The sequence below is a fragment of the Mesorhizobium sp. M1D.F.Ca.ET.231.01.1.1 genome (assembly GCF_003999155.2).
GTDB lineage: Bacteria > Pseudomonadota > Alphaproteobacteria > Rhizobiales > Rhizobiaceae > Mesorhizobium.
Genome location: NZ_RZOZ02000005.1, coordinates 306792 through 364167 on the forward strand (window position 1 = coordinate 306792; position 57376 = coordinate 364167).

The 57376-nt window shown below is 64.0% G+C and carries 51 protein-coding genes and 2 pseudogenes (2 of these 53 only partly in view); 31 read left to right on the plus strand and 22 right to left on the minus strand.

Annotated elements, in window-relative coordinates:
- From murB to EN874_RS16485, 12 genes are all read left to right on the plus strand, one after another.
- Positions 1-239: the final stretch of a UDP-N-acetylmuramate dehydrogenase gene (gene murB, locus EN874_RS16430; RefSeq protein WP_127425676.1), read on the plus strand. Its footprint begins 727 nt before the window's first position; only the last 239 of its 966 coding nucleotides appear in the window; its start codon lies off the left edge, out of view; it ends in the stop codon at positions 237-239.
- A 310-nt stretch (positions 240-549) separates the two neighbouring features.
- A complete protein-coding gene (locus EN874_RS16435) occupies positions 550-1476 on the plus strand; it encodes a D-alanine--D-alanine ligase (protein ID WP_126088479.1) in 927 nt (308 codons plus the stop codon).
- Positions 1464-2405: a cell division protein FtsQ/DivIB gene (locus EN874_RS16440; RefSeq protein ID WP_127425677.1), complete on the plus strand. Its 942-nt coding sequence runs from the start codon at positions 1464-1466 to the stop codon at positions 2403-2405. The genes EN874_RS16435 and EN874_RS16440 overlap by 13 nt, the downstream gene beginning before the upstream one ends.
- Positions 2402-3709, plus strand: a complete 1308-nt coding sequence (gene ftsA / locus EN874_RS16445) for a cell division protein FtsA (RefSeq protein WP_059189183.1) — start codon at positions 2402-2404, stop codon at positions 3707-3709. The genes EN874_RS16440 and ftsA overlap by 4 nt, the downstream gene beginning before the upstream one ends.
- A gap of 67 nt (positions 3710-3776) precedes the next feature.
- On the plus strand, positions 3777-5432 hold the full coding sequence (ftsZ, locus tag EN874_RS16450; RefSeq protein ID WP_127425678.1) for a cell division protein FtsZ: 1656 nt from the start codon (positions 3777-3779) through the stop codon (positions 5430-5432).
- Positions 5433-5860: 428 nt separating this feature from the next.
- Positions 5861-6808 (plus strand): UDP-3-O-acyl-N-acetylglucosamine deacetylase, encoded by a 948-nt coding sequence (lpxC, locus tag EN874_RS16455; protein ID WP_127425679.1) that lies wholly within the window; start codon positions 5861-5863, stop codon positions 6806-6808.
- A 202-nt stretch (positions 6809-7010) separates the two neighbouring features.
- On the plus strand, positions 7011-7880 hold the full coding sequence (locus tag EN874_RS16460) for an outer membrane protein assembly factor BamD (RefSeq protein WP_126088484.1): 870 nt from the start codon (positions 7011-7013) through the stop codon (positions 7878-7880).
- An 8-nt stretch (positions 7881-7888) separates the two neighbouring features.
- Positions 7889-9562, plus strand: a complete 1674-nt coding sequence (gene recN, locus EN874_RS16465) for a DNA repair protein RecN (protein ID WP_127425680.1) — start codon at positions 7889-7891, stop codon at positions 9560-9562.
- 137 nt (positions 9563-9699) lie between these two features.
- Complete coding sequence (gene ligA, locus EN874_RS16470; RefSeq protein ID WP_127425681.1) at positions 9700-11907, plus strand: NAD-dependent DNA ligase LigA; 2208 nt, start codon at positions 9700-9702, stop codon at positions 11905-11907.
- Positions 11907-12593, plus strand: coding sequence for a TIGR02453 family protein (locus EN874_RS16475; protein WP_127425682.1), 687 nt, complete (start codon positions 11907-11909; stop codon positions 12591-12593). Before ligA ends, EN874_RS16475 begins: the two co-directional genes overlap by 1 nt.
- Before the next feature lie 209 nt (positions 12594-12802).
- A complete protein-coding gene (locus EN874_RS16480; protein WP_127425683.1) occupies positions 12803-13531 on the plus strand; it encodes an AzlC family ABC transporter permease in 729 nt (242 codons plus the stop codon).
- A complete protein-coding gene (locus EN874_RS16485; protein WP_127425684.1) occupies positions 13528-13824 on the plus strand; it encodes an AzlD family protein in 297 nt (98 codons plus the stop codon). The genes EN874_RS16480 and EN874_RS16485 overlap by 4 nt, the downstream gene beginning before the upstream one ends.
- A gap of 3 nt (positions 13825-13827) precedes the next feature.
- Here the strand turns inward: EN874_RS16485 and EN874_RS16490 are convergent, their stop codons facing one another.
- From EN874_RS16490 to EN874_RS16500, 3 genes are all read right to left on the minus strand, one after another.
- Positions 13828-15672 carry an aminopeptidase P family protein gene (locus tag EN874_RS16490; protein ID WP_127425685.1) on the minus strand — a complete coding sequence of 615 codons (1845 nt, stop codon included), beginning with the start codon at positions 15670-15672 and terminating at the stop codon, positions 13828-13830.
- Positions 15673-15870: 198 nt separating this feature from the next.
- Positions 15871-16743: a 50S ribosomal protein L11 methyltransferase gene (locus EN874_RS16495; protein WP_127425686.1), complete on the minus strand. Its 873-nt coding sequence runs from the start codon at positions 16741-16743 to the stop codon at positions 15871-15873.
- Between the two features lie 65 nt (positions 16744-16808).
- Entirely contained in the window at positions 16809-17384 is a 576-nt protein-coding gene (locus tag EN874_RS16500; RefSeq protein WP_126088492.1) for an SCO family protein, read from the minus strand.
- A 247-nt stretch (positions 17385-17631) separates the two neighbouring features.
- Here EN874_RS16500 and EN874_RS16505 point away from each other — a divergent pair, with 247 nt between their 5' ends.
- The 3 genes from EN874_RS16505 (at position 17632) to EN874_RS16515 (ending at position 19618) form a co-directional block, all read left to right on the plus strand.
- A complete protein-coding gene (locus EN874_RS16505; protein WP_127425821.1) occupies positions 17632-18096 on the plus strand; it encodes a CreA family protein in 465 nt (154 codons plus the stop codon).
- Positions 18097-18270: 174 nt separating this feature from the next.
- Positions 18271-18912 (plus strand): DapH/DapD/GlmU-related protein, encoded by a 642-nt coding sequence (locus tag EN874_RS16510; RefSeq protein WP_127425687.1) that lies wholly within the window; start codon positions 18271-18273, stop codon positions 18910-18912.
- A 277-nt stretch (positions 18913-19189) separates the two neighbouring features.
- Positions 19190-19618: a low affinity iron permease family protein gene (locus tag EN874_RS16515; protein ID WP_168247513.1), complete on the plus strand. Its 429-nt coding sequence runs from the start codon at positions 19190-19192 to the stop codon at positions 19616-19618.
- Positions 19619-19626: 8 nt separating this feature from the next.
- Here EN874_RS16515 and EN874_RS16520 read toward each other — a convergent pair whose 3' ends face one another.
- A complete protein-coding gene (locus EN874_RS16520; RefSeq protein WP_127425688.1) occupies positions 19627-20493 on the minus strand; it encodes an SDR family NAD(P)-dependent oxidoreductase in 867 nt (288 codons plus the stop codon).
- A 195-nt stretch (positions 20494-20688) separates the two neighbouring features.
- Here EN874_RS16520 and EN874_RS16525 point away from each other — a divergent pair, with 195 nt between their 5' ends.
- Positions 20689-20970: a hypothetical protein gene (locus EN874_RS16525; protein WP_127425689.1), complete on the plus strand. Its 282-nt coding sequence runs from the start codon at positions 20689-20691 to the stop codon at positions 20968-20970.
- 4 nt (positions 20971-20974) lie between these two features.
- Here the strand turns inward: EN874_RS16525 and EN874_RS16530 are convergent, their stop codons facing one another.
- Positions 20975-21550, minus strand: coding sequence for a TMEM175 family protein (locus EN874_RS16530; RefSeq protein WP_127425690.1), 576 nt, complete (start codon positions 21548-21550; stop codon positions 20975-20977).
- A gap of 143 nt (positions 21551-21693) precedes the next feature.
- Between EN874_RS16530 and EN874_RS16535 the strand changes: the two genes are divergently transcribed.
- Complete coding sequence (locus EN874_RS16535; RefSeq protein ID WP_127425691.1) at positions 21694-22902, plus strand: MFS transporter; 1209 nt, start codon at positions 21694-21696, stop codon at positions 22900-22902.
- A 21-nt stretch (positions 22903-22923) separates the two neighbouring features.
- Here the strand turns inward: EN874_RS16535 and EN874_RS34405 are convergent, their stop codons facing one another.
- The 4 genes and pseudogenes from EN874_RS34405 to EN874_RS16550 all read right to left on the minus strand — a co-directional run bounded on the left by EN874_RS34405 (position 22924) and on the right by EN874_RS16550 (position 25355).
- Positions 22924-23568: an MATE family efflux transporter gene (locus EN874_RS34405; protein ID WP_348631733.1), complete on the minus strand. Its 645-nt coding sequence runs from the start codon at positions 23566-23568 to the stop codon at positions 22924-22926.
- A 203-nt stretch (positions 23569-23771) separates the two neighbouring features.
- Positions 23772-24404: pseudogene (locus EN874_RS34410) on the minus strand (MATE family efflux transporter); the annotation flags it as partial.
- A 166-nt stretch (positions 24405-24570) separates the two neighbouring features.
- Positions 24571-24804, minus strand: a pseudogene (locus EN874_RS16545) (Atu4866 domain-containing protein); the annotation flags it as partial.
- 2 nt (positions 24805-24806) lie between these two features.
- The gene (locus tag EN874_RS16550) at positions 24807-25355 is read right to left on the minus strand and encodes a hypothetical protein (protein WP_127425693.1); all 549 of its coding nucleotides are present in this window, start codon (positions 25353-25355) and stop codon (positions 24807-24809) included.
- Between the two features lie 102 nt (positions 25356-25457).
- On the opposite strand from EN874_RS16550, the gene EN874_RS16555 reads away from it, so the two are divergent.
- On the plus strand, positions 25458-26372 hold the full coding sequence (locus EN874_RS16555) for a LysR substrate-binding domain-containing protein (RefSeq protein WP_127425694.1): 915 nt from the start codon (positions 25458-25460) through the stop codon (positions 26370-26372).
- Positions 26373-26531: 159 nt separating this feature from the next.
- Here the strand turns inward: EN874_RS16555 and EN874_RS16560 are convergent, their stop codons facing one another.
- Positions 26532-28013: an esterase-like activity of phytase family protein gene (locus EN874_RS16560; protein ID WP_127425695.1), complete on the minus strand. Its 1482-nt coding sequence runs from the start codon at positions 28011-28013 to the stop codon at positions 26532-26534.
- A 292-nt stretch (positions 28014-28305) separates the two neighbouring features.
- Here EN874_RS16560 and EN874_RS16565 point away from each other — a divergent pair, with 292 nt between their 5' ends.
- Positions 28306-30048 carry an ATP-binding protein gene (locus EN874_RS16565; RefSeq protein ID WP_127425696.1) on the plus strand — a complete coding sequence of 581 codons (1743 nt, stop codon included), beginning with the start codon at positions 28306-28308 and terminating at the stop codon, positions 30046-30048.
- A 43-nt stretch (positions 30049-30091) separates the two neighbouring features.
- Here EN874_RS16565 and EN874_RS16570 read toward each other — a convergent pair whose 3' ends face one another.
- Positions 30092-31117 (minus strand): LacI family DNA-binding transcriptional regulator, encoded by a 1026-nt coding sequence (locus EN874_RS16570; protein WP_127425697.1) that lies wholly within the window; start codon positions 31115-31117, stop codon positions 30092-30094.
- A gap of 195 nt (positions 31118-31312) precedes the next feature.
- Between EN874_RS16570 and EN874_RS16575 the strand changes: the two genes are divergently transcribed.
- The 5 genes from EN874_RS16575 to EN874_RS16595 all read left to right on the plus strand — a co-directional run bounded on the left by EN874_RS16575 (position 31313) and on the right by EN874_RS16595 (position 36295).
- Positions 31313-32344: a Gfo/Idh/MocA family oxidoreductase gene (locus EN874_RS16575; protein WP_127425698.1), complete on the plus strand. Its 1032-nt coding sequence runs from the start codon at positions 31313-31315 to the stop codon at positions 32342-32344.
- A complete protein-coding gene (locus EN874_RS16580) occupies positions 32344-33249 on the plus strand; it encodes a sugar phosphate isomerase/epimerase (RefSeq protein ID WP_189394122.1) in 906 nt (301 codons plus the stop codon). Before EN874_RS16575 ends, EN874_RS16580 begins: the two co-directional genes overlap by 1 nt.
- A 108-nt stretch (positions 33250-33357) precedes the next feature.
- Positions 33358-34371 (plus strand): substrate-binding domain-containing protein, encoded by a 1014-nt coding sequence (locus tag EN874_RS16585; protein ID WP_126088506.1) that lies wholly within the window; start codon positions 33358-33360, stop codon positions 34369-34371.
- Between the two features lie 83 nt (positions 34372-34454).
- Entirely contained in the window at positions 34455-35249 is a 795-nt protein-coding gene (locus EN874_RS16590; RefSeq protein WP_127425700.1) for an ATP-binding cassette domain-containing protein, read from the plus strand.
- Entirely contained in the window at positions 35249-36295 is a 1047-nt protein-coding gene (locus EN874_RS16595) for an ABC transporter permease (RefSeq protein ID WP_127425701.1), read from the plus strand. Before EN874_RS16590 ends, EN874_RS16595 begins: the two co-directional genes overlap by 1 nt.
- 9 nt (positions 36296-36304) lie before the next feature.
- Here the strand turns inward: EN874_RS16595 and EN874_RS16600 are convergent, their stop codons facing one another.
- Positions 36305-38941, minus strand: a complete 2637-nt coding sequence (locus EN874_RS16600) for a UvrD-helicase domain-containing protein (protein ID WP_127425702.1) — start codon at positions 38939-38941, stop codon at positions 36305-36307.
- 182 nt (positions 38942-39123) lie between these two features.
- Between EN874_RS16600 and EN874_RS16605 the strand changes: the two genes are divergently transcribed.
- Entirely contained in the window at positions 39124-41442 is a 2319-nt protein-coding gene (locus EN874_RS16605; RefSeq protein WP_127425703.1) for a glucose/quinate/shikimate family membrane-bound PQQ-dependent dehydrogenase, read from the plus strand.
- 30 nt (positions 41443-41472) lie between these two features.
- On the opposite strand, the gene EN874_RS33710 is transcribed toward EN874_RS16605, so the two are convergent.
- Positions 41473-41625: a hypothetical protein gene (locus tag EN874_RS33710; RefSeq protein WP_168247506.1), complete on the minus strand. Its 153-nt coding sequence runs from the start codon at positions 41623-41625 to the stop codon at positions 41473-41475.
- Here EN874_RS33710 and EN874_RS16610 point away from each other — a divergent pair.
- Positions 41624-42511: a dienelactone hydrolase family protein gene (locus tag EN874_RS16610; protein ID WP_127425704.1), complete on the plus strand. Its 888-nt coding sequence runs from the start codon at positions 41624-41626 to the stop codon at positions 42509-42511. The genes EN874_RS33710 and EN874_RS16610 overlap by 2 nt on opposite strands.
- A gap of 9 nt (positions 42512-42520) precedes the next feature.
- On the opposite strand, the gene EN874_RS16615 is transcribed toward EN874_RS16610, so the two are convergent.
- Positions 42521-43438: a DMT family transporter gene (locus EN874_RS16615; RefSeq protein ID WP_127425705.1), complete on the minus strand. Its 918-nt coding sequence runs from the start codon at positions 43436-43438 to the stop codon at positions 42521-42523.
- Positions 43439-43526: 88 nt separating this feature from the next.
- Between EN874_RS16615 and EN874_RS16620 the strand changes: the two genes are divergently transcribed.
- Entirely contained in the window at positions 43527-44003 is a 477-nt protein-coding gene (locus tag EN874_RS16620; RefSeq protein WP_127425706.1) for an Lrp/AsnC family transcriptional regulator, read from the plus strand.
- Here EN874_RS16620 and EN874_RS16625 read toward each other — a convergent pair.
- Together EN874_RS16625 and EN874_RS16630 are read right to left on the minus strand one after the other, a co-directional pair.
- The gene (locus tag EN874_RS16625) at positions 43989-44204 is read right to left on the minus strand and encodes a hypothetical protein (protein WP_127425822.1); all 216 of its coding nucleotides are present in this window, start codon (positions 44202-44204) and stop codon (positions 43989-43991) included. The two genes, EN874_RS16620 and EN874_RS16625, sit on opposite strands and share 15 nt — an antisense overlap.
- A 145-nt stretch (positions 44205-44349) precedes the next feature.
- On the minus strand, positions 44350-44835 hold the full coding sequence (locus EN874_RS16630; protein WP_127425707.1) for a thioesterase family protein: 486 nt from the start codon (positions 44833-44835) through the stop codon (positions 44350-44352).
- Positions 44836-44999: 164 nt separating this feature from the next.
- Here EN874_RS16630 and EN874_RS16635 point away from each other — a divergent pair, with 164 nt between their 5' ends.
- Positions 45000-46418 (plus strand): FAD-linked oxidase C-terminal domain-containing protein, encoded by a 1419-nt coding sequence (locus tag EN874_RS16635; RefSeq protein ID WP_127425708.1) that lies wholly within the window; start codon positions 45000-45002, stop codon positions 46416-46418.
- Positions 46419-46955: 537 nt separating this feature from the next.
- Here EN874_RS16635 and EN874_RS16640 read toward each other — a convergent pair.
- Positions 46956-47927, minus strand: coding sequence for a Dyp-type peroxidase (locus tag EN874_RS16640; RefSeq protein WP_127425709.1), 972 nt, complete (start codon positions 47925-47927; stop codon positions 46956-46958).
- 208 nt (positions 47928-48135) lie between these two features.
- On the opposite strand from EN874_RS16640, the gene EN874_RS16645 reads away from it, so the two are divergent.
- A complete protein-coding gene (locus EN874_RS16645; protein ID WP_127425710.1) occupies positions 48136-52128 on the plus strand; it encodes an AsmA-like C-terminal region-containing protein in 3993 nt (1330 codons plus the stop codon).
- A gap of 52 nt (positions 52129-52180) precedes the next feature.
- On the opposite strand, the gene EN874_RS16650 is transcribed toward EN874_RS16645, so the two are convergent.
- Entirely contained in the window at positions 52181-52612 is a 432-nt protein-coding gene (locus EN874_RS16650) for a MarR family winged helix-turn-helix transcriptional regulator (protein WP_127425711.1), read from the minus strand.
- Positions 52613-52801: 189 nt separating this feature from the next.
- Between EN874_RS16650 and EN874_RS16655 the strand changes: the two genes are divergently transcribed.
- Positions 52802-54604, plus strand: coding sequence for a chloride channel protein (locus EN874_RS16655; protein ID WP_127425712.1), 1803 nt, complete (start codon positions 52802-52804; stop codon positions 54602-54604).
- A gap of 6 nt (positions 54605-54610) precedes the next feature.
- Here EN874_RS16655 and EN874_RS16660 read toward each other — a convergent pair whose 3' ends face one another.
- The 4 genes from EN874_RS16660 to EN874_RS16675 all read right to left on the minus strand — a co-directional run bounded on the left by EN874_RS16660 (position 54611) and on the right by EN874_RS16675 (position 56388).
- On the minus strand, positions 54611-54838 hold the full coding sequence (locus tag EN874_RS16660) for a ribbon-helix-helix domain-containing protein (protein WP_126088523.1): 228 nt from the start codon (positions 54836-54838) through the stop codon (positions 54611-54613).
- 8 nt (positions 54839-54846) lie between these two features.
- Positions 54847-55044 (minus strand): DUF4169 family protein, encoded by a 198-nt coding sequence (locus EN874_RS16665; RefSeq protein ID WP_126088524.1) that lies wholly within the window; start codon positions 55042-55044, stop codon positions 54847-54849.
- A gap of 9 nt (positions 55045-55053) precedes the next feature.
- Positions 55054-55590, minus strand: coding sequence for an SspB family protein (locus EN874_RS16670; RefSeq protein WP_126088525.1), 537 nt, complete (start codon positions 55588-55590; stop codon positions 55054-55056).
- Between the two features lie 117 nt (positions 55591-55707).
- Positions 55708-56388 carry a TetR/AcrR family transcriptional regulator gene (locus EN874_RS16675; RefSeq protein ID WP_127425713.1) on the minus strand — a complete coding sequence of 227 codons (681 nt, stop codon included), beginning with the start codon at positions 56386-56388 and terminating at the stop codon, positions 55708-55710.
- Between the two features lie 185 nt (positions 56389-56573).
- On the opposite strand from EN874_RS16675, the gene EN874_RS16680 reads away from it, so the two are divergent.
- On the plus strand, positions 56574-57376 hold the 5' portion of the coding sequence (locus tag EN874_RS16680) for a multidrug effflux MFS transporter (RefSeq protein ID WP_127425714.1). It continues 403 nt past the right edge of the window; only the first 803 of its 1206 coding nucleotides appear in the window; the start codon lies at positions 56574-56576; its stop codon lies off the right edge, out of view.

The window sequence follows — 57376 nt, forward strand, 5'->3', positions numbered from 1 at the left end:
AGATCGACAAGGCCGGCTGCCGCGGGCTGATGATCGGCGGCGCGCAGATGTCGCCCATGCACTGCAACTTCATGATCAACACCGGCACGGCGACCGGCTACGATCTCGAATATCTCGGCGAGACGGTGCGCGCGCGGGTGCTGGAAAATTCGGGCATCCGCCTGCACTGGGAGATCAAGCGGCTGGGCAACTTCCGGCCGGGTCACGCGGTCCAGGAGTTCCTGGGACAGCTTCTTTAGCTCGCTGCGATCTTCAAGTAGTGCTTGAACTTCCGTGGTCGGCGACGCCGTCAAGCGTTGCCGCAAAGACTCAACAACACTCTTTTCGGTCCTGTTTTCGCGGAAAGTGAATCTCTCGGAATCATAGGCACTTGCCAGGGAATCAACTCTCTGATTCTCTGCCCTAAAGCGTTTCCTGATTTGAGTCGTTTGACGCGTTACCCGCGTTTTCCGTCTGGGGGGCAACCTGCCGGAAGACTCGGACTCACTATGCGGGAATGTTGCGTGCGGAAATATCGGTTGCAGGCCCGGCGTGAGAGGGAATGACGGGATGAAGAAGAAGCATGTGGCTGTTCTCCTGGGTGGATTCTCCTCGGAGCGGCCCGTGTCTCTGTCCTCGGGGAAGGCGTGTGCGGATGCGCTCGAGAATGAAGGCTATCAGGTCACCCGTGTCGATGTTTCGCGCGATGTTGGGTCTGTGCTTGCCGAGCTCAAGCCTGATGTCGCCTTCAATGCGCTGCATGGCCCGTTCGGCGAGGACGGCACCATCCAGGGAATTCTCGAATATCTCGGAATTCCCTACACCCATTCGGGTGTGCTCGCTTCGGCGCTGGCCATGAACAAGGAGCAGGCCAAGAAGGTCGCCAAGGCGTCCGGCATTCCGGTCGCGGAATCGAAGGTGGTCAACCGCTTCGCCGTCCAGAACAAGCATCCGATGAAGCCGCCTTATGTGGTCAAGCCTGTCAACGAAGGGTCGAGCTTCGGCGTCGTCATCGTGCATGAGGGGCAGTCGCATCCGCCGCAGGTGATCGGCTCCTCGGAGTGGAAGTATGGCGAGATCGTCATGGTCGAGCGTTACATCCATGGGCGCGAATTGACTTGCGCTGTGATGGGCGACGTGGCGCTCGGGGTCTGCGAGATCATCCCGACCGGCCATTCCTTCTACGACTACGATTCAAAGTACGTGCCCGGGGGATCAAAACACGAAACCCCTGCAAAAATTTCACCGAATATTTACCAAAAAATACAGACACTGGCCCTCAAGGCTCATCTTGCCATCGGTTGCCGGGGCGTCTCCCGGTCGGACTTCCGTTACGACGACCGTCACTCCGAAAACGGCGAGGTTGTCTGGCTCGAGATCAACACCCAGCCGGGCATGACGCCGACGTCTCTGGTGCCCGAAATCGCCGCGCAAGCGGGGCATTCGTTCGGCGATCTGTTGAGTTGGATGGTGGAGGACGCTTCGTGTCTGCGTTGAGGTGGGGACAGGGCAAGGGCGGCGGGGTAGGGCCTGCGCTGTTCGGCATGGCGCTGTCGTTCGACCATTTCGTGCTGCCGCGCCAGCTTCGGCGGCCGGTGCGCTTGCTCGCCCGGCTCTGCGGTGGCGAGTATGAGCCGCCGCGCTTTTCAGCCGCGATCCTCTCTGCTGCCTTGTTGGCTTCGTCCGGAGCCTATGGCGCCTATCTCGGCGGCTATGCCGACAGCATCGTGCAGGGCGTGACGGCTCGAACCGGTTTTGCCGTCGACCAGATCAAGGTCGTCGGCAACCGTCAGACTTCAGAGATCGACATACTGGACCGGCTCGGCCTCGACGGCTGGACGTCGCTGATCGGCTTTGACGCCGAGGCCGCGCGCGAGCGCATCGCGACGCTGCCCTGGGTCGAGGTGGCGGCGGTGCGCAAGATCTATCCGCATACGCTGGAAGTGCGCGTCGAGGAGCGCCAACCTTTCGCGCTCTGGCAGCAGGGCAGCTCGCTTTCGGTGATCGAGCGCTCGGGCGAGGTGATCGCGCCGTTCTCGGGCGGCAAGGAGGCCTTGCTGCCGCTGATCATCGGCACGGGCGCGCCGGCCAAGGCGCCGGCCTTCCTGGAGAAGATCAAGCGCTATCCCGAGCTGGCAGCGCGGGTCAAAGGCTATATCCGTGTCGGCGAGCGGCGCTGGGATCTCAAGCTCGAGAACGGCATCACGGTGAAGCTGCCGGAGGATGACGAGGATCGGGCGATCGCCGGGCTCGTCAAGCTCGATCGTGACAACGGACTTTTGACGCGCGACATCGCCGCCGTCGACATGCGGCTCACCGATCGGCTGGTGGTGGAGCTCTCGCCGGAGGCGGCGACGCAGCGCGAAGCTGCGCTCAGCGCAAAGCCGAAGAGCCTGTCGAAGCGCAAGCCGGAGACGAAGATATGAGCTGGCTTGGCGGCAGCGGTGATGCTTCCTCGCGGCGGTCGGGCACGCTGACGGTGCTCGACGTCGGCTCGAGCAAGGTTTGCTGCGTGGTGGCGAAGCTGAAGCCGCGCGAGGACGGCAAGCTGCTGCGCGGGCGCTCGCATCGCATCCAGGTGATCGGCATCGGCCATCAGAAGTCGCAGGGCGTGAAGTCGGGCGTCGTCGTGGATCTCGACCGCGCAGAGCATGCCATCCGTCTCGCCGTCGATGCGGCCGAGCGCATGGCCGGCCTCACCGTCGACTCCCTCATCGTCAACATGACGGCCGGCCGGCTGAAGAGCGAGGCCTTCTCGGCAACCATCAATCTCGGCGGCCACCAGGTCGAGGAAGCCGACATCAAGCGCGTGCTCGCCGCCGGCGCCAAGCAGGCATTGCGGGCTGAGCGGGAGGTGGTCCATTCGCTTCCCGTCGGCTTCTCGCTCGATGCCGAACGCGGCGTACGCGACCCGCGCGGCATGGTCGGCGACGCGCTCGGCGTCGACATGCATGTGCTGACCGGCGACGCCGCGCCGATGCGCAATCTGGAGCTCTGCATCAACCGCTCGCATCTTTCGGTCGAGCGCATGGTGGCGACGCCCTATGCCAGCGGCCTCGCGGCCCTGGTCGACGACGAGCTCGAAATGGGCGCCGCCTGCATCGACATGGGCGGCGGCACCACGACGATCTCGGTGTTCTCGGAAGGCAAGTTCGTGCATGGCGACGCCATCGCCATCGGCGGCAACCATGTGACGCTCGACATGGCCAAGGGCCTGTCGACCTCGCTCGACGCCGCCGAGCGGCTGAAGGTGATGCACGGCTCGGCGCTGCCGGGCAGCGCCGACGACCGCGACCTGGTCTCCATCCAGCCGATCGGCGAGGAGGGCGAGCTGCCGCTGCAGATCCCGCGCTCGGTGATGACGCGCATCATCCGCGCGCGCATCGACGAGACGCTCGAGCTTCTGCGCGACCGGTTGAACAAGTCGGGCTACGGCAACGCCGTCGGCAAGCGCGTCGTTCTCACCGGCGGCGCCAGCCAACTGGCCGGCCTGCCCGAAGCGGCCCGCCGCATCCTCGGACGCAATGTGCGCATCGGCCGGCCGCTCGGCGTGGCAGGCCTGCCGGAAGCGGCCAAGGGGCCGGCGTTCTCGACCCCGGTCGGGCTTCTGATCTATCCGCAGATGGCGAGCTTCGAGAGCCATTCGGCGAAAGGACTTTCCGGTTTCAGAATGACCGGAACTGGCGGAAAACTGCATCGCATGAGTCAGTGGTTGAGAGACAGTTTTTAATTTGACGGGGACAGCCCCATAGGCGGCCGCAGCGGCGAAGCGGCGGGAAAGGCAAAGGACGGAGACAATGACCATCAATCTGCAAAAGCCGGACATCACCGAGCTGAAGCCACGCATCACCGTGTTCGGTGTCGGCGGCGGCGGCGGCAATGCGGTCAACAACATGATCACCGCCGGCTTGCGCGGCGTCGAATTCGTGGTGGCCAACACCGACGCGCAGGCCCTGACGATGTCGAAGTCGGAACGGCTGATCCAGCTCGGCGCGCATGTCACCGAGGGGCTCGGGGCCGGCTCTCAGCCGGAAGTCGGCCGCGCCGCGGCTGAAGAATGCATCGACGAGATCATCGATCATCTGTCCAACACGCATATGTGCTTCGTCACCGCCGGCATGGGCGGCGGCACTGGCACGGGCGCCGCGCCGGTCGTTGCCCGCGCCGCCCGCGAGAAGGGCATCCTCACCGTCGGCGTCGTCACCAAGCCGTTCCATTTCGAAGGCCAGCGACGCATGAAGACGGCCGACATGGGCATCGAGGAATTGCAGAAATGCGTCGATACGCTCATCGTCATCCCCAACCAGAACCTGTTCCGGCTGGCCAATGACAAGACCACCTTCGCCGATGCCTTCGCCATGGCCGACCAGGTGCTCTACTCGGGCGTTGCCTGCATCACCGACCTGATGGTCAAGGAAGGCCTGATCAACCTCGACTTCGCCGACGTCCGTTCGGTGATGCGCGAGATGGGCAAGGCGATGATGGGCACCGGCGAGGCTTCGGGCGAGGGCCGCGCGATGGCCGCCGCGGAAGCCGCGATCGCCAACCCGCTGCTCGACGAAACCTCGATGAAGGGCGCCAAGGGCCTGCTGATCTCGATCACCGGCGGCCGCGACCTCACCCTGTTCGAGGTCGACGAGGCCGCGACCCGCATCCGCGAGGAGGTCGACCAGGACGCCAACATCATCCTGGGCGCGACCTTCGACGAGGAGCTGGAAGGCGTGATCCGCGTCTCCGTGGTCGCCACCGGCATCGACAAGTCGGCAGCCGAAATCGCCGCGGCGCCGATCTCGATCCGCGCGCCGCAGAAGCCGGTCACCCGCCCCGCGGCGCCTGCTCAGGAAAGCCGCCCGGCGCCGGTTCAGCAGCAGGCTTACGAGCCGCGCGCCGTCGATCCGGTCGCCGAGGCGATCCAGCTTGCCGAGGCGAACGCCGCAGCGATGGCACAGCCGCGGCCGGCGCCGGTCGACGACTTCCAGCCGCAGAGCAAGATCTTCCAGGCTCCCCCGGCCCAGCCGCGTCCGCAGCCGGTGATGCCGCAGCAGGCCATGCAGCCCGCGCCGCAACGCGAGATGCCGCAGCCGGTTGCCGCGGCGCCGCAGCGCATGCCGCGCGTGGAGGATTTTCCGCCGGTGGTGAGGGCGGAAGTGGAAGCGAAGACCCGTCCCGCCGACCATGAGAACAGCGGGCCGATGGGGCTGATCAAGCGGCTGACGAACGGCCTGACCCGCCGCGAGGAAGAGCCGGCCCGACTGCAGCCGGCGCAGCCGCGCGAGCCGAAACTGCGCCAGGCGGCACCGGAAATGCGCCGCCTCGCCAGCCAGGATCCGCAGCTCTACGCGCCGCGCCGCGGCCAGCTCGACGACCAGGGGCGCCTCGCGCCGCAGAGCCGCACGGTGCAGGAAGACGACCAGCTGGAGATTCCGGCATTCCTGCGCCGCCAGGCCAATTGATCGTTGAAGCGCGCCGCGACAGGCGGCGCGATTCAAACCTTGTTTGATGCGATGTCGTTTCTCTCAAAACCGCTGCGCGTTTTTGGGCGACATGCACCAACGATATATAACAGCCGTTAACAGGCAGGCGAGGAATCGTCTGCCTGTTGATGTTAAAAGTTTATCTAAAACAAGGCGTTACGGACGCTTTCTCAATCGATGTCGCGGTTACATGGGGTAAGAAACCGTGATTTGGAGTCTCCCAGACGGACCATTATCTTCGCGTCGGACTTAAGTCGGTTTGCCGGGATTCGGGGAGTTGGCCCTGCCTGCCGATCACATCAGAGCCGCATGCCCTGTTCATTTGCCGCATTGCGCGGACGCCGGATGATCGATCTGGTTGAAAATGCTCAAAGGGGCGACAAAGCGGACGCTGGCAGCTAGGGCTTATGGGGTTTGTCTTGCACGACTATCAGACGACAGTTAAAGCGCGCGCGACGTTGACCGGCACGGGCGTCCACAGCGGCAAGCCCGTCACCGTTCATTTCCTGCCCGCCGACGCCGATACCGGCATCGTGTTCCACCTTTCCAATGGCGGCGAGGGGCGCGAGTTTCGCGCACTGGTCTCCGAGGTTGGCGCCACCGACCTTTGCACCATGCTCGGCGACCCGTCCGGCGAGCACATCGGAACCGTCGAGCACCTCATGGCGACGGTGTTCGGACTCGGCATCGACAACCTCATCATCGAGATCGACGGTCCGGAAGTTCCCATCCTCGACGGCAGCGCCGTGGCCTTTGTCGAAGCCTTCGACCAGGCGGGCATCGAGACGCTGGCGGTCAAGCGCCGCTATATTCGCGTAGTCAAGCCGGTTCGTATCGAAGCCGGCGCGTCCTGGGCGGAGTTCCGCCCTTATGACGGCACGCGATTCGAGGTGGAGATCGATTTCGAGAGCCCGGCCATCGGCCGCCAGCTCTTTGCCTCCGACATCAACCCCGATATCTTCCGCCGCGACATCGCGCGGGCGCGCACCTTCGGCTTCATGAAGGATGTCGAGCGGCTGTGGGCCGCCGGCTACGCGCTCGGCTCGTCGCTTGAGAACTCGCTGGTCATCGGCGACGACAACCGCGTCATCAATGTCGGCGGACTGCGCTATCCCAACGAATTCGCCCGGCACAAGACGCTCGACGCCATGGGCGACCTGGCGCTTGCCGGCGCGCGCTTCATCGGCTGCTTCCGCTCCTATCGCGGCGGCCATCGCATGAACGCGGCGGCGCTGCGCCGCCTGCTGTCCGACCGCACGGCTTTCGAGATTGTCGAGACACGGCGCCGCGAGCGCGGCCGCGTCGCCGAGATGATCGCCGTCAGCGGACCGGTCTACGCGCCCTGGGTGATCTGATTTTTAACCGTTTTCTGGCTTTGTATCTCGAGCTTGTGTTGCACAATTGCATCATAGGTCGGTGAAATTGCGCGGCCGGGGGCGCAACGCGAGACCGCCACAAAAATGCGCGATTGGCCGGACATAGCGTTGCCGGGCAAGGGGATAATGGTTTATGGCTGCGGCCCGGACCGAAACGACGCCGAAAGGGCGGAATCCAAACATGTTTTTCTCGCGAGTTGATCAATCGAGTACGCCATATCGGGCCGTGTTCCTGGCGTTTTCGTTGGTCGTCCCGTCGCTGCTGCTGTCGGCCTGCATGTCGTCCGAGAAGGACGTCAATCTGGCGACCTATGTCGACCAGACCGAACCCGCGGACGTCCTCTACAACCAGGGTCTCGCCAACCTGAATGCCGGCCGCCTCGATGAGGCCAGCAAGAAGTTCGACGCCGTCGACCGCCAGCATCCCTATTCGGAATTCGCCCGCAAATCGATGGTGATGGGCGCCTTCGCCGACTATCGCGCCGGCAACTACGACGAGGCGATCGGTTCCGCCAAGCGCTACCTGACGCTTTATCCGTCGACCGACGACGCGCCTTACGCGCAGTACATCATCGGCTTGAGCTACTACCGTCAGATCAAGGATGTCACCCAGGACCAGAAGGAAGCGCGCCAGACTGTGCAGACCATGCAGGACCTGGTGACGCGCTGGCCGACCTCCGAATATGTCGACGACGCCAAGGACAAGATCCGCTTCGCCACCGACCAGCTCGCCGGCAAGGAGATGCAGATCGGCCGCTACTATCTCGAACGCCGCGAGTATATCGCCGCCGTCAAGCGCTTTCGCACCGTGGTCGAGACCTACTCCAACACGCGCCATGTCGAGGAAGCGCTCGCGCGCCTGACCGAAGCCTACTATGCGATGGGCCTGACCTCGGAGGCGCAGACCGCCGCGGCGGTGCTCGGCAACAACTATCCGGACAGCCAGTGGTACAAGGATTCCTACAAGCTCCTGCAAAGCAACGGGCTTCAGCCGCGTGAAAATGCCGGATCGTGGATATCCAAGGCCGGGAAGCTGATCACCGGCGCCTGACACTCCTCATGCTGTCCAGACTGTCGATCCGCGATATCGTCCTGATCGAGAAGCTGGACATCGACTTCTTGCCCGGACTCTCAGTGCTGACCGGCGAGACCGGCGCCGGCAAGTCCATCCTGCTCGATGCGTTGTCGCTGGCGCTTGGTGCGCGCGGCGACGCTTCGCTCGTCCGCCATGGCGCGGCGCAGGGCCAGGTCATCGCGGTGTTCGATGTGCCGCGCAACCATCCGGCGCGCACGCTGCTTTCCGACAACGACATAGAGGACGACGGCGACATCATCCTGCGTCGCGTGCAGACGGCCGATGGCCGCACGCGCGTCTTCGTCAACGACCAGCCATCCAGCGTCACCCTGATGCGCGACGTCGGCCGCGCGCTGGTCGAGATCCACGGCCAGCACGACGAGCGCGCGCTCGTCGATCCCGGCGCCCATCGCGAATTGCTGGACAGTTTCGGCGGCCATCTCGGCGCCGTGCGCGGCGCGGGCGAGGCTTGGCGCTACTGGCGGAACTGCGAGCAGGAGCTTTCCCGCCACCGCGCCAAGGTCGAGGCGGCGGCGCGCGAAGCCGACTATCTCAGGGCCTCCGTCGCCGAGCTGGCGAAGCTCGACCCGCAGCCCGGCGAGGAGACCGAGCTGGCCGAACTGCGCGCCCGGATGATGCGGGCCGAGAAGATCGCGTCCGAGATCCACGATGCGCAGGACGTGCTGTCGGGGCCGTCCTCGCCGCTGCCGCAGCTTGCCAGCCTGCTGCGTCGGCTGCAGCGCAAGGCGGGCGAAGTGCCGGGGCTGCTCGACGAGATGGTGAAATCGCTGGACGAGGCGATGATTTCGCTCGACGCGGCGCAGTCCGGCGTGGAATTGGCGCTACGCGCCACCGAATACGATCCGCAGCGCCTGGAAAAGGCCGAGGAGCGGCTGTTTGCGCTGCGCGCGGCCTCGCGCAAGCACAATGTCGCGGTCGACGATCTGGCGCAGCTGCGCGACACGATGGCGGCCGACCTTGCCGATCTCGATGCCGGCGAGGAGCGGCTGCACGGGCTGGAGAAGCAAGCCGCCGCCGCAAGCGAGGCTTACGACATATCCGCGGCGCAGCTCTCATCGCTCCGTCACGCCGCCGCAGCCGGCCTGACCAAGGCGGTGATGGCCGAATTGCCGGCCCTCAAGCTCGAACGGGCCGAGTTCATCGTCGAGATGGTGAGCGATGCCGAAAACCGGATGGAAGAGGGTATCGACCAGGTCGAATTCTGGGTGCGCACCAATCCGGGCACCAGGCCTGGGCCGATGATGAAGGTCGCCTCGGGCGGCGAGCTGTCGCGCTTCCTCCTGGCGCTGAAGGTGGCGCTGGCCGACCGAGGCTCGGCGCCGACCCTGGTCTTCGACGAGATCGACACCGGCGTCGGCGGCGCGGTGGCCGACGCCATCGGCCAGCGGCTGGCGCGACTCTCGAAGCGGGTGCAGGTGCTTTCGGTCACCCATGCGCCGCAGGTGGCGGCACGCGCCGCCACGCATTTCCTGATTTCCAAGTCCGGCGGCAAGGACCGCGTCGCTACCGGCATCGCCGAGATGGACCGCGCGGCGCGCCAGGAAGAGATCGCGCGCATGCTGGCCGGCGCCACCATCACCGACGAGGCGCGCGCGGCGGCCGAGCGGCTGCTGCGCGAGAATACTGCAGCAGCTTAGAGGCTGATCTCTCCGCTTGAAGGATGAGTCAGCAGATGGCTGCATCCCGCTGTTCAGGAATGATTTTTGCGCGAGCCGACTCCCCCATGCCGAATCCTGATTTATAGTGGCGCGCCATTAATCGAGGACCGCGCTTCATGTCGGAAAAACCAGTCGAATCGCTGAGCGAAAGCGAGGCCGCGGATGAGCTGAAGCGGCTGGCGACGGAGATCGCCGAACACGACCGGCGCTATCATACGGAAGACGCGCCGACGATCTCGGACGCCGAGTATGACGCGCTGGCGCGGCGCAACCTCGCCATAGAAGAACGCTTTCCCGATCTCGTGCGCGAGGATTCGCCGTCGCGCCGGGTCGGCGCGCCGCCGGCGGAAGGCTTTGCCAAGGTGCGGCACGCGGTGCCGATGCTCAGCCTCGCCAAGGCCTATACCGACCAGGACGTCGCCGATTTCATCGAGCGCGGCCGGCGCTTTTTCGATCGCGACAAGGATCTCGACATCGCCTTCACCGCCGAACCGAAGATCGATGGGCTGTCGGCATCGCTGCGCTATGAAAACGGCGTGTTCGTGCAAGGCGCGACGCGCGGCGACGGCGCCGTCGGCGAGGACATCACCGCCAATCTGAAGACGATCGCCGACATTCCGAAGGTGCTGAAGGGCTCGGGCTGGCCGGAGGTCATCGAAGTCCGGGGCGAGGTCTACATGACCTATGCCGAATTCGAGGCGCTGAAGCAGCGCTCGGCGGCGGTCGGCGGCCAGGACTACGTCAATCCGCGCAACACGGCGGCCGGATCGCTGCGCCAGAAGGACCCATCGGTCACCGCCAGCCGCAACCTCAAATTCTTCGCCTATGCCTGGGGCTACACGACCGCTGATCCGGCACCGACACAGTATGATTCGGTGCAGAAATTCAGCGAGTGGGGCTTCAAGGTCAGCCCGCTGATGGTGCGGGCGAAGTCGATCGAGGAGCTCATCGCGCAGTATCATCAAATCGAGGAGATGCGCTCGTCGCTCGGCTACGACATCGACGGCGTCGTCTACAAGGTCGATCAGCTTGAGCTGCAGCGCCGCTGGGGTTTCGTAACCGGCGAGCCGCGCTGGGCGGTCGCCCACAAATTCCCGGCTGAGCAGGCGATGACGACGGTCGAGAGGATCGACATCCAGGTCGGCCGCACTGGCACGCTGGCGCCGGTGGCGCGGCTGGCGCCGGTTACGGTCGGTGGTGTGGTAGTCGAGAACGTCACGCTGCACAACGAAGACTACATCAAGGGTCTCGACAGCAATGGCCAGCCGATCCGCGACGGCATCGACGTCCGCATCGGCGATACGGTGGTGATCCAGCGGGCAGGGGACGTCATTCCGCAGATCGTCAGCGTCGTCATCGACAAGCGTCCTGCCAATGCCGTGCCTTACGAATTCCCGCACACCTGCCCGGTCTGCGGCTCGCCGGCGACGCGTGAGATCAACGAGAAGACCGGCAAGGAGGATTCGCGGCGGCGCTGCACCGGCGAACTGATCTGCGCCGCGCAAGCCGTGGAGGGGCTGCGCCACTTCGTGTCGCGCGGCGCGCTCGATATCGAGGGCCTGGGCGCCGAAAACATCGACCTCTTCTTCAATTCGGGGCTGGTCAAGACGGCCGCCGACATCTTCACGCTGAAGGACCGCAGGCCGGCCGTCACCAAGGCGCTGGCCGAGCGGCGCGAGGAGCAGGCGAGGCTGCGCGAAGAGGCATCGGGCAAGACGCGCAAGAATGTGCGCAGCGTCGAGGATCGCAACTACGAGGGTCTCGACAAGCTGTTCGCGGCCATCGACGCGCGCCGCGAGCCGGAGCTCGACCGTTTCATCTTCGCGCTCGGCATCCGCCATATCGGCGAGACGACGGCGGCCGTCCTTGCCCGCCAGTTCTCGACCATCGAGGAGCTGATCCGTATCGGCAAGGAGACGGCAAAGGCCGAGGATCCGCACGCCGTCTTCCCATCGATCAACGGCATCGGCGACACCGTGATCAACGCGCTGCGCGACTTCTTCGGCAACGAGCGCAACGACGACGTGCTCGACGCGCTGTTGGCGCAGGTCCATCCAAAGCCGTATGTCGTCGAGATTTCGGCCGGCAGCGAGGTCTCCGGCAAGACGGTGGTGTTCACCGGCACGCTGGAGAAGATGACGCGCTCCGAGGCCAAGGCGATGGCGGAGCGCCTGGGCGCCAAGGTTGCCGGTTCGGTTTCGGCCAAGACCGATCTCGTCGTGGCCGGCCCGGGCGCCGGCTCCAAGCTCAAGGACGCCACCGCGCTCGGCATCGAGGTGATCGACGAGGACACCTGGCTGCAGCGGATCGGCAGGGGCGCCTGATGGCCGGCGCGTTCAAGGGGTTTGGCCAAAAGGCCATTCCGTTCCTCAAGGCGCTCGACTTCCACCAGAACCGCGAGTGGTTCCAGGAGAACCGCGACCTGTACGAGAGCGAGCTGCACGAGCCGTTCTGCGATCTCGTCCAGACGCTGACCGAGCGTTTCGCCGCGGCCGGACTTGGCCTGCGCGGCGACCGCAAGAAGTCGCTGTTCCGCATCAACCGCGACGTGCGTTTCTCCAAGGACAAGCGGCCCTACAACCGGCATCTGTCGGCGATCCTGTCGCCCGACGGCACCAAGATGGAGCAGGGCGTGTTCTACGTGCATATCGGGCTCGAGCGCTGTTTCTCCGGCGTCGCCTGGTGGCAGCCCGGCCCTGAACTGCTGCTCGCCATGCGCAATGCCATCGCGGCAAGGCCGGAGAAGTATCGCGCGCTGGTGGCGGCATTGAAGAAGAACCGTCTCGAATTCGAGACCGAGGATCGCATGAAGCGCACGCCGCGCGGCTTCGAGCATGTCACTGACAGCGAGTTGGCCGAAGCCATCCGCAACCGGCACTTTTACGTCCAGCAGGCAATTGACCCGGCCGGCATCCACTCGCCGGCGCTGGTCGACGAGCTCGTCGATTTCACCTTGCGGGCCAAGCCGCTGCTCGACTGGGGCAGGGCGATACAGGGCAAGACCGGATAACCGGAAATCCGTTTCGCGATCAGTTCCGCTGATCGTCGGCTCAAGCGAATTGGTGTGACAAGGAAGGCGACGTTCCCTACATCAAGCCGCCTGACGCGCGTCGCCTGAAACGGGTTCAGGCGACGCGCTTCAAGTCCTTGTTTTGATGCATGTCGTTATCCCAGAACCGCGGCGCACTTCTGGGCGACATGCAAAAGGGGAGCAGTTGGATGTCAGCGGAAGCAATCTCCGAAGACCGCGCCAAGAGCGAGTTCTGGGACGGTGTACGGTTGTCGATGCCGGTGGTCGTCGCTTCGGCGCCGTTCGCCGTGCTGTTTGGCGCTCTAGCTGTCGACAACGGCTTTTCCGTCCTTGAAGCTTTCCTGATGAGCGCGCTGATTTTCGGCGGCGCCAGCCAGATGGTCGGCATCGAACTGTTCGGCCAGCATGTCGCGCCGTGGCTGATCGTGCTGTCGATCTTCGCCGTGAATTTCCGCCACGTGCTCTATTCCGCCGGCCTCGGACGGCGCATCGCGCACTGGCCGGTGGTGCAGCAGGCGCTCGGCTTCTTCATCATGACCGATCCGCAATACGCCGTGTCGGAGGCGAGGGCGCAATCCGGCGAGACCGTCGGCTTTGCCTGGTATCTCGGGCTCGGCCTGCCGGTCTATGTGTTCTGGGTGATCGAAAGCGCGCTTGGCGCGGTGTTCGGCAAGATGATCCCTGACACCCATGCGCTGGGCATCGATTTCCTGCTGCCGATCTATTTTCTTGGCCTGGTGGTTGGCTTCCGCAAACGGCCGCTGTGGCTGCCTGTGGTCGCGGCGAGCGCGGCCGCCTCGATCATCGCCTACAAGAATGTCGGCTCGCCCTGGCACGTTTCGATCGGCGCCGTCGCCGGCGTGCTGCTCGCCGTCATACTGCCGCCGCATCACAGCGGCGTGGGGGAACGGCCATGAGCACCACTTTCTGGATCATCATCGCTGGTGCTGTCGCCACCTATCTCACCCGCGTCGGCGGGCATCTCGTCATCTCGCGCTTCGACAACATCCATCCACGGGTCGAGGCAGGCTTGAACGCCGTGCCGGCCGCGGTGCTGACGACGCTGGTGGCGCCGGCCGTGCTCGGCGCCGGACCGGCCGAATGGGCGGCACTGATCGTCACCGCAATAGTGTCGCTGCGCGGCGGCCTGATGGCGATGTTCCTGGCCGGCGCTGCAGTCTTGATTCTGGCCAGGCAGTTCGTCGGGTAGAAATCAGATTTTCGCGTCGTGCGGCAGCGGCGCTGTCGCCTTCTCCAGCCAGGCCAGCGTTTCGCCTTCCACCATCGGACCGATCTCCGCCAAGACCCGTGCGTGGTACTGATCGAGCCAGTGCAGCTCGTCGCGCGTCAGAAGGTCGGTGCGGATGAGGCGCTTGTCGATCGGCGCCAGCGTCAGCGTCTCGAGGCCATGCACGGCGATGTCGCCGCCCTCGATCTGTTCGGCGGGCGTGACGAGGATCAGGTTCTCGATGCGAATGCCGTAGGCGCCCTCCTTGTAGTAGCCCGGTTCGTTGGACAGCATCATGCCGCCAAGCAGCTTCTCGGTGCCGGTGCGGGCGATGCGCTGCGGTCCTTCGTGCACGGCAAGATAGGAGCCGACGCCGTGGCCGGTGCCATGGGCGAAGTCGCAGCCATGCTTCCACAGCGCCATGCGGGCGACCGCATCGATCTCCGAGCCGCGCGTGCCGGCCGGAAAGCGCAGCATCGAGATGCCGATCATGCCTTTCAGCACCAGCGTGAAGCGCTCGCGCATCTCCTCGGTCGGCTGGCCGATCGGCACGGTGCGGGTGATGTCGGTGGTGCCGTCCTGGTACTGTCCGCCGGAATCGAGCAGGAACAGCTCGCCGCTCTGAAGCTTGCGGCTGGTGGCGCGTGACACGCGATAATGCATGATGGCGCCGTTCGGGCCGGCTCCGGAAATCGTGTCGAAGGAGACGTCGCGCAGCGGCATCTGCGTTTCCTCGCCGGTCTGCCGGCGCACCTCTTCGAGCCTGGTGACGACGTCGATCTCGTCGAGCTTGCCCGGCTCCTGCCGGTCGAGCCAGCAGAGCAGCTTCGCGACAGCCGCGCCGTCGCGGCGGTGCGCGGCGCGGCTGCCGGCGATCTCGGCCTGGTTCTTGGTCGCGCGCGGGATGCGGGCGGGATCGGCGGCCGAAATGACCTTGCCGCCATTGTCCTCGACCAGCATCTTGAGCTTTTCCGCCGCCAGCACGGGATCGAGCGCGATCCTTGCGCCATCGTCGGCAAGCCCAGCGATGGCTGCTTCGAACTCGCCCGGATCGTGCAGGTCGGCAAGCTGGGTGAGATAGGCCGCGACCTGGCGCGAGAATTTGCGCGGGTCCATGAAGAGCTGGTGCTTGCCGTCAGCGGCGAGGATGGCGAAGCCGAGCGCCAGCGGCGTGTGCGCCACGTCACCGCCACGGATGTTGAAGGCCCAGGCTATTGAAGAGGGGTCCGTGAGCACGGCGTGCGTCGCGCCATCCTTTTCGATCGCACCCGCCAGGCGCGCCAGCTTGTCCTTGGCGAGTTCGCCGGCAAAGGCGATCGGATGGAGCTCCACCGGTGCGCGCGGCGGCTCCGGCTGGTCTTTCCAGATGATGTCGATCGGGTTCCTGTCGAGCGGCACCAGCGTCGCGCCGGACTGCTCGGCCGAAGCTTTCAGCGCCTTGACCTCGCCGATCGTATGCAGCCAGGGGTCGAAGCCGAGCCTGGCGCCCTTGCCGAGATTGTCGTTGATCCAGGAGGCCGGCGGATTGTCGACGAGGCTTTCGACGGTGAAGATCGAAAGGTCGACCTCGCCGCGCACCTGCAGCGTGTAGCGGCCGTCAACGAAGATGAAGGCGCGGTCGCGCAGGATGATGGCGACGCCGGCCGAGCCGGAAAAGCCGGTCAGCCATTTCAGCCGCGCCGAGCGGTCGGCGACATATTCGCCCTGATGTTCGTCGGCGCGCGTCACCATGAAGCCGTCCAGGCCGTTCTCCGCCAGCCATTGGCGCAGCATCGCCACGCGCGGCTTGCCGACAGCCGGGTCACCGGCGGAATCAAAGGTCTGGAACATGGTCGTCTCCCTCGAATGGCGGCGCATGACCCCGAAAATCGGAGTCGATTTTCGGAAAGGATCATGCGCGAAATCAAAGTGCTACAGCGTCCTTTGCGCGTCCAAAGGACGCGCGGCGCTGTAGCCGCGACCGTAACGCATACACCTGCAAACCGGAATCAGTTTCGGCAGGCCAGGCGGGATTGAATCGAGTCTGATTCACCGCTTGAGGTGGATCGTCACCCAGCCCTCGCGGTGCAAGGTGCGGACGTGGCGGAAAGCCTGGCCGACATAGGCCGAGATCACCGCATCGCGCTGGCGGTCGAGGATGCCGGAGAGCACCAGCGAGCCGCCCAGCTTAATGTGCCTGGCCATCTGTGGCGCCAGCCGCATCAGCGGCCGCGCCAGGATGTTGGCGACGATCAGGTCGAAGGGGGCGCGCCTGGCGAAGATCGGATGATGGAAACCCCGCGCCGTCACCGTCTCGACCAGCGCCTTGATGTGGTTGAGGCGCGCATTGGCGGCAGCGACGCGGACCGCGACTGGGTCGATGTCGGTTGCCAGCACCGGAATATGCGCGAGCTTCGCCAGCGCAATCGCCAGCACCGCGCTTCCCGTGCCGAGATCCAGCGCGTTGCGCGGGCGCTCGCGTCGCACCACCTGGTCCAGCATTACGAGGCAGCCGGCGGTGGTGCCGTGATGGCCGGTGCCGAAGGCGAGGCCCGCCTCGATCTCGATGGCGAGATCGCTGCTGTGGCGCTTGCCGCGATCATGCGCGCCATGGACGAAGAAGCGCCCGGCGCGGACCGGCTTCAGACCTTCGAGCGAGCGCGCCACCCAGTCGATGTCGGGCAGCGCTTCGCGTTCGACCTGCTTCGACAAGGCGAGGCCCGCGAGGATGTCGTTGATCCGGGCTTCGATGGCATCGACATCGCCGTCGGCGTAAAGCGAGATTTCGTGGATGTCGTTGGACTCGTCGACCTCCAGCACGGCAAGCGGCAGGCCTTCATCCTCGAAGGCGGCGTCGAGCGCGGCGAAGATGCGGTCGGCTTCGGCCTTGCCGGCGGTGAAATGCAGCCTGGTCTGCGCCATCAGGCTAGTTCTCGTCTGAGCATGATCTTTTCCGAAAACCGGACGCCACTTTTCGGGATCATGCTCTAGCCCGCCGCCAATCGCTTCAGCTTGGCAATGGCGGTATCGGCGCTTTCGCCATAGGCGATGGTGCCGGCGAACTCGCCCCTGGCGTTGAGCAGCAGCACGGAGGCCGTGTGGTCCATGGTGTAGTCGCCGTCGCCGGTGTCGACCTTCTTCCAGTAGATGCCGAAGGCCTTGGCCATGGCATGGACCTTGTCCGGATCGCCGGTGATGCCGGTGATGCGGTCGGAGAAATTGCTGACGTAGGAATTGATGATCTCGGGCGTGTCGCGCTCCGGATCCACCGTGACGAAGTAGGCGTTGAGGTTCTTGCCGTCATCGCCCATCGTCTTCAGCCAGCCGGCCAGTTCGAACAGCGTGGTCGGACAGACCTCGGGGCAGTGGGTGAAGCCGAAGAATACAACGGTCGGGTGACCTCGGAACGCGGCCTCGGTGATCGGCGCGCCTTTCTGGTCGGTCAACGCGAACGCGGCGCCGTAGGGCTCGCCGCCATAATGGCCGCGGTACCAGTCGAAGGTGAGCCAGCCGATGCCCGCCGCCATCAGGACGAGAATGCCGACCAGGATTGAGCGCATCATCAGAAACTATCCGTCGTGATCGTCGCGGCCCAGCGGATCGTGCGCGGGCCTGTTTTGGCGACAGTCTTAACGGTTTGGCGGCGCACGCGCAAAGATGTCGCGTTGCCGCAACCGCGAGACCGGCCGCCCACGGAGAGGGGCCGAGCCCGACGGCATCGAACGGCTTGCAAATGCCATGGTCCTATCCCACCTGACATCGGCTGAACGCGAACCCGAGGAGGCTTCCTTGCGAAAACTGATCGGCTTGATGGCCGCATGCCTTGCCCTGAGCGCCGGCGCCGCGTTGGCGGACGAGGTCGGCAAGGTCGGCGTCGACTGGGTCGGCAACGACATCATGATCGACGCGATCAAGGATCCGAAAGTCGACGGCGTCACCTGCCACGTCGCCTATTTCGACCGCAGCATCATCGACCGGCTGCACAAGGGCAATTGGTTCGAGGATCCATCGGATTCCTCGATCTCCTGTCGCCAGACCGGACCGATCACCATCGGCGACATCGACATGAGCGAGGGCGGTGAGGAGGTGTTCAAGCAAGGCCTCAGCCTGATCTGGAAGAAGCAGGTGGTGAACCGCATCTACGACAAGAACAACGAGACGCTGATCTATCTGTCGCATTCGCGCCAGGTGCAGAACGGCTCGGCGAAGATGTCGGTCACCACCGTGCCGCTCTACGGCCAAAACGTCGTGTGGACGAAGGGCAAGCCGCAATAGGCACCCAAAGCATGTCTCCCGAAAGTAGGAACCGGTTTCGGGACAAAGACATGGGTAAAATCAAAAACCTTAAGCGCATGGAGCGAATCTGGAAGATCGCGACGCACTTTCGGCTTGCCGAACGGACGATTGGTGCCGCTTGCGGGACCAATCGCGCGGGCGTAAAGCCGCGCCATGGACCGTCCTGAACACCTCGTGCTCAAAGATCCCGAGCCGCGCATCCATCCGACCGCGGAACTGAAGGGGTGCAAGCTCGGCCGCTACGCCTCGATCGGCGAGCGGGTGATCCTGCGCGAGGTGACGGTCGGCGACTTTTCCTATTTCGAGCGGCATTCGGAAGCGATCTACACGACGATCGGCAAATTCTGCTCGATCGCCGCCAACAGCCGCATCAACGCGCTCGAGCATCCGATCGAGCGGCTGACCCAGCACAAGGTCAGCTACCGCCCGAACGAATATTTCCGTTGGCTCGGCGTCGACGGGGCCTTTCGCGAGCGGCGGCAGGCAAAGCCGGTCGGCATCGGGCACGATGTCTGGATCGGCCATGGCGCCGTCGTCATGCCAGGGGTTACGATCGGCAACGGCGCCGTCATCGGCGCCAATGCAGTGGTGACGAGTGACGTGCCGCCTTACGCAATCGTCGCCGGCGTCCCCGCGAAGCCGCTGCGGCAGCGGTTCGCCGCCGATGTCGCGGCGCGCATCGAGAAGCTTGCCTGGTGGGATTGGGCGCCGGAGAAATTGGCAAAGGCCATTCCCGACATGCAGTCATTGCCGATCGAAGCCTTCCTCGATCGTTGGGAAAACGAGCCTTTCTGACATTTTGCGGGGGGTCGGTGCCCCTTCCGCCATGCGGGGGTGGCGCAGCGGAAGGGGCTGGAGGCAAACCGCCGTGAAGCGGAAGGAGCAGGCTTTTTTGGCCTGCACCGGGCACTATGGCAAAAAACGGATAAGTTGTTTCTTCATGTCCGCACGCCTTTCGCGTGTATCCGATTGCAAGCGTCTGCGTCGGAAAACTCCAACGGCGGGAACCGGAGGTGCCGCCGCCTTGTTTCTATCTCGAAATGCCGCGCGATGGCGGCTCGTCGAGGGATCGATGATCGAGAAACTTTTTACCCGGATTGCCAATTGGGTGGCTCACCTGGCCGGTATGCCGCCGACCTTCGCCTTCTGCATTCTGATCGTCGTCGCCTGGGCGTTGAGCGGTCCAATCTTCGGCTTCTCCGATACTTGGCAACTGGTCATCAACACCGGCACAACCATCGTCACCTTCCTGATGGTGTTCCTCATCCAGAACACGCAAAATCGCGACAGCGCGGCCATCCAGACCAAACTCGACGAGCTGATCCGGGTGAGCCGGGCCCACAACACCTTCATCGGTATCGAGCATCTGACCGAATCCGAGGTCGAGGAGATTCGCGACAAATGCGAAGAGGCCGCAAAGCGGCATGACCGGGAGGTCGCCCAGGCTGCTGTCAAGAAGGCCGTGGCGAGGAAGAACGGTTCCAAGAAGAAAGCAGCTTGAGCGGCCCGTCAGCGGTTCATGAAGGCGGCGAAAGCGTCGTTGTGATCCGGGTGCCAGCGCGACAGGGCGGGGCGGTTCTCGATGATGTCGCCGATCGCCCAGGCCATGCGCTTTTCATCCGTCGGCCGCGCGACCTCGTTGTCGGGGCAGAGGATGTAGAAGTCGTCGTCGATCAGCGATCCGAGCATGAAATCGATCACCTGCTCGCCTGTCCAGGCGCCGGCCGGCTTTTCCGTCGCGCCCTCGGTCAGGCCGGTATAGGTGAAACCCGGTATCAAGAGGTGCGCGGAAACCTTTGCTCCCGGCTCGTTGCGCAGCGCATGCGCCAGACCCTCGGTGAAAGTCTTCACGCCGGCCTTGGAGACGTTGTAGGCGAGATTGCCGGGCGGCGTGGTGATGCCTTGCTTGGACCCGGTGTTGATGATCAGCCCGGACCTGCCTGCGGCCAGCATGCGCGGCGCGAAGGCCTCGACACCGTGCACGACGCCCCAGAAATTGATGTCCAGCAGCCGCTTCCAGGCGTCACGGTTTTCCCACGGCTTGCCCGGATTGTTGCCGACGCCGGCATTGTTCATCAGCACCGACACCGCGCCGAATGCACCGTAGGCGAGTTCCGCCAGGCGGTCGACTTCGTCGGCCTTGGAGACGTCGGTGGGTATCGGGAGAACGGCATCGTCCCCGGCAATGGCGGCGACCGCCTGTCGCGCCTGGTCGAGACGCACGCTGCCGAAATCGGCAATCACTGTCTTCATGCCCATGGCAGCGAACCGTTTCGCGGCGGCAAGGCCGATACCGCTGGCGCCGCCGGTGATGACGGCGACATTGCCGGAGGCGAAAGCGGGCAGGGCGGTCTGGATTTCGGCGTCGCTGGTCATGGTCGATGTCCTTGTTCTGGGTCGAGCCGAACTTAACGCCGGCGAGAGCCGAGACAAGCCTTGATGGCGGCAACGTTGACCGCCATAGCGGCAACTGGTTGACCGCCATAGCGGCAACTGGTTGACCGCGACGGCGGCAACGGGTTGACCGCGATGGCTCGCGCCGCGCATGCTGCCCAGAAAAGGAGTTCGGTTTTGACCGACTGGATCGGCATCCTGAAGGAGCAGACTGCAACCGGCGACCAGATGGGTCGCGAGGTGCCGAAGATGCTCGCCAATCCCGATATCAGCGAGACGCAGGTCAAGACCCTGTTCGCGGCGCTGGAGAAACAGGCCGATTTCGCCGAGAAGCTGCGCCTGGCGCTGGATAAGTTCGGCCACGATTTTCCCGTCATCAAGGCGGCCGAGCGGCTGGAGGAGCGCTATGCCGACCTTGCCGCCTCGGTGGCCGAGAAGCTGAAGGCGATGCGGCGGTAGGGCGCTACTTTTCGATCAGACGTTCGAAACGCTTGTCCGGCACGAACCAGATCATCGCAACCGTTACATAGAGCGCGACGCCAATCCACTGGTTGACGAAAGTGAGCAGCACGCCTGCGATATAGATCGCCAGCGAAATCTTGCCCTTGCGGTCTTGGCCCACAGCCTTGGCGAATGTCGTGTCCGCGCCGTGCAAATGGCGCAGCCTGATGACGAGAATGTAGTAAGCGAACGCGCAGAGCACGAGATCGACGCCATAGACGGCGACGGGCACTGGCGCGAAATGGTTCTCGCCCATGAAGGCGGTCGTCACCGGCATCAGCGACAGCCAGAACAGCAAGTGCAAGTTCGCCCACAATACGCGGCCGTCAACCCGCTGCACGGTATGGAACATGTTGTGCAGATTGTTCCAGTAGATGCCGACATTAATGAAAGACAGCACATAGCTGAAGAAAACCGGCCAGAGCGGCGCCAGCGCTGCGAAGTCCTCGCCATGCGGCACCTTCAGCTCCAGCACCATAATGGTGATGATGATGGCGACGACGCCATCGGTGAATGCTTCGACCCGTCCCTTGCCCATGATTCCTCCCTCGTCGGCCGGCAGACGTTACGGGGGGACAGTGCGCAAGGCCATACTGCCACAATTGTCAGGAGGGCGTTCGGCAAGCGGGTGGGCCGCTCCTACATGGGGGCCAGGGGTTTGCAAACTGGCCGGAGGTTCCGATGACCAGCTACGCTCAGACCATCGCACGCGACAAAGAACTTGGCGGCGGTATCGCAATGGCAGTCGTTGCGGCCATGATCGCTGCGCTCTTTGCCGGCAGCACCGCGCTGACGCCGCTCTATGTGATCTACAAACAGGCTTTCGGCTTCTCGCAGATCACGCTGACGCTGGTCTACGCGGTCTATGTGGTCGGCAATCTGGCGGCGCTGCTGTTTTTCGGCCGGTTGTCGGACAGTGTCGGCCGCCGCCCGGCGGCCATGGCGGCGATGGGCGTCGCCGTTGTCAGCGCGCTGTTTTTCCTCTTCGCCGAAAATCTGGCGTGGCTCGACGCCGCCCGCATCCTCAGCGGGCTCGGCATCGGGATCGGCGCGGGAACCGGCACCGCCTGGCTCGCCGAACTGATCGAAGGCGAGGACAAGTCGCGCGCCGCCGTCATTGCCACCAGCACCAATTTCGTCGGCCTCGGCCTCGGCGCCCTGACATCGGGGCTGCTCGCCGAATATGCGCCCTGGCCGCTCAGGCTGACATTCGCCGTCTATCTCGTTCTGCTGGTGCTGGTCACGCTGCTGATCTGGCGCACCCGCGAGACCGTGTCCGAGCGGAAGCGGCTCTCCGACGTCCCGATGCGACCGCGGCTCTCGGTTCCCGACGGCATCCGCGCGCGGTTCGTGGCGCCGGCGGTGACCGGCTTCGGCGCGATGGCGCTCGTCGGTTTCTATGCTGCGCTGGCGCCGAGCGTTCTGGCCCAGCAACTGCATGTCACCAACCACGCCGAGGCCGGCGCGCTGTTTTTCGAGCTTGCGGTCGTGACCGCCGCGACAATCCTGGCGACGGCACGGCTCGCCAGCCGCACCGTCATGCTGGCGGCACTTGTGCTGATGATCCCGACGGTGGCGCTGGTCGTCGCTGCGCAGGTCTTTGCGTCGATGGCGTTGATGATCGTCGCCACGGCCTTCTGCGGCGTGGCGGCGGCGTTCGGCTATCGTGGCGGCCTGCAGGTGGTGAACCATATCGCGCCGGTCGACCGGCGCGCCGAGGTGGTCTCGGCCTTCTTCGTCTGCTGCTTCTGCGGCAATGCGTTGCCGGTGATCGGCATCGGCGTCTTGTCGAGTCTGACGAGCGCGACCGTCGCCAGCCTGGCCTTCGCCGGCATGATCACGACCTTTTCGCTCGTGGCGCTGGGGTTTGGCGCCAAATACGCCCGATAGTTTGCCTATTCCAACACGATGTCAGCCGTTCGGCGTTTCGGGCGAGAGGTGCGCGCGCTGGCGCGGCACGCCGAGCGTGTCGGGCGGCTCGCCGGCAGCCGGACGGTCCTCGATCATATGCAGGGTACGCCAGCGGCCGAAACGATAATAGGCGGCGGCGAGCACCAGAGAGGCGATCGAGCCGGCCGGAAAGCTCCACCACAGCGCTTCCTGGCCGATGACGCTTCGCATGGAATAGGCAAAGCCGGTCCGCACGATCAGCACCGAGACGATCAGGATGATCAGCGGCGGCATGACGGCGCCGGTAGCACGCACCGTGGCGAAGAGCACGATGGTGACGCCGAACAGGATGAAGGACCAGGACGCCGACTTGTTTATGTGGGCGGCGATATCGATCGCCGTGCTGTCGCCGCTCAGGAAAAGTCCGAGCACCGGGCGGTCGAAGAGGAAGATCAGCGCCACCAGCGCGCCGGTGAGCACGAGGTTGAAGCCGACGCCAGAAGCGGCGACCTTGCCGATGCGATCCCAGCGCCCGGCGCCGACATTCTGCGCCGCCATCGAGGAGACGGCAGCGCCGATGGCCAGAGCCGGCATCTGGATATAGGTCCAGAGCTGTGCGGCGATGCCATAGGCTGCCGCGACCTGCGAGCCATAGGTGTTGACGATGCCCTCACCGTCAGAGCCGCGGCCGAGATGACGATCATCTGCAAACCCATCGGAATGCCCTTGAAGACGACGATGTGCAAAAGCGCCGGATCGGGCTTGAGCAGAGCGAGGTCGCTGTCCGCCAGCCGCAGCGGGTGCCTGCGCGCATAAAGCACGATCAGGATGGCGATCACGCTCACCATCTGTCCGATCAGCGTCGAGGCGGCCGACCCGGCGATGCCAAGCTCGGGGAAGGGGCCGATGCCGCGGATGAGCAGCGGGTTCAGGACGACGTCGAGCACGACCGCCAGCACCATGAAGACAAACGGCGTGCGCGAATCACCGGCGCCGCGCAGCACCGTCATGACGAAGGACAGAAGGTTCATCATCGGCACGGCGACGAAGATGATGCGCAGATAGGCGCGCGCCAGCGGCAAGGCGTCCGCCGGCGTGCCGAGCCCGGCGAGGATGGCGTCGACCCAGATCCAGCCACAGACCGCGAACACCACCGAGACCAGGAAGAAGAAAGTGGCGCTGGTGCCGACGATGCGGCGCGCTTCGGGCAGGTCGCGGGCGCCGACCGATTGCGCGACCAGGATGGTTGCCGCCATGCCGATGCCGAACACTGTGCCGAGGATCAGGAACAGCACCAGATTGGCGTTGGAGGTCGCCGTCAGCGCCGCCTCGCCGAGGAAGCGGGCGACCCAGACGGCATTGATCGAACCGTTGAGCGACTGCAGCACGTTGGAGCCGAGCACCGGCAGGGCGAACAACAGCAACGTGCGCGGGATCGGGCCGCTGGTCAGGTCGCCGGTCCGTCGCCGAGCGGGCTTGTCGTCATCCATGTTGTTATCCATGGTTGGGCGGGCACCGAAAATGAATCAGGCCCGCGATGCTATCGCGGACCTGATGGTGATGCATCCCTGGCGGGCTGGATCGGTGCCTGCGGTGCCCGCCCGCAGCGTGAGCATATTGAAAGGGCCAGGCGCGAAATTCCACGCCTGACAGAGATATCTTCACCATCTATTGTCGATAGAGGATCATGCCGGCGTGGTGCAGGATGCCGTCGATGAACTCGCCGTCTGCGGTGAAGCCGGTGTCGTCCCAATAGTCGATATGGCTCGCGTCTATTTCGTAGCGCCCCTCGTAGGCCCGCTCACGATTGCCGCGTGCCTCGACATAACGCCCGGTCGGCAGGAGTTCATGCCGGATGTGGCCGTCTGCCGTAACCCACACGCCGATGTAAGGATGGGTAGCGCTCATTTACCTTGCGCCTTCTGCCGATAGTAGTGCGCAATATCCTCCGGCTTGACCACCCGAGCGTAGTTCAGCTCCTGACGGATCTTCCACGCGCCGTCGATGCAGGCCCAACCGAGTTGCGATCGTCCGTCGAATGCGACGACCTTTCCGTCGAGGCGGCTGATCCGCCCGACAAAACCGATCGTCGTGGAGGCGACATTGTCTCCGGCAATCTGGTCATCGCCGCCGGTGAGCGCGTGGAGAACGGAGCGTGCGCCATTTTGCAGATCTTCCCAGTTCGCTCCGTAGACAGCGGCGTTGTCGAAGAGCTGTGACGCGCCGGGTGCGAAATTGTCGTAGAAAACGCCGCGCGGCGCGTTCACATCATAGTAGCGGCTCATCTTCTCAGCGAAGACGAAAGTCGGATCGCCTTGACGGCGTTCCCATCCGTCCATGATCCACGACTTGTGAAGGGCAAGTGGAGCGTCGTCTCCGCCCTGCGGACAGGGTTGAGCCGCGACTGGTTCAGCCAAGGCCAGCAGGCAGGTTGTGAGAAGTAGCGCTTTCATGTCGATGTTCCTTCTGGTTGTCGAATGCTCAGAAGGTTGGACGAGAATCGATGTTGCGTGTATCTGTCGAATGCTCGACCAGGTGGTTAGTGAAATTTGACAATGCAGCTAGACTACAATCTTCTTCCCCTCTTTCTCGCCGTGGCCGAGGAGGACAATTTTCGCGCCGCCGCCGATCGTCTAGGTGTCACCCGCTCTGCCGTCAGCCAGGGAATACGACGGTTTGAAGATGGTTTCGGTGCTACGCTGGTGACGCGAACCACCAGAGCCGTGCGCCTGACCGAGGCGGGACAGCGGCTCTATGATGCGCTCTGTCAGCCGATGTCCGATATCGTGCAGGCGCTTGAAAGTGTCGACGGCGATCAATCCCCGTGGGGGAGACTGAGGATCGCGGTCACCTCGATTGCCGAGCCGTTTCTTTCCGGCCCTTTGTTGGCGGCCTTTGCCGAAGCGCATCCGCACGTGATTGTCGATGTCACCGTAACGGATGAGGAATTCGACATCGTTGCCGCCGGGTTCGATGCCGGGGTTCGGTTGGGCGAGGTCATAGAGCAGGACATGATCGCCGTAGCCATCGGTGGACAAGTGAGAGAGGCTGTCATCGCTTCTCCTGAATACCTCTTGGCGAACGGCATGCCGGAACATCCCCGCGATCTGGTCCGCCACCGCTGCATTGGTTGGCGCCGCTCGCCGGAAATCGCGCCCCACCGATGGGAATTCGAGGAGAACGGCACTTCCTTCGCTGTCTCGGTTGAGCCGCAGATCACCACCAATGATCTGCGCCTTATGCTGCGCAGCGCTCTGGCCGGCGCCGGTATCACCTTCGCTACCGAGGAGACTTTCCGCCCCTATATCGAGAGCGGCGCGCTCGTCTCCTTGGTCGAAGAATATCTGCCGTCATTTCCGGGCTTTTTCCTGTATTTCCCAAACAGAAGGAATATGGCTCCGAAACTGCGGGCCCTGGTCGATCACATCAAGGCCAGCCACTCGGGTGGACGTCGCGCTCGATCGCGCTGACCGCCACCGACCGTATGCCGCCGCGAGCACGGCAAAGTCACTTTGTTATCCCGCGCTCGGAAGGGAAATCGAGATCATTCCAGGCCCGCGTGTCATCGCGGGCCTGTTTCATATGCACCCGCCCAGATCAGTGCCTGCGCTGGCCGCCCGCAGCGCGGGCTAGTTCGCGGCGAGGCTGTTTCCCGACAGGCCGGGAAGCGTTACCTGATAGACGAGGAAGGTGGTGTCGACATCGGCGCCGTCCTCGGCCTTGTAGGCCGCGCCGACCTGGAACCCGTCCTGGGTGAGAAAATCGTCGTCGTTGGCGACGAACAGGAAATAGTCGTCGGGCAGCTTCGGATCGAGCACGCTGACCAGCGACATCGCTTCCCACTTCTCCGAGAGGTTGTTCCTGTCGTTCGGTGCGCCATTGTGCAGGCCGAAGCGGCCGAGCTCGCCCTTGTCGTTGATATCGATGAACGAGGTGAGCTTGGCCGGCGTCACCGACGGGTCGAGCACGCCTTTCGGCGCCACAGGCTTGTCGGCAGCGTCGAACGGGCCGTTGGCGATATCGGTCGCGGCGGAGAGATCGACGATCTCGATCTTGCGATAGAGCGACTCGTCGCCCTTCACGCCCTGGCCGTTGCCCGAGTCGCGCACCAGCATCAGGAAGCTCTTGTCGGACAGAGCCACGATCTCGCTCTGCGCGGCGACCTTGGTCTTGCCCTTGGCGTCCTTGAACACCGGCAGCGGCACGACATATTCGTGCGCCAGCTTGAGGTGGGCGAGGTCGGAGGCGTCGTAGACCAGCGCGCGGGTGTTCTGGCGCGTCGAGCCGGAATCGCCGCCATCCTGGCGCGGCGCCGACTGCAGCACGGCGATCAGGAACTTGCCGTCCGGCGTCATCGACATGCCCTCGAGGCCCTGGTTGTTCTGGCGGCCGGTCTCGGGATCCTTTGGATCGGGGTCGGCGGCGCCGGGGCCGGGATTGTCCGAAGCGAAATTCGGCTTGCCGTGGCGCATCGGCACCAGCGCCGCCGGCGGCTGGGTTGCCGACATCAGATGGCCGTCGGCCGAGAAGCGGTAGATGTTGGGGCCATACTCGTCGGAGATGAATATGGTGCCGTCGGGCAGCCGCACGATCGCCTCGTCGTCGAGCGAGAGCTTGCCGTTGTCCGCCTGCGGCAGGATCGGCATGTCGCCGGCGGCGGGACGCACGCCGTTCAACGGATCGAGGCCGGTGGCATCGGTGCCCTTGTCGTCGGTCAAGAGCATGGTGTCGGCGAGCGTCGCTTTCACGCCCGACTGTTCCTGCCCGGCGGCGGGCGCGGCGCCCGGAGCGGTCGGGGTCAGCTCGATCGAGATGGTGTTGAGGCGCGGACGGTAGTCGGTGGTGCCGGCGACGTTGTAGCCGCGATCCGGCAACAGCCAAAGCGACCCCTTGTAGCCGGCGCCGTCATGTGTCCAGGACTTGGTGTCGATCGCCATGCCGGAGCCCGAACCAAAGGTCTCGCCGAACTTGTCCTTCTGGCTGGCAGGGATGCGGCCGACGCCGACAAGCCCTTTGTTGACATAGGCGACGCCTTCGGCGAGCGCCGGGGTGAGGGCGGTGAACAGAGCAAGTGCCGCGCCGAGCGCGACGGTTCGGTTCAAATGTTTCATGGATATCCCCTTCTTGACGAACAAAGCGGCCAATGCCTGGAAGGACGCGGCATCGAAGATGCGGCGAGCCGGTTTCCGTCGAGCGGTCTAGGACGTGAACGTGATGGTTGCGTGACAGGCGGAACTAGTCACATTCCCAACCGTGGTATCTGTCATCAGCGAACCGTATCTAAAAGAATAACAATTCATCGACCTGCTCTTGCCAGCGCATTTTCGGCGATTGGAGCGGTGAGCACTAGCCCAAAGCTATATCGTGGGTTATTTTCGCTGTGGTTTCAGGGGGTAAAAGTAGATGCTTCGCCAGATAAAGGTTACAAATTTTAGACGGTTCGACAACTTTACCATAAATTTAAAGGAGGGAAATATTTTAGCCGGACCAAATAACTGCGGTAAAAGCTCTATAATAGACTCAATAAGAATACTTGTATCGTGTCTAAAATCTACAAAGCGGCAAACTCCAGAAATCTTGCAATTAGAAGACGGCCGTATCGTCGATGCCCACATCGTGCCAGAGCATAGGATCGGTATCAATCTCGCGAATAGCATCCACAATTATAACGACGAGGATGCGGTAATAGAAGCCACCCTCCAAGATGGCTCCAAAGGCACTGTGCTCTTGAGTCGAATTCGGCCAATCCGTTTTTTCGTTGAGCAGGATGGCAAGCGCCTAAACTCCGCTAGCCGGTTCAACGCCGCATTTCCTTTAAACTGCTCGATAGTTCCAACTTTAGGCCCGCTTGAGCAAGACGAGCATTGGGTTGAAGACGAAACGATTCAGAAGGGCGAAACTACAAGAATTTCCAGCCGGCACCTTCGAAATGTCTGGTACCGCAAGTCCGAGTTGCAGTTTGCGGCCTTCGCCGCTGACGTAGCCCAGGCTTGGAAAGGCATAGAAATTCAAAAACCGGAGCGCCAGCTCGGGCATCCAAAATTTCTGGAAATGTACTTTAGCGAAAACAGACTTGACAGAGAGGTTCATTGGGCAGGGTTTGGTTTTCAGATTTGGCTGCAGATACTTACGCACTTAAGTCGCGCAAATACAAATAATACTGTCGTTATCGACGAACCGGACGTATATCTCCATCCGGATATCCAGAAAAGACTTCTGAAGATTTTGAGAGAGCGATATGCTCAGTTTATTGTTGCCACGCATTCCGTGGAAATCATAAACGACGCTAGTACTCTTGAGATAGTATCGATACATCCTGATTTGAAAAACGCCAAGCGCATTCGCAGTGACGAAGAGTATAGCAGATTGTATCAATACATTGGATCGTCTCAAAACGCGGAATTGGCGCGCGTAGCAAAGGCCCGAAAAGTTATCTTTGTAGAAGGTAAAGATAGAAAGATTCTTGCTGCGTTTGCCCGACGTTTCGGATTTCACAACCTCCATAGTGGTGCTGTGCCTTTTGTGGAGTTAGGTGGGTTTGGCGGCTGGCAAAAGGCTAAACACGCAATCTGGGCATTCAAGGAGATACTCGATTTAGACGTTTCCATGTTTTGTCTGTTCGACAAGGATTTTCGATCCGATGTTGAGGTTAGCGCTTTCGAAACGAAATTCCGAACCGAGGGGTTGAATTGCATAGTTCTGCGGAGAAAAGAAATTGAGAATTATCTGCTTGATATAGGAGCGATTGAGCGGGCAATCAGGAAGCGCGTAGCCGAAAAAGATGTCAAAAGTCCAGATATGCAGACAGTGGTTGGGTGGTTAGACGAGATCACAACTACGATGAAAGATAGAGTTTTTGCGCAGGTTCTTGAAAAGACGGAATTGTTCTACAAGCGAGAACAAAATAGAGATGGCAACGGAAACAAAAATGACATTTCAGCTAAGTTTCAAAAGAAGTGGGAACTTTTCGAAGGGCGAGTGGAGCTTTCCCCGGGAAAAGAGCTCCTTTCCAGATTGAATGAGAGATTGCAGGACGAGGGCATCGGCCACCTGACATTGAGCATGATTCTGCAAGAGATGAAGGACGATGATCTCGATCCTTTTTTCCGTGACACACTATCCTCGTTAGACAGGTTTTGCGAGTAGCCAGCATGAATCACTGGCTGAACAGCTCGGCAACCGTCTTCAGCTAACCACTTTCTCTTGCGATCAGCTCCAGCGGCCAGACCTCGCGGATGGTTCGTGGTCCCTCCGGGCCGGCGAAGGCGGGAAGTGAGGCGAGCAGCATCTCGGCCAGCCGCCGGCCCATGGGCTCCAGCGACGGACGGAAGGCGGTCAGCGCCGGCGAGAAGTAGCGACAAAGCGGGGTGTCGACGATGACGATCACCGCGATGTCGTGGCCGGGCCTGATGCCCATCTCGGCCAGTGCCTTGCAGCCGCCGAGCGCCATGGCGTCATTGTTGAAGATGATGGCTGTCGGCCGGTCCTTGGACAACATCACGCGCGGCGTCACCTGGTAGCCGCCGGCCTCGTTGATGAAGCCGTCGGCGATCAGGCCGGGGTCGACTTCGATGCCATGCCTCTTCAGCGCCTTGCGGTAGCCGTCGAGGAACAGGTAGCCGAAGTTGAGATCAAGCGAAGGGCGGATGGCGGCAATGCGGCGGTGGCCGCGCGCGACCAGCCGGCCGACAGCTTCATCACCCGCCCTCTCGAAATCGATATCGAGCGAAGGATAGGTGTCGCCGCCGGATTGACTTCGGCCAAGCGTGGCGAAGGGAAAGCCGGCCTTGCTGAGATAGTCGATCCGATCGTCTTCCCGCCGTGTATTGGCCAACACGACCGCGTCGGCCCGGCGCGTCTCAACCACGCGGCGCAGCCTCTCCTGCTGATATTGGCCGGGCTCACCCATGACGACCATCAGATCTAGGTCATGCTCGGCGAGCCGCGCCTGCAGACCGATCAGGAAGGGAATGAAGAACGGTTCGCCATATTGCTGGTCGCCCGGATGGGGCTGCAGCATGAAGGCGATTGAACGGGTGGCGCCCTGGCGCAGGCTGCGGCCCGACTGGTTGGGCGAATAGTTCAGCTTCCTGGCCGCCTCGAGCACGCGCTGGCGCGTCTCCGCATTGACATCGGCGCGGCCGTTCAGCGCGCGGGACACGGTGCCGATCGAAATGTTCAGATGACGCGCAAGGTCGTGAATGCTGGACGCCAAGAGCCACTCTCCCCTGTCTTCGCTAGCACCGGCCGCCCTTCAGGCCAAGACTTCGGGCGATTTTTCGCTGACAGCCAGTTGACATTCTACGTCATCGGGTGTGTTCTCGTAAACGTTTACGGAAAAACGTTTACGGTGATGCCGTGGATGCCGTGACACTCGGCCTGGAGGGGTCGAGCGGAGGAGGAGCGCTGGATGATGAAGGTCGTCCTGGTCGGGTGCGGAGCCATGAGCAGGCAATGGCTCGATGCCGCAAGGCAGATCCACGGGCTCGCTATTGTCGGCCTTGTCGACCTCGACGCCGAGCGGGCGCAGGCGAGGGCGCGCGAATATAACCTAACCAATGCCGTCATCGGCACCAGCCTCGACGCCGTCCTCGAGCAGACCAGGCCCGACGCCGTGTTCGACGTCGTGGTTCCTGCTGCCCGGCGCGACGTGGCCTTTTCCGCCTTCGCCCATCATTGCCATCTGCTGACCGAAAAACCGCTGGCCGACAGTCCGGACAATGCGCGCGCCATCATCGAAGCGGCGCGCCGGGCAGGGCGCATCCACGCCGTCGTCCAGAACCGCCGCTATGTCGCCCAAGTCAGGCGCATCCGCCGCTTTCTCGACTCCGGCGCCATCGGCGCGCCGACCAGCATCCATGCCGACTTCTTCATCGCGCCGCATTTCGGCGGTTTTCGCGAGGAGATGGCCCACGTGCTGCTGCTCGACATGGCGATCCACACCTTCGACGCCGCCCGCTACATGGTCGCAGGGGAGCCGGCCAGCGTCTCCTGCCAGGAATGGGAGCCGGCCAATTCCTGGTACCGGCAAGGGTCGTCTGCCAGCGCCGTCTTCGATTTCGGCGGCGGCAAGGTCTTCACCTATGCCGGCTCCTGGTGCGCCGACGGCTTCCGCACCAGCTGGGAAGGCAGCTGGCGCATCGTCGCCGAGCGCGGCAGCCTGCTGTGGGACGGCCATGACGGGCTGAAGGCTGAGGTGGTTGCGTCCGGCCGCGACGGTATCATCGACAAGACCCAGCCGATCGAGGTGCCGCCGCTCGACCCTGCCGACAGGATAGACGGCCATCTCGGCATCATCCGGGACTTCATGCACGCGATCGAAACCGGAACGGAACCGGAGACGCGCGGCAGCGACAACATCAAGAGCCTGGCCATGGTCTTCGGCGCGATCGAAAGCGCCGAGACCGGCCGCCGCGTGGCGATTGCACAGGAAACGCAGTGATGCCAAACCCGCTTCTCGACATCAGGATCGGCACCATGGTGCGGGCCAATCTCGACGACCCGGCCGCCTATGTCAGACAGATCCTGGGGCTCGGCTTCGAGAGCATCCAGCCCTTCTTCTGGCAGACGCTGGGCGGCAAGGACCTGAAGCGCCTGGCGGGCGACATCCGCGAAGCGATCGGCGATGCCGACGTGACCGTGTCCTCGATCGGCGTGTTCGGCAATCCTCTCGAAAACGGCGATATCGATCGCGGCGTGCTCGCGGCCTGGGAGACCGTCATCGACCATGCGCATCTGTTCGGCGCCTCGACGGTCACTGGCTTCACCGGCCGCATCCGCGGCAAGCCGCTGACCGACAGCCTGCCGCGCTTCCGCGAAGTCTGGGGACCACTGGCGAAACGCGCCGCCGACAAGGGTGTGCGCATTGCCTTCGAGAATTGCGCCATGGACGGCAACTGGGCGAGCGGCGACTGGAACATCGCCCACAACCCCGATGCCTGGGAGCTGATGTTCAACGAATTGCCCAACGACAATCTCGGCCTGGAATGGGAGCCCTGCCATCAGCTCGTCTATCTGATCGACCCGATCCCGCAAATCCGCAAATGGGCGCCGCGCATCTTCCATGTCCACGGCAAGGACGCGACGGTGCGCTGGGACGTGATCCGCGAGCATGGCGTGTTCGGCCGGCTGCCTTTCGTGCAGATGCGCACGCCGGGCTTCGGCGACAGCGACTGGACGCGCGTGATCGGCGAATTGCGGCTGGCCGGCTACAAGGGGGCCATCGATATCGAAGGCTGGCATGACCCGGTCTATCGCGACGACCTCGAGATCACCGGCCAGGTGCGGGCGCTGGACTATCTGAAGCAATGCCGGGGAGGCGCCAGCTACCTGGCCAATCCGACTTGAGGCCAAATTGATGTGAGGACTGGCCGGCGGGAGGAGCCGGCCGACCAAAGCCGAAGCGATCATCGAAAACGCCCTCGGCTCGCGAGGGACAAAAAGGGAGGAACGTGCATGAGCATCACGACCAGAAGGACTGTTCTGCGCTCGACCGTCGTGGCGGCCGCCGCGGCGCTCTGCGCCTCGATCTCAACCTTGCCGGCGCACGCGCTCGACGCCCAATGGTGCAAGGACGTCCATATCCGCTTCTTCGTCGGCGGCGCCGAGGGCGACGCCTTCGGCACCATCGTCTATAATGGCGCCAAGCAGGCGGCGGCCGATCTCGGACCGAAGGTCGACTACATCTTCTCCCAGTGGGACGCCGAGAAGATGGTGCAGCAACTGCGCGAGGCGGTTGCGGTAAAGCCGAACGGCATTGCCATGATGGGCCATCCGGGCGACGCGGCGATCATGCCGCTGGCCGAACAGGCGCATAAGGACGGCATCAAGATGATGTACCAGAACGTACCGGTGCCGAAGGTGACCGCGGCGTTCGGCGGCGGCTATGTCGGCGCGCAGCAGGAGCAGCAAGGCCGCGCGCTCGGCGCCGAGGCATTCAAGCTGGGCAAGCTCAAGGCCGGCGACAAGGCGATCATGATCGGCCCGTTCGAGAACGAGAACCGCGGCGCGCGCGAGCGCGGCACCGTGGCTGCCTTGAAGGAGGCCGGCGTCGAGGTCATCCAGCTCTCCTCGCCACCGAGCGGCGAATGGGCGTCCGATCCGAACCTCGCCATTCCGGTCATCACGGCGGCACTCCTCAACCACCCCGATGTCAAGGCGGTCGGCTATCCGGGCGGGCAGATGCTAGGCAATGTCGCCACCTACATGCAGGCGGCGGGGCGCAAGCCGGGCGACATCTTCAACTTCGGCTTCGACACCAGCCCGCAGATCGTCGAGGCTTTCAAAGGCGGCTGGGTTCAGCTGACGGCGGACCAGCAGCCATTCCTGCAGGGCTATCTGCCGATCCTGAGCCTTTGCCAGCAGGTGGTGCTCGGCCTTGCGCCGATGAATGTCGACACCGGCGCCGGCTTCGTCACGCCGCAGAATTATGAGATCGTCTCAGAGCTCGCCAAGCAGGCGTTGCGCTGACCTCCCAGGCTGCCGGCCGGGTTCGACCCGGCCGGCAGGACCGCCGGCAACAGCCGGCAAGCGACAATAAGGCGAGGATTGCCATGGGCGAACGCATCATCGAACTGCGCGACATCAAGAAGTCCTATGGTCAGGTCTATGCGCTGGGCGGCGTCGATCTCAGCGTCGACCGCGGCGAGGTGGTCGGCCTGATCGGCGACAACGGCGCCGGCAAGTCGACGCTGATCAAGATCCTGTCGGGCGTCGTCAAGCCGACCAGCGGCGAGATCCTCGTGCGCGACAAGCTGGTCACCGGATGGAGCGCGGCACGCTCGCGCGAGGCCGGTATCGAGACGGTGTTCCAGGACCGGGCGCTGGCGGTGCAGCAGACCATCGTGCGCAACATCTTCATGGGCCGCGAGCTGACCGGCTTCATGGGCTGGCTGAAGGTCAACAAGGAGATCGAGGAGGCGAGCCGGCTGATGCGCGAGATCGGCTTCACCTCGAAAGTGTTCACGCCGCACTCGATCGTCGGCCAGCTTTCGGGCGGCGAGCGCCAGGGCGTGGCGATCGCGCGCGCCATCTACAAGCAGGCGGAGCTGATCATCCTCGACGAGCCGACGACGGCGCTGTCGCTGACCGAAACCGCCAAGGTCTTCCATTTCGTGCGCCAGGTGCGGGCGAGCGGCCGCTCGATCCTGTTCATCGGCCACAACATCCACCACGTCTTCGACATCGCCGACCGCTTCGTCGTGCTCGACCGCGGCAAGGTGGCGCTCGCCGCCGACCGCAGCGAGGTCAAGTCGGCCGAAGACCTGATCAACTTCATGGAAGACGTAGCACACCCGGGCGGCTTACCGGGGCTGCACGAGGCAGGCGGAGCGGAGCAGAGAGCGTGATGAGCAAGGCCATGGAACCCGATCTGCAAACGCCTCTCGGAAGGGCAAGCGGCCAGGCAGGCAAGGAATGGAGCCATCCCTCCGATCATTGGCTGCGCGGCTTCGTGCTTGACAACCGCGCATCGCTCGGCACGCTGGCCGTGTTCATCGTCATGATGGCGGTGTTCGTGATCGCCAACCCGACGGTCTTCACCACCTGGTATCTCTACAGGTCGGTGCTGACGACGCTTCCCGTCGCGCTGTTCGTGGTTGTGCCGCTGGTCTTCGTCGTCACCTGCGACGAGATCGATTTGTCGTTCCCGGCGACGATGGGTTTTGCGTCCTGGGTCTTCGCGCTTGTGGTGCAGGCCGGCTACGATCCTTTCCTCGGCATTGCCGCGGCGCTGGTCACCGGCACGCTGCTCGGCTTCCTCGTCGGCTCGCTGGTCGTCTATGGCGGGTTGTCGTCGCTGATCGCCACGCTCGGCATGAACTTCCTGCTGCGCGGCCTGATCCAGATCATCAACGAGGGCAAGTCGACGGCGCTGACCAGTCTGGCCGACAGCTGGGCCTACAAGATATTCTCGAGCCAGATCGGGGGCATCCCCGTGCAGATCTTCTGGGCCATCGCCTTCGTCGTGTTCGCCGCGCTGCTTTACAACCGCCATCGCTTCGGCGCGCAGGTGAAGGTCGTCGGCGACAATCCGGACAGCGCCAAGCAGATGGGCATCGACGTCAAGCGCGTCAAAGTCAAGGTGTTCGTCTTCACCGGCATCGGGGCGGCGATCGCCGGCACGTTCTCGGTGATGATCAACTTCACCTGGTGGCCGACGGCCGGCGACGGCTATCTGCTGCCGGTGCTGGCCTCGGTGTTCGTCGGCGGCACGCCGACCTGGGGCGGCATCGGCACGGTGGTCGGCGGCGCGATCGGCGCGGTGACCGTGTCGTTCATCCAGACCGGCGTGGTGGCGGCGGGGCTGAGCGGCTTCTACGTCCAGTTCTTCAACGGGCTGATCATCATCCTGTCGCTGCTCGGCCACAAATGGAACCAGGCGCGGTATCGGTGAGGGGACTGCTCAAACCCCGGTGACGAAGCCGTCCAGCACGCGTTTCTGGCCGGCCTTGTCGAAATCGATGGTGAGCTTGTTGCCATCGATCGCCGCAATGTTGCCGTTGCCGAATTTTTGATGGAACACGCGGTCGCCGACGCTGAAGGCCGACGGCGTGTCGGCGACGGATTTGGCGACCAATTCGCCATCGATGGTGCGGCCCTTGACCGAGGTGCGGCCGGCGCCATAGCCGCTATCGGTCTCGCCATAGCCGATGCGCTCGACCTGATGGCCGGAGCGCGTGCCCCAGTTGCGATCGGTCGCCTCGGTGCGGTTGGCCTGCGCGCGCTGCCAGCCGGGCGTCGCATAGGTGTTGGAGAAGCTGCCCGATTTCTCGGCGCCGATATTGTCGAAACGCGAGGCGCCGTAGGGGTTTTGCCGGCCGCCGCCGCGGCCCGAGGCGAATGAGCCGCCGCCGTAAGAGTTGCCATAGCCGCCATAGGAATTGCCGCTGTCGGCGACATCGACATGAGTCTCCGGCAATTCGTCGAGGAAGCGCGACGGGATCGTCGATTGCCACAGACCATGGATGAGGCGGTTGGAGACGAACCAGATGTGCAGGTTTTTCTTCGCCCGTGTCAGGCCGACATAGGCAAGCCGGCGTTCTTCCTCCAGGCCGGAGCGGCCGCCTTCATCCAGCGCGCGCTGGTGGGGAAAGAGGCCTTCCTCCCAGCCGGGGAGGAAGACTGTCTCGAATTCGAGACCCTTGGCCGAGTGCAGCGTCATGATCGAGACCGCGTCGAGCGACTCGCCCTGCTCCGCCTCCATGACCAGCGCGACATGCTCGAGGAAGGAGCGCAGCGACTCGTACTCCTCCATGGAACGGATTAGTTCCTTGAGGTTCTCCAACCGCCCTGGCGCCTCGGCCGAACGGTCGTTCTTCCACATGTCGGTGTACCCGCTCTCCTCTAAGATGGTCTCGGCGAGCTCCGTGTGGGGCGTGGTCTCCAGCGCCTTCTGCCACCGTTCGAAGTTGGCCGCGACCTCGCGGAGTGCTGCGCGCGGCTTCGGTTTCAGTTCGTCGCTTTCGGCCAGCGTCGCGGCGGCTTCCAGCATCGGGATACGCATGGCGCGCGCCGTATCGTGGATCTGGCGGATGGTGGCTTCGCCGAGCCCGCGCTTCGGCACGTTGACGATGCGCTCGAAGGCGAGGTCGTCGCCGCTGTTGGCGACGACGCGGAAGAAGGCCAGCGCGTCGCGGATCTCCAGCCGCTCGTAGAAACGCGGGCCGCCGATGACGCGATAGTTCAAGCCAAGCGTGATGAAGCGGTCTTCGAAGGCGCGCATCTGGAAGGACGCGCGGACGAGAATCGCCATGTCATTGAGGTTGTGCTTCTGCCGCTGATAAGCTTCGATCGCGTCGCCGACGGCACGCGCCTCTTCTTCCGAATCCCAGGCGGCATGGACATGCACCTTGTCGTCGTCGGGATCGTCGCGGTCGGTGAACAGCGTCTTGCCGAAACGGCCTTCATTGTAGGCGATCAGATGCGAGGCCGCGCCCAGGATGTGCGCGGTGGAGCGGTAGTTGCGCTCCAGCCGGATGATGGTGGCACCCGGAAAATCCTTGTCGAAGCGCAGGATGTTGTCGACCTCGGCGCCGCGCCAGCCGTAAATCGACTGGTCGTCGTCGCCGACGCAGCAGATGTTGACTTTGTTTTCGCTCGCGGCCGCTCGCTCGCTCCGCTCGCTGGCCTCCGCGGGGGCGGCCTGACCGGCCGACGCCCGGTCGGGCTTGCGGCCTTCGGCCGATGGCGCGCGCCCTGATTGAGGCCGCTGCGCCAGCAAGCGAAGCCACATGTATTGCGCGGTGTTGGTGTCCTGGTACTCGTCGACCAGGATGTATTTGAACTTGCGGTGATATTCCTTCAGCACGTCCGGATAGGCGCGGAAGATGCGGATCGGGTGATAGAGCAGATCGCCGAAGTCGCAGGAATTCAGCGTCTGCAGCCGTTCCTGATAGGCCTTGTAGAGCTGACGGCCCTTGCCGTTGCCGAAGCTGCGCGCGTCGCCTTCCGGAATCTCGTCCGGACCGAGGCCCTTGTTCTTCCAGTTGTCGATCATCTGCGCGAACTGCTTGGCCGGCCAGCGCTTGTCGTCCAGCCCTTCGGCCTGGATGATCTGCTTGATCAGCCGCACCACGTCGTCGGTGTCGAGGATGGTGAAATCGGATTTCAGTCCGGCAAGCTCGGCATGGCGGCGCAAGAGCTTGACGCCAATCGAGTGGAAGGTGCCGAGCCACGGCATGCCCTCGACATTGCCTTCGCCGATCAGGATGCCGATACGCTGCTTCATCTCGCGCGCGGCTTTGTTGGTGAAGGTGACGGCGAGAATCTGCGACGGGAAAGCCCTGCCGGTGGCAAGGATGTGGGCGATGCGCGTGGTCAGGACCCGCGTCTTGCCAGTGCCGGCGCCGGCCAGCACCAGAACCGGGCCTTCCGTCGTTTCGACAGCAAGCCGCTGCTCGGGATTGAGGCCTTTCAGATAGTCGGGCGCACTGTTTTGGGCGCTGCGGGCAGCCATGGCGCGCGCGGCAATACCGGACGGGGCCGCGGGCCGCGCATTCGGTTCGTCAAAGAAGGGTATGTCTTCGGAAAAGCCGGACATCGCCCCGAATGTAGTGATTCGGTAGCGAAAGGCCAGAAGTGTCTACGTTTTGTTCCATTTTTGCACCGCCCCGGTTCGCTTGACAGGCGCGGCCGGTGAGGAAAAGCTGCCGGCAGGGCAGGGACGGCATGCCGTTGCCTGGAGAGTCGCCTCAGGCGAGCAACAGTCGAAGGAGTATCGTCTTGGCTGTCACCATCACCTCCCTCGTCCTCTTCCTCATCGGTCTGGTTCTCGGCGGCGGCGGCATCTGGCTGGGGACATTGGGCGGCAGCTGGTACTACGCCATCGCCGGCCTGGTCTTCCTGATCACTGCCTGGCTGCTCGTCAGGCGCAGGTCGACATCCCTATGGCTCTACGCTGCGTTCGTGATCGCCACGCTGTGCTGGGCTGTGTGGGAGATCGGCTTCGACTGGTGGCAGCTCGGTCCGCGCGGCGGCGTCATCGTGCTGATCGCGCTGTGGCTGCTGACGCCATGGGCAAGGCGAGGATTCACCGGCCCCGACGGTCGCGCGCCGCTGATCCTGGCTGTGCTCGCCTCGCTCGCGGTGGCCGGCTATTCGATGACCGCCGACCCCAAGGATATCGGCGGCAGCCTCGGCACGGACAAGGTAACGCCGACGGCCAATCTCGGCGGCGACATGCCGGCCGGCGAATGGCATTTTTACGGCCGCACGCCGCACGGCCAGCGCTATTCGCCGCTCGGCCAGATCACGCCGGAAAACGTCGCCAAGCTGCAGCCGGCCTGGACCTATCGCACCGGCGATGTGAAAGGTCCCGACGACATCGGCGAGACGACCTACCAGGTGACGCCGCTGAAAGTGGGCGATGCGCTGTTCATCTGCACGCCGCACAATTTCGCCATCGCCATCGATGCCGCGAGCGGCAAGGAAAAATGGCGCTACGATCCGAAGATCAAGCTCGACCCCAACCGCCAGCACCAGACCTGCCGCGGCGTGTCCTACTACGCCGACGCCAAGATCGCGGCCGGGCAGCCCTGCGCCGCCCGTGTCTATCTGCCGACGTCCGACGCGCGCCTCATCGCGCTCGACGCGGCGAACGGGCAGGTGTGCCCGTCCTTCGCAGACGGCGGCACGCTGAACCTGATGGCCAATATGCCGTATCCGAAGTCGGGCTATTATTATTCGACCTCGGCGCCGCTTATCGTCGCCGGCAAGATCATCGTCGGCGGCGCGGTCAACGACAATTATTCGACCGAGGAGCCGTCGGGGGTCATCCGTGCCTACGATGCCGGCACAGGCGCCTTGCTGTGGAACTGGGATTCCGGCAATCCGGACCAGACGACGCCGCTGCCGGCCGGGCAAAGCTACACCCACAACTCGCCCAACATGTGGTCGACAGCGAGCGCCGACGAAAAGCTCGGCCTGCTCTACCTGCCGCTCGGCAACCAGACGCCGGACCAGCTCGGCATGGGCCGCAGCGCCAATGTCGAGAAATTCTCCTCCTCGATCACCGCGCTCGACCTCAACACCGGGCAGTTGCGCTGGGTTCGCCAGCTGGTGCATCACGATCTGTGGGACATGGACGTGCCGGCGCAGCCGACGCTCATCGACATCACCTCGGCCAGCGGCGCGGTCGTGCCGGCACTGGTCGGACCGACCAAGCAGGGCGATCTCTATGTGCTTGACCGGCGCACCGGCGAGCCGATCGTCCCGGTGAAGGAAATGCCGGCGCCGGGCGGCGCGATCGAGGGCGACCATACATCGCCGACGCAGCCGGAATCGGGGCTTTCGTTCAATCCCAAGCCGCTGACGGGCGCCGACATGTGGGGCATCACCATGTTCGACCAGCTGGCATGCCGGATCGCGCTCAGGAAATTGCGCTACGAGGGGCGCTACACGCCGCCCTCGCTGCAGGGCTCGCTGATCTATCCCGGCAATTTCGGCGTCTTCAACTGGGGCGGCGTCGCGGTCGACCCGGTGCGGCAGGTGATGTTCGGCATGCCGACCTATCTCGCCTTCACGTCGAAGCTCATCCCGCGCGCGGACGTGCCGCCGCCGGGCGACAACACCAAGGGCAGCGAACAGGGGCTCAACCGCAACGAGGGCGCGCCTTACGCCGTGGTGATGGGGCCGTTCCTGTCGCCGCTCGGCCTTCCCTGCCAGGCGCCGCCGTGGGGCTATGTCGCCGGCGTCGACCTCAGGACCGGCCAGATCGCCTACAAGCATCGCAACGGCACCGTCTACGACATGACGCCGCTGCCGCTGCCGTTCAAGGTCGGCGTGCCGGGCATCGGCGGGCCGATGATCACGGCCGGCGGAGTCGCCTTCCTCGGCGCCGCGGTCGACGACTATCTGCGCGCCTACGACCTCACCACAGGTAGGCAGCTCTGGCGGGCAAGGCTGCCGGCGGGCGGGCAGTCGACGCCGATGACCTACACGGTCGCCGACGGGCGCCAGTTCGTGGTCATCGTCGCCGGCGGCCACGGCTCGGTCGGCACCAAGCCGGGCGATTATGTGATGGCCTACACGCTGCCGAAGTAGCCGCGTCCGTTCGCAGACCGAGTTGGCTTCTCAGCCAGGCACCTGCCCGAGCACCTGATTGGTGAGGTCGGGTCCGGCGGCCATCACATCGTATTTCTGGACCAGCACCTTCGCCGACGGATGACTGGACCGCGCGCGTTCCAACCCTATCTTGCGCATCGGACAGCCGTCGAGGAGAGCCATGACCGAACCTCTCGCAAAGCCCGTCATCACCCAGGCGATGATCGATGCCTATGACGAATACACGCATCTGACGCTCGACCGGCGGCGTTTCATGGAGCAACTGACCACGCTCGCCGGATCGGGCGCCGCGGCCGCGGCGATCGCGCCGATACTGGCGGCGAATTCGGCCAAGGCGGCGATCGTCGCCGAGGACGATCCGCGCGTGAAGGGCGAGGACATCACCTTTCCCGGCAGCAGCGGCGAGATGAAGGCCTACCTGGTCAGGCCGGCAGATCGATCCGGCAAGGTTGGAACTGTCATCGTCATCCATGAGAACCGGGGTCTCAACCCGCATATCCGCGATGTCGCCCGGCGCGTGGCGCTGGAAGGCTTTGTCGCGCTGGCGCCGGATTTCCTGTCGCCGCTCGGCGGCACGCCCGCCGACGAGGACAAGGCGCGCGACATGTTCACCAAGCTCGACCCTGCCCAAGTCGTTGCCGATGGTGTCGCGACGGTCGCCTATCTCAAGGGCTATAAGGACGGCAACGGCAAGGTCGGCGCGGTCGGCTTCTGCTGGGGCGGCGGCACGGTGAACACGCTTGCCGTCAATGCGCCGGACCTCAGCGCCGGCGTCGCCTACTACGGCATGCAGCCGAAGGCCGAGGACGTGCCGAAGATCAAGGCGGCGCTGCTGTTGCACTATGCCGGGCTGGACGAGCGCATCGACGCCGGCATCGATGCCTACAAGAAGGCGCTCGATGCCGCGCATGTCGAGTACACCGTCTATGTCTATGACGGCGTCAACCATGCCTTCAACAACGACACCTCGGCCGCTCGCTACGACAAGAAGGCGGCGGATCTCGCCTGGGGAAGGACGATCGCGTTTCTGAAAGAGAAACTGGTGTGACTGAGCGACTTAGGCATCAGTCGCGGGCTTGTGCATGGCGACGCCCGCCACGACCAGCGCGATGCCGAGGCAATCGGTGAGGCTCGGAACCTGCCGCAATACGATGACGCCGATCAGCGTCGCGGTGAGCGGCAGGAGCGAGAGCATCAAGGCGAAGCTCGCGCGCGGCAGCCGCGCCATGGCGAGCTGGTCGCAGACATAGGGAATGACAGAGGAGCAGATGCCGACGCCGATGGCGGCGATCAGCAGTTGCGGGGCCGAAAAGGCCGGCAACGCCTCACTGAAGCCGATGGGCAACACGACCAGGAAGGCGATCGCCATGGCCGTGCCGAGGCCGGCAATGCCTATTCGGGTCTGGGCCATGCGGTGGCCCAGCACGATGTAGCCGACGAACAGCGCGCCGTTGAGAAAGGCCCAGAACAGGCCGATCGGATCGCTGGACCATTTGATGTCGATCAGCAGCAAGGTGCCGGCGACGGCGACGGCGAGCGCCGCGACATTGCGCCGGCTCCTGAGGCCGACGAGCGCGACGCCGATCGTGCCGACGAATTCGATCGCCGCGACCAGCGAGATCGGCAGCCGGTCGAGGGCCAGATAGAAGGCGCAGTTCATCACCGCCAGGCAGGCGCCGAGGGCCAACAGAAGCAGGCGGCTCGAGCGGTCGGCGCGGGCGAAGACCGTCCACGGCCTGGTGAGCGGCGCGAAGATGAGCGCGGCGGTGGCGATGCGCAGCCAAGCCATGCCGAGCACGCCGACCTGGGCGAACAGCAGCACGGCGAAGGCCGGCCCGAGATAATGGAAGATGGCGCTGATGGAGAACCAGACATGCGGCGGCAGCGTATTGGCCAGCCCGGCGAGGGCAGGGCGCGCGGCGTCGGCGTCGCCAGCGGTCCGGTTTGTCGTGCGAACTTGCGCTTTGGAGTTCATTTGATCATTATCGCAGGCGAACTTTACAGTTCATATGAGCGATAAATGGCTTTGATGGCCGTTCACTTTCTGAAGAAAGAGAATTCTCTTGAAACGCCTTCGAAACGAAAATCCGGCGCTGGATGCGGCGGACCTGAAAATCCTGCGGTTGCTGGAAAAGGATGCGCGTACCAGCACGGCTGAGCTGGCGCGTGCCGTCGGGCTCTCCGCGCCGAGCGTTGCCGAGCGCATCCGCAAGCTGCAGGAAAACCGTGTGATCGAGGCCTATACGATGAGGATCAATCCGGCGGCGCTCGGCATGAAGCTATCGGCATGGCTGCGGATCCGGCCGGTGCCCGGGCAACTCGCCGTCGTAACCGATGTCATCCGCGAGCTGCCGGAAATCGCGCAATGCGACCGGGTGACCGGCGAGGACTGCTTCATCGCGCTGGCGCATGTCGGCTCGGTCGCCGAACTGGAGCGGGTGATCGACAGGATCATTCCCTATGCGATGACCAACACCGCCATCATCCAGTCGTCGCCGGTAGAGCCGCGCTCGCCGCTTCGCGGTCTAAGGGAGCGCTGAGGGCTCGGTGTGACCGCGCTTCATGCGCGCCTGCTTGAGAATCGCGCGCCAGCGGATCATGTCGAAGGGAATGGGCTCGTTGTTGTTGGCGATGTGAAAAATCTCGTTGTTGACGTTCTTCAGCGATCGCCAGAAATCATAGTCGGTGATGCGTGGATCGGCCGCCAACCGCTCCACTTCGACCTTGATGTCGGTTTTCATGCACTGTCCTCGCACCGCATTCCGCCTGCCGCCCGCGCGTAAACCGGTGCGGCGGTTTTCGAACGCGCCACTGAGTCGTTCAACGGACTCAAGTGAGTTGTTCACGTTAAAACCTTGGTAAGGTTAACGCGGGCGTCCGGGTGCTTCAAGCGCCCTTGCGTTTGATGCCGATCGAACGGCCGGCACGCTCAGGCATCGGCAGCGCGGCGTGGACGGCGCGCATGGCTTCAACCTTTGCCATCACATCGGCCGGGAAGGGGGCGACCTTCGGCCCGGCCATATCGACATGCAGCGAGAGCTGCTCGGATGTGGCGGCCAGCCAGCCGTCGACGTGGCGGATTTCCTGATAGGCCCTCAGCCGCTTCTCGTCATGGTCGATGAGCTGGAACGAGACGTTCACTTTATGATCGAGATGAAGCTCCTGCACGTAGCAGACATGGACTTCCGCTGTGTAGATGGTGAGGCGGCGCTCCTTGGCATAGTTCGGGCCCATGCCCATCAATTCGAAGGCTTCGTCCGAGCAGCGGTCGAACAGCACGTTGTAGTAGGCCATGTTGAGATGGCCGTTATAGTCGATCCAGTCTTTCTCGATCGCCATCGGGCCGGAAATGATCGGTGCGGGAATTGGCATCTGGTCTTCCTTGATCGTCGCTGGACAGGGCGTGGCTGGTGGGGTTCTCTTGTTCCGGCGCAATTCCGGACGGAAAACCGCTTCACATTTTTCCCGGAATTGCTTTAGGCATCATCCATAGCTGCATGGCAAGAGTGGCCGCTGGTCCATTCGCGGAGGAATTCATGGCTTTGAGCGACCTCAATCCCATCGAGCGCAACGAGGAAGGGATCGCCACTGTGCTCGGCATCCTCAAGCAGCGCTTCGGCGAGCGCTTCCAGACCGGCGAGGCGATCCGCGGCCAACACGCGCATACCACCACCTATATCCCGACCCAGGCGCCGGACGGCGTGGTCTTTGCTGAAACCACACCGGAGGTGCAGGAGATCGTGCGCGCCTGCGCCGCGCATCGCGTGCCGGTGATCGCCTTTGGCGTCGGCTCCTCGCTCGAGGGCCATACCAATGCGCCGGGCGGCGGCATCTCGATCGACACCTCGCGGATGAACCGCATCCTTTCGGTCAATCCGCAGGATCTCGACTGCACGGTCGAGCCCGGCGTGACGCGCGAGGACCTTAACCGGCATCTGCGCGACACCGGCTTGTTCTTCCCGATCGATCCCGGCGCCAACGCCTCGCTCGGCGGCATGGCGGCGACACGCGCCTCCGGCACCAACGCCGTGCGCTATGGCACCATGCGCGAGAACGTGCTGTCGCTAACGGCGGTGATGGCCGATGGCGAAGCGGTGACGACTGGCAAGCGGGCGAAGAAAAGCTCCGCCGGCTATGACCTGACGCGACTGCTGGTCGGTTCGGAAGGCACGCTCGGCATCATCACTTCGCTGACGCTGAGGCTCCAGGGCATTCCGCAGGCGATCTCGGGCGGCGTCTGCCCGTTCCCCAGCCTGGAGGCCGCCTGCAACACGGTGATCGCGACCATCCAGATGGGCATCCCGGTGGCGCGCATCGAACTGGTCAACGCGTTGCAGATGCGGGCGATGAAGAACTATTCCAAGCTCGACTATCCGGAGAGCCCGTGCCTGTTCGTCGAATTCCACGGCAGCGATGCCGGCGTCGCCGAACAGGCCGAAACCTTCGGCATGATCGCCGAGGAACAGGGCGGGGGACCGTTCCTGTGGACCAGCGTCGCCGAGGAACGGACGAAGCTGTGGAAGGCACGGCACGACGCCTACTGGTCGTCGCTGACGCTTCGCCCCGGCGCCAAGGGGCTTTCGACCGATGTCTGCGTGCCGATCTCGCGGCTCGCCGAATGCGTCACCGAAACCGAGGCCGATATCGCCGAGATGGGCCTGATCGCGCCGATCGTCGGCCATGCCGGCGACGGCAATTTCCACGTGCTGGTGCTGATGGACGTCGACAACCCGCAAGAGATCGCGCTCGCCGAAAAATTCGTCGCCAGGCTCAACATGCGCGCCATCGCCATGGAAGGCACCTGCACCGGCGAGCACGGCATCGGCCAAGGCAAGGTCGGTTTCCTGCGCCACGAGCTCGGTCACGGTGTCGACGTCATGCGCACGATCAAGCAGGCGCTCGATCCGTTGAACATCATGAACCCCGGCAAGATCTTGCCCGGAGCCGGTCACTAAGTCATGTCCGCAACCGAAAGCCTTGCGCCGGTTGACCTACCGCTATCGTCGGCGGGCGCTCCGTTGCCACGCGTTTTCGCGGATGAAGAGCGGCTTTTGATCGCCTATCTTGTTAACGTCCCGGACCGGCATTTGACGGAAGCAATGCGCGTTCCGTTTCGCCCGCGACTGGTGATCAGTCCGTCGCGATCCTGGCGGCGGAGCCATATCTCGCTGTTCAATTGGTCCGCCCAACGATGAAGCCATCGCCGGGCATCGGCTGTATCGACTAGGCCTACGGCCCTATTCCGCATTCGAAGTTCGAAATTCCTCGTGGGTAGAATCCTTCGAGAAAGCGAACCGGGTTCATCCGTCCCACTTTCCCGAGCTGTTTTCAGGCTATCGGCATTTCATACTGACATTTCATGATTCAACGGTCGAATTCATCGCCGGGGATTTTTCGGTAAGCGTGCGCCAAGGAGCGGTCTTGGCCGCACTGGTACAAGCGATAGGCAATTCGTGCACCTCGGACGGAGGCTTGCGTACGAGCGAAGCCGTTCATTCCTGCGCGCCGTCGGCCAGCTTCTGCAGCATGGGTCGGGTGGGCGCGAAGAAGGTCGTGCCGGTGTGCGGCGTCGAGAAGTCGAGCAGCTTGTCGTAGGCGCCCGGCGGTTCGCCGACATACATGCGCTGCAGCATCTTTTCGATCACCCACAGATAGCGGGTATAGCCGATGAAGTATGTTCCGAACTCCTTCTGTCCCGGCCGGCCGAAGGGCATGTTGTCGCGCAGGATGTCGAATTCGTTGCCGGCGTCGTCCTCGATCGTGGCGAGCGACTTGTGGGACTTGCGCGGCTTGTCGTCATCATCGATCTCGATGTTGTCGATCTTGGTGCGGCCGATGATCTCCTCCTGGACATGCGTCGGCGTTTCCGCCCAGGCACCGAGATCGTGCAGATATTTCTGCACGACGACATAGCTGCCGCCGGCGAACTCGGCGTCCTCGTCGCCGACAAGGGCCGAAGCAGGCAGGTCGAGGCCGGTCGGATTGGCGGTGCCGTCGACGAAGCCCAGCAGGTCGCGCGCGTCGAAATAGCGAAAGCCGGTGACCTCGTCGACGACGGTGATGCTGCTGCCCTCCAGGCTGTCCAGCAGGATCCGCTCGAACTCGAAGCACATGTCGGAACGTTCAGCACGGATATGGAAGAGGAGGTCGCCCGGCGTCGAGGGCGCCGAATGCACCGGTCCCTTGATCGGCGCAAAGGCTTTCAGTTCGCGCGGCCGCCAGTCCGGGGAAAGACGCGCCCAGAGGTCGGCGCCGATGCCGGCGATGCATGATAACCGGCCCGACAGGTCGCGGAAGCCGACATTCTTGACGAGATCGTCAAGCCCGCCGAGCACCGAGGCCACCTTGGAGAGGACCGCCCGATCACTGCCGACCGGGACGACGAGGAAGACCGCAGCGAGCGACAGCGGGGCATCGACGCTCTGGGCGTCGATCGGCACCCTGTCCCAGTTCTTGCCTGACATCCGGAATGCTCCGCGTTTGACGATTTGGTTCGGACGATCGCGGCCGGCATGGCCGCAGAGATTGAGCGTGCCCCGAATGATATCGCGACCGCGAGCAGCGGCGCAATCGCGTACGCCGCCCCTTGATCGCATGCCGGCGCCGGCGAATTGCCTCTTTATCGACACGCGGATGCGGGTAGAGTGCGGCTGACTTCAATCCGGGGAGAAAATGCTCGCACGCCTGTTCGTGATCTTCGGTGGGCTGTTCGTGCTGGTGCTGTGCGCGGCGCTGGTGGTGCCGTATTTCGTCGACTGGACCGGCTACCGCGCCGATTTCGAGCGCGAGGCGAGCACTATCCTCGGCCGCAAGGTGATCGTGAAAGGCGATGCGACCGCGCGGCTTTTGCCGTTCCCCTCGGTGACCTTTTCCAACGTCGAGGTCGCCGGCGGCCCCGGCGGCCAGCCGGCGATGACGATGGAGACCTTCTCCATGGATGCGGAGCTTGCGCCTTTCCTGCGCGGCGAGTTGCTGATCTTCGACATGCGGCTGGTGCATCCGAAGGCGACGATCGACGTCGCCGGCGATGGCACGGTCGACTGGGCCATCCGGCCGTCGACGCCCTTCGATCCGGGCCAGATCGCGATCGAGAAGCTGACGGTGACAGGAGGGCAGATCGAACTGCGCCATGCCGCCGGCGGGCGCAGCCATCTTATCTCCGAGATCAACTCGACCGTTTCGGCCAAGTCGCTTGCCGGACCGTGGCGGATGGACGGCACGCTGCGCTTCGACGGCCTGCGCACGGACGTCTCGGCCTCCACCGGCAGGGTGGAAGCAAATGGCCGAATGCGCCTCAGGCTGAAGGCCGATCCGGATGCCTATCCGCTTATCATCGAGACCGACGGCAATGCCGGCATCGTCAGGGGCGCAGCGGTCTATTCCGGCCAGTTCAAGGTTTCGGCCTCTGACAAGAGCGGGGCCGACGGGAACACGGCCGAATTGCGGGGCACCGAGGGCGAGCCTGTGAAGGTCAGCACCGGCAGGCCCGATCCGGGGTTCCGTTTGAACGGCAAATTCGCTCTCGATCACCAGAAGCTCGGCGTCGACGAATTCCGCTTCGAGACCGGGCCGCTCGACAATCCCTACACCGCGGATGGCAAGGCCGCGGTCGATCTCGGCCTCAAGCCGCATTTCTCGATCGAAGCGAGCGGCGCGCAGGTGCAGTTCGACGAGGCGGTGGGCGCATCCGCCGGAGCCGGGCTGACGCTCGATCAGCGCATCGCGGCGTTCGAGCAGACGCTGCTGCACATGCCGAAGCCGACGATACCGGGCACGGTCGAGGTCAGGCTGCCGGCGGTGGTGGCGGGCGACACGACGGTGCGCGACGTGCGGCTTTCAGCAGAGCCGGTCGAGGGCGGCTGGTCGGTGAAGTCGCTTGCCGCGACGCTGCCGGGCCGCGCGACGCTCGAAGCCGACGGCATGCTGAGTGTCGAGGACCGTTTCGGCTTCACGGGCTCCCTGCTGCTTGCCGTCGGCCAGCCGTCCGGTTTCGCCGCCTGGCTGTCGAAGGATGTCGACGACGCGATCCGCCGTCTGCCGGCGGCGGGCTTCAAGGCCAAGGTCGATCTCAGCGCGAACCGGCAGTCCTTCAGCGATCTCGAGCTCATCCTCGGCAAGGCGAAATTCTCGGGCAGCATCGATTCCAGCCAGCCCGACGGCGCCAGGCCATCGGTGCTGATGCGGCTGGAGGGCGGCGAGCTCGACGTCGACGGGCTGGCGGCCTTCGCCTCGATCTTCGTCAGCGACAAGGGCGCCAACCGCTTCTCCGACCGCGATCTCGATTTCCAGATCAAGGCGGGCCCGGTCAGCGCCGGCGGCTTGAGCGCCGACACGGTGGATACGGCGTTGAGGCTGCGTGAGGGACTGCTCGAGATCGACCGGCTCTCGGTCGGCGGGCTTGCCGGCGCCTCGATCAGCGCCACAGGGCGGATCAAGGACTTTCCGGAAAGCCCGACCGGCAAGCTCGACGCATCCGTCGTGGCGGTGGATCTCAAGCCGCTCATCGATGTCGCGGCGCAGCATTATCCGGACAATCAGCTTCTGAAGGGTCTGGCCAGCCGCGTATCTGCTTATCCCGAATTGTTCCAGGACGCCCGCATCGACCTGGTGACGAGTGCGGCCGACAATGGCGACGGCACCACCGGGCTCGCGCTTTCCGCGCAAGGCAGGGCCGGCGGCTCCGCCTTCTCGGCTTCGCTCTCGGGCAAGGGTACCGCCGATCGGCTTCTGGATGCGCCGGTAGCGCTGACCTTCAACGCCAGGAACGAGAACGCCGCCACGCTGCTGGCGCTCTACGGCCTGCCGGCGCTGCCGCTCGGCATGCTTGGACAGGCAAGCACCGATCTCTCGGCGAAAGGCTCGCTCAGCGGCGGTCTGGCGACCAGCTTCAATCTCACGGCCGACGATTTCAGGGCGAGCTTCGACGGGACCGTCGCCGAGACGCAGCAAGGCGCCACCGCCAAGGGCAAGGTCAACCTCGACGCCGCCGACATCGAACCGTGGCTGATAACAACCGGCGTCGGGCTGCCCGGCATGGGCACCGGCACGTCGGCATCGCTTGCCGCCGATGCCGATTTCGGCAATGGGCTTCTGGTGCTGAGCGGGCTGACCGGCGCGATCAACAAGGCCGCGGTGTCGGGCGACGTCAACGTCGACAGCAAGGATGGGCTGCCGCATCTTGCCGGCGCGCTGGCGCTCGACGAACTCGACCTCGATCCGCTGGCCGTGTCGCTGTTCGGCGATCAGTCCTTCCTTGCCGCGAAAGGCGGCGGCTGGCCAACCACGCCGTTCAGCCAGAAGTCGACCCTGCCGTTCAGCGCCGATCTCGACCTCAACACGGCTGCGTTTGCCGCCGGACCGTTCGCCACCGCGCATGATGCGACGCTGTCGCTGAAGCTCGACCGGGAAGGCATCCATGTCTCGGACCTCAAGGCCAAGCTCTATGGCGGCGCGCTGACCGGCCTGTTCGAGCTGAAGAACACCGACGGCACGGGCCTGTTTTCGGGGCAGTTGAGACTGGCCGGCAGCGATCTTTCGGCAGTGCTGCCGGGTTCAGGGGTCAGCGGCAACGGCGACATTTCGGCGGCGCTGTCGACCAGCGGCAAGTCGGTCGACGCGATGATCGCCGCGCTGTCCGGGTCCGGCACGACAGCACTGAAGGGGCTGACCATCGCCGGCATCAATCCCGATGCCTTAGCCCCTATCATCGCCAAGGCGGATGCAGTTGGACGTGACATCGATGCCGCCAAGACCGAGAGCTTCGCGCCTGATATCACCGGCGCGGGCAGTTTCGCGGCCGGTGACACCGACATCGCCTTCACCGTTGCCAACGGCACGCTGCGGGCGCCGCCGATCAGCCTCGACAACCCGGCGGCGACACTGTCGGCGGACGTGATGGCTGACCTCAGCGCCAGCACCGTCACAGCAAAGGGCGCGATCACCTACCGGCCAGGCGACGAGGCGCTGGTCGGCTCCGAGCCGGCCGTGAATTTCAGCCTCGCCGGCCCGCTCGGGGCGATGGCGCGCCAGTTCGACAGCGCGCCGCTGGCGCAGTTCCTGACCCAGCGCGCGCTGGAGAAAGAGCAGCAGCGGGTTGAGGCGATGCAGGCGGCACTGCTCGAGAAGCAGAGGCTGCGGCGCGAGGTCCGCTACTACGCTGCCCTGCAGATGGAGCGCGACCGGGCGGCCGAGGAATTGCGCCGGCAAGAGGAGGAGGCGCGGCAGAAGGCCGAAGCTGAAGCCAGGGCGAAAGCCGAGGCGGAGGCTGAGGCTAAGGCGGAAGCGGAGGCTCAGGCCAAAGCGGAAGAAGAGGCGAAAGCCAAGGCCGAGGAAGAGGCGAGGGCCAAGGCGGAGGCCGACGCCAAGGCTAAGGCCGAGGTCGAGGCGCGCGCCAAGGCGGAAGCTGATGCAAAGGCTGAAGCGGAAGCCGCCGCCAAGGCAAAGGCTGAACAACGGGCTGCGGACGAGGCAAAGGCCCAGGCCGAGGCGCAACGCAGGAAGGCCGAGCAGGCGAGGCTGGAAGCAGAACGCAAGGCGGCCGAGCAGACGCCAAAAGTCGACCGGTCGCTTCCCGGCGTCAACGACAGTTCCGCCCCGGAGCCGCCCAAGCCGAAGGCCAATCCATTCACCATCGACAATCTCTTGAAATCGCTGGACGGCGGTTGACTTGTCCGCCAAATCGGCAGCCGGTTCGGCATTTGGCTTGTTGCCTTGTTGCTCAGACCGGCTCCTGCCGCGAAAGCAGGCGCTGCAGCATAGGCTCGATGCGCGAAAGCTCGTCGAGGTGAGCGGCCGACAATTCGGCGAGCCGGTCATCGGCAAGAGGCGTTAGCTGCAGCAGCACGCGGCGGTTGTCGGCCTTGTCCTGATCCCTTATGACCAGTCCGGCCTCGCTCAGCCGGTTCACCAACTCGACGGCGCTGTGGTGGCGGATGCGCAACCGCTCCGCCAGGTCACCGACCGCCACAGGTCCGCCGCCGGGATAGCCCTTGATCGCCAGCAGCGCCTGGTGCTGGCGCGGCGTCAAGCCCGCCTCATTCGCCTGAAGCTGGCTGAATTCAAGGAAGCGTCGGATGAGATAGCGGAACTGCGACAGCCGCTGATAGTCGACCTGGCTGATGGCGGGGCGTGATTTTTTCGGCGGCGTCATTCTCCGACTTATGGACCTTTCCGGCGAAAGCTCAACTCCTGCGAAGGCTCGAGAGCGGCCTGGTGAGATCCTTGTCCAAAATGACGCGGACCGACGATCGAGAAACGCCCTTGAAGATTTATATCGTGGTACGATATGTAATCGCCCGACAACCGGACGGTATCGCGCCACCAGAAAGCTCAGGTTCCAATGAAATCCGCTCATGCCGGAAACAGCCATCTCCGCGACTTCACCACCGATCCAAGAGTGCTGCTCATCGCCGCGATCGCGGTCGTGGTCGCGACCGCCGGGCTGTTTGCCGGCATCGTGCTGCTGAAGCTGATAAGGCTTGCCACCAACATTGCCTATTTCGGCCAGTTCTCGCTGGCGGAACTGAGACTCGAGGACACGCCGCTCGGCTATGCCGCCGTGATCGTTCCGGTGATCGGCGCGCTGATCATCGGGCTGATGGCGCGCTTCGGCAGCGAGAAGATCCGCGGCCACGGCATTCCCGAAGCGATCGAGGCGATCCTGCTCGGGCGCTCGCGGCTCGACGCCAAAGTGGCGGTATTGAAGCCGTTGTCGTCGGCGATCTCTATCGGTTCCGGCGGACCGTTCGGCGCCGAGGGTCCGATCATCATGACCGGCGGCGCGATCGGCTCGCTGATCGCGCAGATGCTGCCGGTCAGCGACAATGAGCGCAAGACGCTGCTGGTGGCGGGCGCCGCGGCCGGCATGACGACCGTCTTCGGCACGCCGATCGCAGCCATCATGCTCGCCGTCGAACTGCTCCTGTTCGAATGGACGCCGCGCAGTTTCATCCCGGTCGCCGTCGCCGCGATCGTTGCGGAAGTCGAACGCACCTTGCTGCACCTGCCGGGTCCGATCTTCCCGTTCTCGGGCAGCATGGAGGCGTCGATCGCCGTATTGGGCGGATGGGTACTGGTCGGCATTGCCGCTGGGCTTCTTTCGTGCCTGCTGACGCAGCTGGTCTATGCCTGCGAGGACGTCTTCCAGAAACTGCCGATACACTGGATGTGGTGGCCGATGATCGGCGGCCTCGTGGTCGGCATCGGCGGACTGATCGAACCGCAGGCGCTCGGCGTCGGCTACGACAACATCGCCAACATGTTGGATGGCCATATCCTCGCGGCGGCCGCGCTGACGCTTCTGGTGGTGAAGGCCATCATCTGGTCGGTGGCGCTGGGTTCGGGGACGTCGGGCGGCGTGCTGGCGCCGCTCTTGATCATGGGCGGCGCGATGGGCGCTGCGCTTACCGGCATCCTGCCCGAGGCGACGCCCGGCTTCTGGCCGCTGCTGGCGATGGCCGCGACCATGGGCGGCACCATGCGCGCGCCGCTGACCGCGACCTTTTTCGCGGTCGAGCTCACCGGCAACACCCATATGCTGGTGCCGCTGATCGCGGCTTGCGCGAGCGCCCATGCCGTCACCGTGCTGCTGATGAAGCGCTCGATCCTGACCGAAAAGGTAGCGCGGCGCGGACATCACCTCGTTCGCGAGTATCGGGTCGATCCCTTCGCCTTGACCAGAGTGCGCGAAGTGATGACGACCAAGGTCGAGAGCGTGCCGGCAACGATGACGCTGCATGGCGCGGCGGCATTCCTCACCGCGCCGGATACGCGGCATCCGAGCTTTCCGGTGATCGATGGGAAAGGGCATGTGCTCGGCCTCATCGATCCGCCGGCGATCCTGCGCTGGCGCCGCGCCGGCAAGCATCGCAAGGCGACGCTCGGCGAGCTTTTGACCGGCAGCAAGGTCACGCTCGCCTATCCGGACGAATATCTGGAAGGGCTGTCCGACAAGCTGCTCACGGCCAACGTCTCGCATCTTCCGGTCGTCTCGCGCGAGGATGCACGGCTCATCGGCTATATCGGCTGGAAGGACCTGATGCGGGTGCGGTCGAAAAAACAGGCGGAGGAACGCGACCGATCGGCCTTGCTCAGCTTCGGCGCCAGGCGCAAGGCGCCGCGGAGCGTCAGCGACCCGGCCTGAGACCTCTCAAAACGCCTTGCCGCCGCGCTTGGCCCAGGCCAGCACGTAGAGCCGCAGCGCCGAAGACAGGTTCGCATCGCGGGTTCGGGTCTCGTCGATCTCGGCAACAAGGGCCGCCAGCGAAATCGAGCGCTGCGCGGCGATCGTGACGAGGTCATCGTAGAAAGGTTGCTCCAGGGAAAAACTGGTGCGGTGGCCGCGGATCGTCACCGAGCGCTTTTCAACGGCAGCCATCGGGGCGCTCAGCGCCCGTCCGGATCGCCGGGCTTTTCGCGGCGATGGCCGTCCATGAATTTTTCCGTCCTGTCGGACGTCAGCCGGTCACGCTCTCGCTCGGCCTTGGAGCGGCCATGCAATGCCCGGTTCTCACCGGCCAGGCGTTGCTTCTCGATGCGCGCTTTCTGCTTGCGGGCCTGGCGGAGATTGATGACCTCGCCCATGTCCCCGGTTCACTTCTTGCGGAAGGCGTCGAGCGAAACCACGTCGGCGCTCTTGCCGCCGGTATCGGCGACGGCCGGCTTCTTCTCGGCCTCGGCGGTCTTTTTCTTCGATTCCGGTTTCTTTTCGGCGACGACGGCAACCGGCAGTTCGGAGGCAGGCGCGGCATCGTCATCTTCCGCCGCGCCTTCCGCCTTGACGTCGAATTCCAGTTCGAAATTCACCGATGGGTCGTAGAAACCGCGCACGGCGGAGAAGGGGATTTCGAGCTTTTCAGGCACGTCGGAGAAGGAGAGCCCCACCTCGAAACCGGTATCGGTCACCTTCAGATCCCAGTACTGGAACTGGATGACGATGGTCATCTGCTCCGGATAACGCTCGCGCAGCCGCGAGGAAATGCGCACGCCCGGCGCGCCGGTCAGGAAGGTGATGAAGAAATGATGGTTGCCCGGAAGACCGGTGCGCGCGACCTCGGCCAAGACCTTGCGCATGACGCCGCGCAATGCCTCCTGGGCCAGAATGTCATAGCGGATGTGGTCGTCGGCCATGTGACGGTCGGGTTCCGTTGAATCGTCCGCATAGCTGTAATCAAGCTTGAGCGCGGCGTAAACCGCATATAGGCGCCTAACGCCGAGGCCAAGAGGGGGTGGCGGCGATTTGATCGCTCAGGCGCGGGCGAGGGCGGCCTGCCTGACAGTTGTTTTCCGCGATCCGAAAGCGCGAAGGAAGGTGCGCACGCCATTGGTGGCGGAGCGCAGCACCTCCTCTTCGGTCGGCATGCCGCCGAGCATGAAGGTTGTCTGCAACTCGGCGTTGACGAGGGCAATGAACTGGCGGGCCGCCACGTCCGGATCGTCGATCGACAGGTGTCCGGCATAGGCAAGCCGCGCGAAGCGGGCGGCAAGCGCCGACCAGGTGCGGCCTGGTCCCTGTTCGCGCCACTCGGCAAAAAGCTCCGGATATCGCTCGCCCTCGGCCTGGATCAGCTTGCGCAGGAAGCGGCCGTCGCGGTTGCAGATGCAGTTGCGGTTCATGCGCACCGCAAAGGCGACAAGATCGGATTCGAGATCGGCAGGCTGGTCGGGAAAGGTTGCAAAGGTGGCGAAGATGCCGGCATTGCAGCGCTCCGTCAGGTCGCGCACGACGGCCATGAAGAGCTTTTCCTTGTCGCCATGGTGATTATAGACGGTCTGGCGCGAGACGCCGGCCTCGGCCGCGATCAGGTCGATATTGGCGCCGGCATAGCCTTCCCTGCAGAACACGGAAGCTGCGGCATCGACCACCGATATGCGCTTGGCCTCATGGCTGCGTGGCGGGAAAGTGTCAGGAGAAACGCCGGGCCTCATAAAAATCTATATAGCGGCGATTGACGAATTGGACAAGCCTGTCTAAATTTGTGGACATAACAAATGGAAATCCGCTCCGGGAGACGAATGATTTTGCTCTTGGGTGTCGGAATTCCGCGGGATCGAACGTCCTGGGGTTAGACGCCGATTTCGTGGCGCCAACCAGATCCGAAAGAAGCCCTATCATGAGTCCCAAATTCCTCCGCATCGCGGTCGTGCTCGGCTTGTTGTCCGCGATCGGCCCCTTCGCCATTGATATGTATCTTCCCGCGCTGCCGTCGATCGGCGAGGATCTGCACGCCGGAACTGCCGCCGTCCAGATGAGCCTCTTGATCTTCTTCCTGTCGATGGGTTTCGGCCAGATCGTCGTCGGCCCGATCTCCGACATGGTCGGGCGCAAGCTGCCGCTCTATGCCGGCCTCGCGCTGTTCATGGTCGGCGGCGTCGGCTCGGCCATGGCGCCGACCATCGAATGGCTGATCGCCTTCCGCTTCCTGCAAGGGCTCGGCGCCAGCGCCGGCATGGCCATTCCGCGCGCCATCGTGCGCGACCTGCACACCGGCAACGAGGCCGCCAAGCTGATGTCGCTGTTGATGCTGGTGTTTTCGGTGTCGCCCATCCTGGCGCCGCTAACCGGCAGCCAGATCATCGAGAGCTTCGGCTGGCGCGCCGTGTTCTGGACGGTCACGGGCGCCGCGGCTTTAGCCACCATCCTGCTCGCCACCTCGCTGAAAGAGACGCGGTCGGTCGAGGAGCGCGCCGGATCGTCTTTCGGCACGGCATTGGCTGGCTACCGCTACCTGATGGGCGACCGCAACTTCCTCGGACTGGTGGCGATCGCCGGCTTCGGCATTGCGAGCTTCTTCGTCTATCTGTCGAGCTCGTCCTTCATCCTGATCGACCACTACGGCCTGTCGCCGTCGGTCTACAGCGTCTTCTTCTCGATCAATGCGGTCGCCTTCATCGGCATGTCGCAGCTGACCGGGAT

Bases quoted from the DNA above. Each gene is read 5' to 3' on its own strand.
- EN874_RS16615 (WP_127425705.1), bottom strand. From the start codon at position 43,438: ATGAACTCCAAAGCGCAAGTTCGCACGACAAACCGGACCGCTGGCGAC.
- lpxC (WP_127425679.1), top strand. From the start codon at position 5,861: ATGGGGTTTGTCTTGCACGACTATCAGACGACAGTTAAAGCGCGCGCG.
- EN874_RS16585 (WP_126088506.1), top strand. From the start codon at position 33,358: ATGAGCATCACGACCAGAAGGACTGTTCTGCGCTCGACCGTCGTGGCG.
- EN874_RS16665 (WP_126088524.1), bottom strand. From the start codon at position 55,044: ATGGGCGAGGTCATCAATCTCCGCCAGGCCCGCAAGCAGAAAGCGCGC.
- EN874_RS16460 (WP_126088484.1), top strand. From the start codon at position 7,011: ATGTTTTTCTCGCGAGTTGATCAATCGAGTACGCCATATCGGGCCGTG.
- EN874_RS16590 (WP_127425700.1), top strand. From the start codon at position 34,455: ATGGGCGAACGCATCATCGAACTGCGCGACATCAAGAAGTCCTATGGT.
- EN874_RS16565 (WP_127425696.1), top strand. From the start codon at position 28,306: ATGCTTCGCCAGATAAAGGTTACAAATTTTAGACGGTTCGACAACTTT.
- EN874_RS16485 (WP_127425684.1), top strand. From the start codon at position 13,528: ATGAGCACCACTTTCTGGATCATCATCGCTGGTGCTGTCGCCACCTAT.
- EN874_RS16670 (WP_126088525.1), bottom strand. From the start codon at position 55,590: ATGGCCGACGACCACATCCGCTATGACATTCTGGCCCAGGAGGCATTG.
- EN874_RS16515 (WP_168247513.1), top strand. From the start codon at position 19,190: ATGATCGAGAAACTTTTTACCCGGATTGCCAATTGGGTGGCTCACCTG.
- EN874_RS16640 (WP_127425709.1), bottom strand. From the start codon at position 47,927: ATGTCAGGCAAGAACTGGGACAGGGTGCCGATCGACGCCCAGAGCGTC.
- EN874_RS16475 (WP_127425682.1), top strand. From the start codon at position 11,907: ATGGCCGGCGCGTTCAAGGGGTTTGGCCAAAAGGCCATTCCGTTCCTC.
- EN874_RS16560 (WP_127425695.1), bottom strand. From the start codon at position 28,013: ATGAAACATTTGAACCGAACCGTCGCGCTCGGCGCGGCACTTGCTCTG.
- EN874_RS16530 (WP_127425690.1), bottom strand. From the start codon at position 21,550: ATGGGCAAGGGACGGGTCGAAGCATTCACCGATGGCGTCGTCGCCATC.
- EN874_RS16675 (WP_127425713.1), bottom strand. From the start codon at position 56,388: ATGAGGCCCGGCGTTTCTCCTGACACTTTCCCGCCACGCAGCCATGAG.
- EN874_RS16505 (WP_127425821.1), top strand. From the start codon at position 17,632: ATGGCCGCATGCCTTGCCCTGAGCGCCGGCGCCGCGTTGGCGGACGAG.
- EN874_RS16510 (WP_127425687.1), top strand. From the start codon at position 18,271: ATGGACCGTCCTGAACACCTCGTGCTCAAAGATCCCGAGCCGCGCATC.
- EN874_RS16625 (WP_127425822.1), bottom strand. From the start codon at position 44,204: ATGAAAACCGACATCAAGGTCGAAGTGGAGCGGTTGGCGGCCGATCCA.
- EN874_RS16630 (WP_127425707.1), bottom strand. From the start codon at position 44,835: ATGCCAATTCCCGCACCGATCATTTCCGGCCCGATGGCGATCGAGAAA.
- EN874_RS16635 (WP_127425708.1), top strand. From the start codon at position 45,000: ATGGCTTTGAGCGACCTCAATCCCATCGAGCGCAACGAGGAAGGGATC.
- EN874_RS16575 (WP_127425698.1), top strand. From the start codon at position 31,313: ATGATGAAGGTCGTCCTGGTCGGGTGCGGAGCCATGAGCAGGCAATGG.
- EN874_RS16495 (WP_127425686.1), bottom strand. From the start codon at position 16,743: ATGGCGCAGACCAGGCTGCATTTCACCGCCGGCAAGGCCGAAGCCGAC.
- EN874_RS16595 (WP_127425701.1), top strand. From the start codon at position 35,249: ATGAGCAAGGCCATGGAACCCGATCTGCAAACGCCTCTCGGAAGGGCA.
- ftsA (WP_059189183.1), top strand. From the start codon at position 2,402: ATGAGCTGGCTTGGCGGCAGCGGTGATGCTTCCTCGCGGCGGTCGGGC.
- EN874_RS16555 (WP_127425694.1), top strand. From the start codon at position 25,458: ATGCAGCTAGACTACAATCTTCTTCCCCTCTTTCTCGCCGTGGCCGAG.
- recN (WP_127425680.1), top strand. From the start codon at position 7,889: ATGCTGTCCAGACTGTCGATCCGCGATATCGTCCTGATCGAGAAGCTG.
- EN874_RS16660 (WP_126088523.1), bottom strand. From the start codon at position 54,838: ATGGCTGCCGTTGAAAAGCGCTCGGTGACGATCCGCGGCCACCGCACC.
- EN874_RS16520 (WP_127425688.1), bottom strand. From the start codon at position 20,493: ATGACCAGCGACGCCGAAATCCAGACCGCCCTGCCCGCTTTCGCCTCC.
- ftsZ (WP_127425678.1), top strand. From the start codon at position 3,777: ATGACCATCAATCTGCAAAAGCCGGACATCACCGAGCTGAAGCCACGC.
- EN874_RS16535 (WP_127425691.1), top strand. From the start codon at position 21,694: ATGACCAGCTACGCTCAGACCATCGCACGCGACAAAGAACTTGGCGGC.
- EN874_RS16480 (WP_127425683.1), top strand. From the start codon at position 12,803: ATGTCAGCGGAAGCAATCTCCGAAGACCGCGCCAAGAGCGAGTTCTGG.
- EN874_RS16500 (WP_126088492.1), bottom strand. From the start codon at position 17,384: ATGATGCGCTCAATCCTGGTCGGCATTCTCGTCCTGATGGCGGCGGGC.
- EN874_RS16610 (WP_127425704.1), top strand. From the start codon at position 41,624: ATGACCGAACCTCTCGCAAAGCCCGTCATCACCCAGGCGATGATCGAT.
- ligA (WP_127425681.1), top strand. From the start codon at position 9,700: ATGTCGGAAAAACCAGTCGAATCGCTGAGCGAAAGCGAGGCCGCGGAT.
- EN874_RS16645 (WP_127425710.1), top strand. From the start codon at position 48,136: ATGCTCGCACGCCTGTTCGTGATCTTCGGTGGGCTGTTCGTGCTGGTG.
- EN874_RS16600 (WP_127425702.1), bottom strand. From the start codon at position 38,941: ATGTCCGGCTTTTCCGAAGACATACCCTTCTTTGACGAACCGAATGCG.
- EN874_RS33710 (WP_168247506.1), bottom strand. From the start codon at position 41,625: ATGGCTCTCCTCGACGGCTGTCCGATGCGCAAGATAGGGTTGGAACGC.
- EN874_RS16580 (WP_189394122.1), top strand. From the start codon at position 32,344: ATGCCAAACCCGCTTCTCGACATCAGGATCGGCACCATGGTGCGGGCC.
- EN874_RS16650 (WP_127425711.1), bottom strand. From the start codon at position 52,612: ATGACGCCGCCGAAAAAATCACGCCCCGCCATCAGCCAGGTCGACTAT.
- EN874_RS16490 (WP_127425685.1), bottom strand. From the start codon at position 15,672: ATGTTCCAGACCTTTGATTCCGCCGGTGACCCGGCTGTCGGCAAGCCG.
- EN874_RS16550 (WP_127425693.1), bottom strand. From the start codon at position 25,355: ATGAAAGCGCTACTTCTCACAACCTGCCTGCTGGCCTTGGCTGAACCA.
- EN874_RS16655 (WP_127425712.1), top strand. From the start codon at position 52,802: ATGAAATCCGCTCATGCCGGAAACAGCCATCTCCGCGACTTCACCACC.
- EN874_RS16435 (WP_126088479.1), top strand. From the start codon at position 550: ATGAAGAAGAAGCATGTGGCTGTTCTCCTGGGTGGATTCTCCTCGGAG.